This window comes from Streptomyces sp. NPDC003300, from assembly GCF_040610915.1.
Lineage (GTDB): Bacteria > Actinomycetota > Actinomycetes > Streptomycetales > Streptomycetaceae > Actinacidiphila.
In genome coordinates, this window is sequence record NZ_JBEXNE010000001.1 from 328,048 (window position 1) to 383,618 (window position 55,571).

General features: G+C 71.9%; 49 protein-coding genes and 1 tRNA gene (2 of these 50 only partly in view). 18 read left to right on the forward strand and 32 right to left on the reverse strand.

Annotated features, from left to right (window positions below):
* The 6 genes from ABZX65_RS01230 to metH all read right to left on the reverse strand — a co-directional run.
* Positions 1-698, reverse strand: partial view of an ABC transporter ATP-binding protein gene (locus ABZX65_RS01230; protein WP_355333017.1) — the 5' portion only. 403 nt of this gene lie to the left of the window's left edge; the window shows 698 of its 1,101 coding nt (coding positions 1-698); its start codon is at positions 696-698; its stop codon lies off the left edge, out of view.
* Complete coding sequence (locus ABZX65_RS01235; RefSeq protein ID WP_355333020.1) at positions 695-1,738, reverse strand: ABC transporter permease; 1,044 nt, start codon at positions 1,736-1,738, stop codon at positions 695-697. The genes ABZX65_RS01230 and ABZX65_RS01235 overlap by 4 nt, the downstream gene beginning before the upstream one ends.
* A complete protein-coding gene (locus ABZX65_RS01240) occupies positions 1,738-2,757 on the reverse strand; it encodes an ABC transporter permease (protein ID WP_355333022.1) in 1,020 nt (339 codons plus the stop codon). The genes ABZX65_RS01235 and ABZX65_RS01240 overlap by 1 nt, the downstream gene beginning before the upstream one ends.
* A 116-nt stretch (positions 2,758-2,873) precedes the next feature.
* Positions 2,874-4,433: an ABC transporter substrate-binding protein gene (locus ABZX65_RS01245; RefSeq protein WP_355333024.1), complete on the reverse strand. Its 1,560-nt coding sequence runs from the start codon at positions 4,431-4,433 to the stop codon at positions 2,874-2,876.
* A gap of 332 nt (positions 4,434-4,765) precedes the next feature.
* Positions 4,766-5,467 (reverse strand): HAD family phosphatase, encoded by a 702-nt coding sequence (locus ABZX65_RS01250; protein WP_355333027.1) that lies wholly within the window; start codon positions 5,465-5,467, stop codon positions 4,766-4,768.
* A 155-nt stretch (positions 5,468-5,622) separates the two neighbouring features.
* Entirely contained in the window at positions 5,623-9,111 is a 3,489-nt protein-coding gene (gene metH / locus ABZX65_RS01255; protein ID WP_355333029.1) for a methionine synthase, read from the reverse strand.
* A 329-nt stretch (positions 9,112-9,440) separates the two neighbouring features.
* Between metH and ABZX65_RS01260 the strand changes: the two genes are divergently transcribed.
* The 4 genes from ABZX65_RS01260 to ABZX65_RS01275 all read left to right on the forward strand — a co-directional run bounded on the left by ABZX65_RS01260 (position 9,441) and on the right by ABZX65_RS01275 (position 14,447).
* Positions 9,441-10,205, forward strand: a complete 765-nt coding sequence (locus ABZX65_RS01260; protein ID WP_355333031.1) for an IclR family transcriptional regulator — start codon at positions 9,441-9,443, stop codon at positions 10,203-10,205.
* A 189-nt stretch (positions 10,206-10,394) separates the two neighbouring features.
* Complete coding sequence (locus ABZX65_RS01265; RefSeq protein ID WP_355333033.1) at positions 10,395-11,183, forward strand: MIP/aquaporin family protein; 789 nt, start codon at positions 10,395-10,397, stop codon at positions 11,181-11,183.
* 70 nt (positions 11,184-11,253) lie between these two features.
* Positions 11,254-12,831 carry a glycerol kinase GlpK gene (glpK, locus tag ABZX65_RS01270; RefSeq protein WP_355333035.1) on the forward strand — a complete coding sequence of 526 codons (1,578 nt, stop codon included), beginning with the start codon at positions 11,254-11,256 and terminating at the stop codon, positions 12,829-12,831.
* A gap of 8 nt (positions 12,832-12,839) precedes the next feature.
* Positions 12,840-14,447, forward strand: coding sequence for a glycerol-3-phosphate dehydrogenase/oxidase (locus ABZX65_RS01275; RefSeq protein ID WP_355333038.1), 1,608 nt, complete (start codon positions 12,840-12,842; stop codon positions 14,445-14,447).
* Here the strand turns inward: ABZX65_RS01275 and ABZX65_RS01280 are convergent.
* Together ABZX65_RS01280 and ABZX65_RS01285 are read right to left on the reverse strand one after the other, a co-directional pair.
* On the reverse strand, positions 14,444-15,277 hold the full coding sequence (locus tag ABZX65_RS01280; RefSeq protein ID WP_355333040.1) for a hypothetical protein: 834 nt from the start codon (positions 15,275-15,277) through the stop codon (positions 14,444-14,446). The genes ABZX65_RS01275 and ABZX65_RS01280 overlap by 4 nt on opposite strands.
* Positions 15,274-15,849, reverse strand: coding sequence for a TIGR03086 family metal-binding protein (locus ABZX65_RS01285; RefSeq protein ID WP_355333042.1), 576 nt, complete (start codon positions 15,847-15,849; stop codon positions 15,274-15,276). Before ABZX65_RS01285 ends, ABZX65_RS01280 begins: the two co-directional genes overlap by 4 nt.
* 146 nt (positions 15,850-15,995) lie before the next feature.
* Here ABZX65_RS01285 and ABZX65_RS01290 point away from each other — a divergent pair, with 146 nt between their 5' ends.
* The gene (locus tag ABZX65_RS01290) at positions 15,996-16,841 is read left to right on the forward strand and encodes a helix-turn-helix domain-containing protein (RefSeq protein WP_355333044.1); all 846 of its coding nucleotides are present in this window, start codon (positions 15,996-15,998) and stop codon (positions 16,839-16,841) included.
* A gap of 145 nt (positions 16,842-16,986) precedes the next feature.
* The gene (locus ABZX65_RS01295) at positions 16,987-17,658 is read left to right on the forward strand and encodes a FadR/GntR family transcriptional regulator (protein WP_355333046.1); all 672 of its coding nucleotides are present in this window, start codon (positions 16,987-16,989) and stop codon (positions 17,656-17,658) included.
* A 143-nt stretch (positions 17,659-17,801) separates the two neighbouring features.
* On the opposite strand, the gene ABZX65_RS01300 is transcribed toward ABZX65_RS01295, so the two are convergent.
* The 7 genes from ABZX65_RS01300 to ABZX65_RS01330 all read right to left on the reverse strand — a co-directional run bounded on the left by ABZX65_RS01300 (position 17,802) and on the right by ABZX65_RS01330 (position 25,663).
* The gene (locus ABZX65_RS01300; RefSeq protein ID WP_355333048.1) at positions 17,802-18,656 is read right to left on the reverse strand and encodes an amidohydrolase family protein; all 855 of its coding nucleotides are present in this window, start codon (positions 18,654-18,656) and stop codon (positions 17,802-17,804) included.
* Positions 18,657-18,660: 4 nt separating this feature from the next.
* Positions 18,661-19,650, reverse strand: coding sequence for an aldo/keto reductase (locus ABZX65_RS01305; RefSeq protein ID WP_355333050.1), 990 nt, complete (start codon positions 19,648-19,650; stop codon positions 18,661-18,663).
* Positions 19,651-19,678: 28 nt separating this feature from the next.
* Positions 19,679-20,716: an ABC transporter permease gene (locus tag ABZX65_RS01310; RefSeq protein ID WP_188282963.1), complete on the reverse strand. Its 1,038-nt coding sequence runs from the start codon at positions 20,714-20,716 to the stop codon at positions 19,679-19,681.
* Positions 20,713-22,299 carry a sugar ABC transporter ATP-binding protein gene (locus ABZX65_RS01315; protein ID WP_355333052.1) on the reverse strand — a complete coding sequence of 529 codons (1,587 nt, stop codon included), beginning with the start codon at positions 22,297-22,299 and terminating at the stop codon, positions 20,713-20,715. Before ABZX65_RS01315 ends, ABZX65_RS01310 begins: the two co-directional genes overlap by 4 nt.
* Positions 22,300-22,302: 3 nt before the next feature.
* Positions 22,303-23,340, reverse strand: coding sequence for a sugar ABC transporter substrate-binding protein (locus tag ABZX65_RS01320; RefSeq protein WP_355333054.1), 1,038 nt, complete (start codon positions 23,338-23,340; stop codon positions 22,303-22,305).
* 191 nt (positions 23,341-23,531) lie between these two features.
* On the reverse strand, positions 23,532-24,341 hold the full coding sequence (locus ABZX65_RS01325) for an SDR family oxidoreductase (RefSeq protein WP_355333056.1): 810 nt from the start codon (positions 24,339-24,341) through the stop codon (positions 23,532-23,534).
* Positions 24,338-25,663 carry an L-fuconate dehydratase gene (locus tag ABZX65_RS01330; protein ID WP_355333059.1) on the reverse strand — a complete coding sequence of 442 codons (1,326 nt, stop codon included), beginning with the start codon at positions 25,661-25,663 and terminating at the stop codon, positions 24,338-24,340. The genes ABZX65_RS01325 and ABZX65_RS01330 overlap by 4 nt, the downstream gene beginning before the upstream one ends.
* A gap of 281 nt (positions 25,664-25,944) precedes the next feature.
* Here ABZX65_RS01330 and ABZX65_RS01335 point away from each other — a divergent pair, with 281 nt between their 5' ends.
* On the forward strand, positions 25,945-27,066 hold the full coding sequence (locus tag ABZX65_RS01335) for a PAC2 family protein (RefSeq protein ID WP_355333061.1): 1,122 nt from the start codon (positions 25,945-25,947) through the stop codon (positions 27,064-27,066).
* Positions 27,067-27,125: 59 nt separating this feature from the next.
* On the opposite strand, the gene ABZX65_RS01340 is transcribed toward ABZX65_RS01335, so the two are convergent.
* From ABZX65_RS01340 to ABZX65_RS01360, 5 genes are all read right to left on the reverse strand, one after another.
* Positions 27,126-30,179: an NPCBM/NEW2 domain-containing protein gene (locus ABZX65_RS01340; protein ID WP_355333063.1), complete on the reverse strand. Its 3,054-nt coding sequence runs from the start codon at positions 30,177-30,179 to the stop codon at positions 27,126-27,128.
* A gap of 123 nt (positions 30,180-30,302) precedes the next feature.
* The gene (mshC, locus tag ABZX65_RS01345; protein ID WP_355333066.1) at positions 30,303-31,532 is read right to left on the reverse strand and encodes a cysteine--1-D-myo-inosityl 2-amino-2-deoxy-alpha-D-glucopyranoside ligase; all 1,230 of its coding nucleotides are present in this window, start codon (positions 31,530-31,532) and stop codon (positions 30,303-30,305) included.
* A gap of 117 nt (positions 31,533-31,649) precedes the next feature.
* On the reverse strand, positions 31,650-32,579 hold the full coding sequence (locus ABZX65_RS01350; protein ID WP_355333069.1) for an SCO1664 family protein: 930 nt from the start codon (positions 32,577-32,579) through the stop codon (positions 31,650-31,652).
* Entirely contained in the window at positions 32,543-33,133 is a 591-nt protein-coding gene (locus tag ABZX65_RS01355) for a DUF3090 domain-containing protein (protein ID WP_355333071.1), read from the reverse strand. The genes ABZX65_RS01350 and ABZX65_RS01355 overlap by 37 nt, the downstream gene beginning before the upstream one ends.
* A gap of 102 nt (positions 33,134-33,235) precedes the next feature.
* On the reverse strand, positions 33,236-33,943 hold the full coding sequence (locus tag ABZX65_RS01360; RefSeq protein WP_355333073.1) for a histidine phosphatase family protein: 708 nt from the start codon (positions 33,941-33,943) through the stop codon (positions 33,236-33,238).
* A 194-nt stretch (positions 33,944-34,137) separates the two neighbouring features.
* Here ABZX65_RS01360 and ABZX65_RS01365 point away from each other — a divergent pair, with 194 nt between their 5' ends.
* Positions 34,138-34,767: a hypothetical protein gene (locus tag ABZX65_RS01365; RefSeq protein WP_355333075.1), complete on the forward strand. Its 630-nt coding sequence runs from the start codon at positions 34,138-34,140 to the stop codon at positions 34,765-34,767.
* A 180-nt stretch (positions 34,768-34,947) separates the two neighbouring features.
* Here ABZX65_RS01365 and ABZX65_RS01370 read toward each other — a convergent pair whose 3' ends face one another.
* Positions 34,948-36,003 (reverse strand): LLM class F420-dependent oxidoreductase, encoded by a 1,056-nt coding sequence (locus ABZX65_RS01370; protein ID WP_355333077.1) that lies wholly within the window; start codon positions 36,001-36,003, stop codon positions 34,948-34,950.
* Between the two features lie 219 nt (positions 36,004-36,222).
* On the opposite strand from ABZX65_RS01370, the gene ABZX65_RS01375 reads away from it, so the two are divergent.
* Positions 36,223-37,203 carry an aldo/keto reductase gene (locus tag ABZX65_RS01375; protein WP_355333079.1) on the forward strand — a complete coding sequence of 327 codons (981 nt, stop codon included), beginning with the start codon at positions 36,223-36,225 and terminating at the stop codon, positions 37,201-37,203.
* Positions 37,204-37,558: 355 nt separating this feature from the next.
* Positions 37,559-39,811 carry a helix-hairpin-helix domain-containing protein gene (locus tag ABZX65_RS01380; protein WP_355333588.1) on the forward strand — a complete coding sequence of 751 codons (2,253 nt, stop codon included), beginning with the start codon at positions 37,559-37,561 and terminating at the stop codon, positions 39,809-39,811.
* A 187-nt stretch (positions 39,812-39,998) separates the two neighbouring features.
* On the opposite strand, the gene ABZX65_RS01385 is transcribed toward ABZX65_RS01380, so the two are convergent.
* Positions 39,999-40,607 (reverse strand): hypothetical protein, encoded by a 609-nt coding sequence (locus tag ABZX65_RS01385; protein WP_355333082.1) that lies wholly within the window; start codon positions 40,605-40,607, stop codon positions 39,999-40,001.
* Between the two features lie 47 nt (positions 40,608-40,654).
* Between ABZX65_RS01385 and ABZX65_RS01390 the strand changes: the two genes are divergently transcribed.
* Positions 40,655-40,843, forward strand: a complete 189-nt coding sequence (locus ABZX65_RS01390; RefSeq protein ID WP_188283518.1) for a DUF5703 family protein — start codon at positions 40,655-40,657, stop codon at positions 40,841-40,843.
* Between the two features lie 120 nt (positions 40,844-40,963).
* Here the strand turns inward: ABZX65_RS01390 and chpH are convergent, their stop codons facing one another.
* Positions 40,964-41,197, reverse strand: a complete 234-nt coding sequence (gene chpH / locus ABZX65_RS01395) for a chaplin ChpH (protein ID WP_355333084.1) — start codon at positions 41,195-41,197, stop codon at positions 40,964-40,966.
* A gap of 146 nt (positions 41,198-41,343) precedes the next feature.
* Positions 41,344-42,681: a M20/M25/M40 family metallo-hydrolase gene (locus tag ABZX65_RS01400; protein ID WP_355333086.1), complete on the reverse strand. Its 1,338-nt coding sequence runs from the start codon at positions 42,679-42,681 to the stop codon at positions 41,344-41,346.
* 246 nt (positions 42,682-42,927) lie between these two features.
* Here ABZX65_RS01400 and ABZX65_RS01405 point away from each other — a divergent pair.
* From ABZX65_RS01405 to ABZX65_RS01425, 5 genes are all read left to right on the forward strand, one after another.
* Positions 42,928-43,012 (forward strand) — tRNA-Leu (locus ABZX65_RS01405).
* Between the two features lie 207 nt (positions 43,013-43,219).
* Positions 43,220-43,744 carry a hypothetical protein gene (locus tag ABZX65_RS01410; RefSeq protein WP_355333088.1) on the forward strand — a complete coding sequence of 175 codons (525 nt, stop codon included), beginning with the start codon at positions 43,220-43,222 and terminating at the stop codon, positions 43,742-43,744.
* Positions 43,745-43,851: 107 nt separating this feature from the next.
* Positions 43,852-44,958, forward strand: coding sequence for a histidine kinase (locus ABZX65_RS01415; protein ID WP_355333591.1), 1,107 nt, complete (start codon positions 43,852-43,854; stop codon positions 44,956-44,958).
* Positions 44,955-45,620 (forward strand): response regulator transcription factor, encoded by a 666-nt coding sequence (locus tag ABZX65_RS01420; RefSeq protein WP_355333091.1) that lies wholly within the window; start codon positions 44,955-44,957, stop codon positions 45,618-45,620. The genes ABZX65_RS01415 and ABZX65_RS01420 overlap by 4 nt, the downstream gene beginning before the upstream one ends.
* A gap of 66 nt (positions 45,621-45,686) precedes the next feature.
* Positions 45,687-46,691 carry a YdcF family protein gene (locus ABZX65_RS01425; protein ID WP_355333093.1) on the forward strand — a complete coding sequence of 335 codons (1,005 nt, stop codon included), beginning with the start codon at positions 45,687-45,689 and terminating at the stop codon, positions 46,689-46,691.
* A gap of 48 nt (positions 46,692-46,739) precedes the next feature.
* Here the strand turns inward: ABZX65_RS01425 and ABZX65_RS01430 are convergent, their stop codons facing one another.
* The gene (locus ABZX65_RS01430; protein ID WP_355333095.1) at positions 46,740-47,180 is read right to left on the reverse strand and encodes a type II toxin-antitoxin system PemK/MazF family toxin; all 441 of its coding nucleotides are present in this window, start codon (positions 47,178-47,180) and stop codon (positions 46,740-46,742) included.
* A gap of 113 nt (positions 47,181-47,293) precedes the next feature.
* Here ABZX65_RS01430 and ABZX65_RS01435 point away from each other — a divergent pair, with 113 nt between their 5' ends.
* On the forward strand, positions 47,294-47,470 hold the full coding sequence (locus ABZX65_RS01435) for a hypothetical protein (protein WP_355333097.1): 177 nt from the start codon (positions 47,294-47,296) through the stop codon (positions 47,468-47,470).
* A 44-nt stretch (positions 47,471-47,514) separates the two neighbouring features.
* Here the strand turns inward: ABZX65_RS01435 and ABZX65_RS01440 are convergent, their stop codons facing one another.
* From ABZX65_RS01440 to ABZX65_RS01465, 6 genes are all read right to left on the reverse strand, one after another.
* Complete coding sequence (locus ABZX65_RS01440) at positions 47,515-48,357, reverse strand: DUF1206 domain-containing protein (RefSeq protein ID WP_355333099.1); 843 nt, start codon at positions 48,355-48,357, stop codon at positions 47,515-47,517.
* 39 nt (positions 48,358-48,396) lie between these two features.
* Positions 48,397-49,527 carry a YihY/virulence factor BrkB family protein gene (locus ABZX65_RS01445; RefSeq protein ID WP_355333102.1) on the reverse strand — a complete coding sequence of 377 codons (1,131 nt, stop codon included), beginning with the start codon at positions 49,525-49,527 and terminating at the stop codon, positions 48,397-48,399.
* A 152-nt stretch (positions 49,528-49,679) separates the two neighbouring features.
* On the reverse strand, positions 49,680-50,285 hold the full coding sequence (locus tag ABZX65_RS01450) for a response regulator transcription factor (protein WP_355333104.1): 606 nt from the start codon (positions 50,283-50,285) through the stop codon (positions 49,680-49,682).
* Positions 50,282-51,640: a histidine kinase gene (locus ABZX65_RS01455; RefSeq protein ID WP_355333106.1), complete on the reverse strand. Its 1,359-nt coding sequence runs from the start codon at positions 51,638-51,640 to the stop codon at positions 50,282-50,284. The genes ABZX65_RS01450 and ABZX65_RS01455 overlap by 4 nt, the downstream gene beginning before the upstream one ends.
* Before the next feature lie 92 nt (positions 51,641-51,732).
* Entirely contained in the window at positions 51,733-52,548 is an 816-nt protein-coding gene (locus ABZX65_RS01460; protein WP_355333109.1) for an ABC transporter permease, read from the reverse strand.
* A complete protein-coding gene (locus tag ABZX65_RS01465) occupies positions 52,545-53,573 on the reverse strand; it encodes an ABC transporter ATP-binding protein (protein ID WP_355333111.1) in 1,029 nt (342 codons plus the stop codon). Before ABZX65_RS01465 ends, ABZX65_RS01460 begins: the two co-directional genes overlap by 4 nt.
* Before the next feature lie 155 nt (positions 53,574-53,728).
* Between ABZX65_RS01465 and ABZX65_RS01470 the strand changes: the two genes are divergently transcribed.
* The gene (locus tag ABZX65_RS01470) at positions 53,729-54,781 is read left to right on the forward strand and encodes an aminoglycoside phosphotransferase family protein (RefSeq protein WP_355333113.1); all 1,053 of its coding nucleotides are present in this window, start codon (positions 53,729-53,731) and stop codon (positions 54,779-54,781) included.
* Between the two features lie 130 nt (positions 54,782-54,911).
* Here the strand turns inward: ABZX65_RS01470 and ABZX65_RS01475 are convergent, their stop codons facing one another.
* Positions 54,912-55,571: the 3' portion of a glucose 1-dehydrogenase gene (locus ABZX65_RS01475; RefSeq protein ID WP_355333115.1), read on the reverse strand. The gene runs 174 nt beyond the window's last position; 660 of the gene's 834 nt are visible here — the last part of the coding sequence; its start codon lies beyond the right edge, outside the window; its stop codon occupies positions 54,912-54,914.

Here is a 55,571-nt window from a genome sequence, read left to right on the forward strand (position 1 = left end):
CCGAGATTGTGCGTGATCAGCACCAGTGAGGTGTCGAAGTTCTTCCTGAGGTCGGCGAGGATCTTGATGATCTGCGCCTCGACCAGGACGTCGAGGGCCGTGGTGGGCTCGTCGGCGACGATGAACGCGGGCCGCAGCACCAGCGCGAGCGCGATCATGATGCGCTGCCGCATGCCGCCGGAGAACTCGTGCGGGTAGTTCTCGTAGCGGCTCTCGGGGATGCCCATGCCGCGCAGCGCCTCCAGGGCGCGCGCCTTCACCTCGCGCTTGGGGAGGTCCTTGTGGTGGGTGCGCAGGGCCTCCTCGAAGTGCTGGGAGATCCGCATGAGGGGGTTGAGCCGGGTCATCGGCTCCTGGAAGATCAGGCCGAGTTCCGGGCCGCGCAGCTTCTGGATCTCGCGGTCGGACAGTTCGGTGAGGTTGCGGCCCGCGCCGCCCTCGCTGTTCAGCACGACCTCGCCGTCGACCGCGGCGGCGGCCGGGGTGAGGCCGAGGACGCCGCGGCCGAGGGTGGACTTGCCGCAGCCGGACTCGCCGACCAGGCCGAGGGTCTCGCCGGGGCGTACGTCGAAGCTGACGCCGTCCACGGCGCGGACCGGGCCGCGGTCGGTGCCGTACCAGACGCGCAGGTCGCGTACGGACAGGACGGGTCCGGCGGGTGCGGGCCCGGCGGGGACGGGTTCGGTCACGGTGGTCACTTGGCGGCCGTCCCTTCGGGGGTGATGACGGTGCGGCGGCGGGTGTGCGGCGGGAGCAGCACCTTGGAGATCCGGCGGCGGCGCATGGTCGGGTTGAGGACGTCGTTGAGTCCCTCGCCGAGCAGGGTGAAGCCGAGGATCGCGATGACCATGGCCAGGCCCGGGTAGAGGCAGGTCCACCACATGCCCGCGTTGACGTCGTCGATGGCGCGGGAGAGGTCGTAGCCCCACTCGGCGGCGTCGGTGGGCTGGATGCCCAGGCCCAGGAAGCCGAGGCCGGCCAGGGTGGCGATGGCGTCGGCGGCGTTCATCGTGGTGATGACGGGCACCGACTGGATGACGTTGCCGAAGAGGTACTTGCGGATGACGACGGACGGTTTGGCGCCCATCGCGCGGGCGGCCTCGACGAAGGTCGCCTCGCGGGCGGAGAGCGCGGAGGCGCGGACCACCCGGAAGTACTGCGGGATGTAGACCACGGTGATCGACAGGGCGGCGGTGATGATGCTGCCGCCCGCGATCCCGGCGAAGACGAATCCGGCGACGATCGCCAGCAGCAGGTAGGGGAACGCGAAGAGCGCGTCCATCACGAGCACCAGGATGCGGTCGAGCCAGCCGCCGAAGTAGCCGGAGAGCAGGCCCAGCAGGACGCCGATGATCAGCGAGAACACCACGGCGAGCACCATCACCTCCAGCGCGGTGCGGGCGCCGTAGATGGTGCGCGAGAGCACGTCGAGGCTCTGCACGGTGGTGCCGAACCAGTGGTCGCCGTCGGGCGCGCCCTGCTTGGGGAAGCGGGTGCCGCCGGACTGGTACGTGTCGAAGTCGTACGGCGCGATCAGCGGGCCGAAGACGGCCATGATCACGAAGAGCGCGGAGATCAGGGCGCCGGTCCAGAGCATGAACCGCGGTACGCCGCGGGCCTCGCGGATCGCCGCCCAGATCCGCCGCAGGCCGCCGAAGCGGGTCGACCTGGGGGCGGGCAGCTGTGCCTGCGGGGCCTCGGTGGCCGGGCCGGGGGGTATGGGGGTTGTCTGGGCCATCAGTACCGCACCCTCGGGTCGATCAGCGCGTTCACGAAGTCGATCAGCATGCTGATCACGACGACGACCAGGGCGAAGACGGTGACGATGCCCTGGACGGCGACGTAGTCGCGCTGGTTGATGTAGTCGATCAACTGGCGGCCGATGCCGGGCCAGTTGAAGATCTGTTCGGTGAGCACCGCGCCGCCGAGCAGCATGGCGACCTGGAGGCCGAGGACCGTGATCACCGGCACCAGGGCGTTGCGGAAGCCGTGCCGCGCCACGACGTGGCGTTCCTTGACGCCGCGGGCGCGGGCGGCCTCGATGTAGTCGCCCTGGAGCGACTGGATGAGGTTGATCCTGATCATCCGGATGAAGACGCCGACCACGAGCAGGCCGAGGCAGACCGACGGCAGGATCAGGTGCTGGGTGATGTCGCCGACCGCGTCCCAGTCGCCGGCCAGTACCGCGTCCACGATGAGGATGTGCGTCTGGGTGGGCACGTTGAGCTGCACCAGCGGGGAGGCCTGGCCGGAGGTGGAGCCGAAGGCGAGCATCAGCAGCGGCGCGGTGACGAAGACGGGCGCGGCGTAGCTGACGGTGCTGAAGAGCCGGCTGGTGACGTCGACCGCGCGGTCCCGGTAGCGGCCGGCGAGCAGGCCGACGGGGATGCCGATGACGGCGGCGAAGACCAGGGCGCCCGCGGTGAGGGTGAGGGTGGCGCCGCCGTTCTCGACGATGATGTCCCGCACGCTGCGGCGGTCGGAGAACGTGGTGCCGAAGTTCAGGGTGCCGACGGACTTCAGGTAGTCCCAGAACTGCTGGTAGATGGGGGCGTCGAAGCCCGCCGCGTGGCGTCTGGCGGCGAGTTCGGCCGCGCTCAGCTTGCCGCCCTGCGAGGCCGAGATGGGGTCGCCCGGCGCCACCCGCATCATGACGAAGACCAGGACCAGCAGGATGAGGACCATGGGCACGGCGAGCGCGATCCTGGTGAGGACGTAGCGGCGCAGCGACCCGGACTGCTTGCTCGTGTTGCTCAACTGAGTGTGTCTTTCTTCAGGAACAGAACAGGCTCAGGTACGGGCTGGGGTGCGGGCTGGGGAACAGCCGCGGCGGCCGGTCCGCGGGGGCGTCACCCCCGCGGACCGGCCGTCCGTCACTTGGAGCCGAGCTCGTAGAACCGGAACATCGTCGGGTCGAGCGCCTTGTCGGCGCCGGTCACGCCGTCACGGATGACCACGGTCTGCTTGCCCTGCCAGAGCGGGATGATCGGGACGTCGTCGGCGACGATCTTCTGGATGTCGGCGAACGCCTGGTCGCGCACCTTGGCGTCGTCGGTGCCCTGCTCCTTGACCAGGAGCTGCTGGATCTCCGGGTTGTCGTAGCCGGTGCCGAGGAAGGGCTGCTTGCCCAGGAACGGCGAGACGTCGTTGTCGGCGTCCGGCAGGTCGGGGAACCAGCCGATCATGTACGAGGCGTACGTGTCGGACTTCTCGTCCTTCTGGTACTGCTGCCACTCGGTGGAGCTGAGCTTCACCTTGAACAGGCCGGTGGCCTCCAGTTGCCGCTTGATCGCGGTGGCCTCGTCGGCCGCCGCGGCGCCGTAGTGGCTGGGGGTCCAGGCGTACGCGATGTCGACGGGGGCGGTGATGCCCGCGTCCTTGAGTATCGCGGCGGCCTTGGCCTTGTCCGGGGCGCCGTACTTGTCCTTGAATGCCTCGGTGTGGCCCTGGATGCCGTTGCCGACCATGGAGTAGAGCGGGGCCACGGTGCCGTCGTAGGCGTCCTTGGCGATGCCCTCGCGGTCGATGACCTGGGCGACGGCCTGGCGGACCGCCTTCTGGTCGGACGGCTTCACCTTGGCGTCGAAGACCAGGTAGCGCTTCTCGGTGCCGGTGCCGTCGAGCACCTGGATGCCGGAGGTCTTCTTCAGGTCCGCGGTGTCGGTGGGCGACAGGGTGCGGAAGGCCGCGTTGACCGTGCCGTCCTTGACGGCCTGCTTGAGCGCGGACGCCTCGGAGAAGTACTGGAGCACGAACTGGCCGTTGTTGAGCTTGGCCGGGCCCTTGTAGGTCTTGCTGGCCAGGAACGACGCCTGCTGCTTGGGCGTGTACTTGTCCAGCGTGTACGGACCCGAGCCGATGATCTTCGAGCCGTCGAGGAGCTTGTCCTTCGGGAAGGTCTTCTCGTCGACGATCGCGCCCGCGTCGGTGGCGAGCACCGAGGGGAAGGTCGAGTCGGCGTTCTTCAGGTGGAAGACCACCTGGTCGTCGCCCTTGGCCTCGGTGCTGTCCAGGCTGGCGAGCAGGCTGGACGGGCCGTTGGGCGCCGCGATGCCGACCATGCGGTCGAACGAGAACTTCACCGACGCGGCGGTGAGCTTGTCGCCGTTGGAGAACACCAGCCCCGGCTGGAGCGTGCAGGCGTACGTCTTCGGGTCGGTGAAGGCGCACGACTTGGCCGCGTCCGGTTCCGGCGTGGTGCCGCCGGTCGGGAAGTGCATGACCTTCTGGTAGACGCTGTCGATGACCTCCCAGGAGCCGTAGTCGTACGCTCCCGCGGGGTCGAGTGACGACACCGAGTCGATGGTTCCGACGATCACGGCGCCTTTTCCGCCACCGGCCGACGAGTTGTCCTTCTTGCCACCACACGCGGACGCACCGACGGCCAGGAAGGCCACGGCGGCTGCGGCGACGACACGCTTGTTACGTGACATCCAGTGAATCCCCTTGCTCAAATGCCGGTCGTTCGATTCGGCATTGACCAGCAGGGACACTAGCCGGAGGGACCTACTCCGCTAGAGCACGGCGAAGTTGAGGCGGAATTACATACCGATAACGGGGCTCGGAGCACCGATAAACGGACGGCGGTACGATCCCTCCCCGGTCGGAACATTGCGGACATTCGGCCGCGCCACACGTCCCGATCTGCGGATCTCATCCAGGCAGGACAGCGCGGTGTCGACCTCCCCGCGCGTGACATAGATCACCAGGGGCTGGATTCCGACCCGTGAGACGCCTCTGGACGGTTCCTATTCAGCAAATACGCTCAGTGAACGCGCGCATTCAAAGCGCGCAGGAAAGGCACGCTCAGCTCTTCGAGCGAACCGACGACCGTACGCCCTGGAGCGGCCTCGACGGGCACCAGCGAGGGCACCGCGACCACCCGGCAGCCCGCCGCCTCGGCGGACGCCACACCGGTCAGGGTGTCCTCGACGACCACACAGGCGGCCGGGTCCGCGCCCAGCCGGGCGGCGGCGGTCAGATACGGCTCGGGGTGCGGCTTGGTGCGGCTCACCTCGTCCCCCGCGACGGTGAAGGCGAAGTTCTCCGCGCCCAGCGTGCGCAGCATCACATCGATGGTCCGCCGGTGCGAGGCGGACACCAGGGCGGTCGGGACGCCGTACGCGGCCAGCTCGGTGAGCAGCCTGCGGGCGCCGGGCATCAGCGGCGCGCCCCGGGCGATCAGCTTCTCGAAGCGGACGTTGACCGCCAGCATCAGCTCGGCCAGCGTCGCGTCCGCGCCGGTGGCGGCGATCAGGTGCCCCACGCTGCGGGCCATCGGGCCGCCGATCACCACCTCGCGGTGCGCCTCGTCCAGCACGTGCCCGAGATCCGCGAAGACCTCACTCTCCGCCGCCCACCAGATGCCCTCGGTGTCCACCAAGGTGCCGTCCATGTCGAGGAGCACCGCCTGGAGGGCGGGGCCTTGCGCCATACGGGTGTCGGCGACAGGGATGCTGCTGGTCATACGCCCCACTCCTCGGCTCGCGCGGTTCCCGGTGCCGGTCGCGCCGGCCCGTCCCGTTTCCGGGGGACACAAAGGCCGGTCGCCGCGTCCCGCGGACGGGAAGGCGACCGGCCTGCGCCGGACCGTCAAGTGTACGACTCGCTGGTGAGCCGCGCTCAACGCGCGTTGAAGTACTTGGCCTCCGGGTGGTGAATGATGATCGCGTCGGTGGACTGCTCGGGGTGCAGCTGGAACTCCTCCGACAGCTCCACGCCGATCCTGCCCGGCTCCAGCAGGTCCGCGATCTTCGCCCGGTCCTCCAGGTCGGGGCAGGCCCCGTAGCCCAGCGAGAAGCGCGCGCCGCGGTACTTCAGCGCGAACATGTCCTCGACCTCGTCCGGGTCCTCGCCGGCGAAGCCCAGCTCCGAGCGGACCCGCGCGTGCCAGTACTCCGCGAGTGCCTCCGCGAGCTGCACGGACAGGCCGTGCAGCTCCAGGTAGTCCCGGTAGGAGTCGGTCGCGAACAGCTCGTTGGCCGCCTCGGAGACCCGGTTGCCGACGGTGACGACCTGGAAGCCCACCACGTCGGTCTCTCCGGACTCCTCGGGCCGGAAGAAGTCCGCGAGGCAGAGCTGCCGCCCCCTGCGCTGGCGGGGGAAGGTGAAGCGGGTGCGCTCGGTGCCGTCCTCGCGCAGCACGATCAGGTCGTCGCCCTTGGACACGCACGGGAAGTAGCCGTAGGTCACGGCGGCCTCCAGCAGGCCCTCCGACTGCATCCTGGTCAGCAGCCCGCGCAGCCGGGGCCGGCCCTCGGACTCCACCAGCTCCTCGTACGTCGGACCGGTCGAGCGGGCCTGCTTCAGGCCCCACTGGCCCTTGAACAGGGCGCCCTCGTCCAGCCAGGACGCGTAGTCGGCGAGCTGGATGCCCTTGACGACCCGGCTGCCCCAGAACGGCGGGGTGGGGACGGGGTTGTCGACCGCGACGTCGGAGCGGATCTGGCCGAGGTTGACCGCCTTGTCCGGTCCGTCCGGCTCCGGCTGCTCGCGCTTGGGCACCCGGCGCTGCTTCAGCTCCGGCAGCGCCGCGCCCGGCACGCCGCGCTTGACGCCGATCAGCGCGTCCATCAGCCGCAGGCCCTCGAACGCGTCGCGGGCGTAGCGGACCTCGCCCTCGTAGATCTCGTGCAGGTCCTGCTCCACATAGGCGCGGGTCAGGGCGGCGCCGCCGAGGATCACCGGGAAGTCGGCGGACAGGCCGCGCTGGTTCAGCTCCTCCAGGTTCTCCTTCATGATCACCGTGGACTTCACCAGCAGCCCCGACATGCCGATCACATCGGCGCGGTGCTCCTGCGCGGCGTCCAGGATCGCCGAGACCGGCTGCTTGATGCCGAGGTTGACGACGTTGTAGCCGTTGTTGGACAAGATGATGTCGACCAGGTTCTTGCCGATGTCGTGGACGTCGCCGCGCACGGTGGCCAGCACGATGGTGCCCTTGCCCTCGTCGTCCGACTTCTCCATGTGCGGCTCCAGATACGCCACCGCGGTCTTCATCACCTCGGCGGACTGGAGCACGAACGGAAGCTGCATCTGGCCCGAGCCGAACAGCTCGCCGACTACCTTCATGCCCGCGAGCAGCGTCTCGTTGACGATGTCCAGGGCGGGCCGCTCGGCCAGCGCCTCGTCCAGGTCGGCGGACAGGCCGTTCTTCTCGCCGTCGATGATCCGGCGCTGGAGCCGCTCGTCCAGCGGCAGCGCCAGCAGTTCCTCGGCGCGGCTGGCCTTCAGCGACTTGTTGTCGACGCCGTCGAACAGCTCCATCAGGCGTTGCAGCGGGTCGTAGCCCTCGCGCCGCCGGTCGTGGATCAGGTCGAGCGCGACCTCGCGCTGCTCCTCGGGGATGCGGGCGATCGGCAGGATCTTGGAGGCGTGCACGATCGCCGAGTCCAGGCCCGCCTTGACGCACTCGTCGAGGAAGACCGAGTTGAGCACCACGCGCGCGGCCGGGTTGAGGCCGAAGGAGATGTTCGACAGGCCGAGGGTGGTCTGCACGTCGGGGTGGCGGCGCTTCAGCTCGCGGATCGCCTCGACGGTGGCGACGCCGTCCTTGCGGGACTCCTCCTGGCCGGTACAGATGGTGAAGGTCAGGCAGTCGATCAGGATGTCCGACTCGTTGATGCCGTAGTTGCCGGTCAGGTCGTCGATCAGCCGCTCGGCGATCCCGACCTTCTTCTCGACGGTACGGGCCTGGCCCTCCTCGTCGATGGTGAGCGCGATCAGCGCGGCGCCGTGCTCCTGGGCGAGCGCGGTCACCTTGGCGAACCGGGACTCGGGGCCGTCGCCGTCCTCGTAGTTGACGGAGTTGAGCACCGCCCGGCCGCCCAGCTTCTCCAGTCCCGCCCGCAGGACGTCCACCTCGGTGGAGTCGAGCACGATCGGCAGGGTGGAGGCGGTGGCGAAGCGCCCGGCGACCTCGGCCATGTCGGCGACGCCGTCCCGGCCCACGTAGTCCACGCACAGGTCGAGCAGGTGGGCGCCCTCGCGGATCTGGTCGCGGGCCATCTCCACGCAGTCCTCCCAGCGACCCTCCAGCATCGCGTCGCGGAACTTGCGGGAGCCGTTGGCGTTGGTGCGCTCGCCGATCGCCAGGTACGAGCTGTCCTGGCGGAAGGGGACCGTCTGGTAGAGGGAGGCGGCGCCCGCCTCGGGGCGCGGCCTGCGCGGGTGCAGGTCCTGGCCGCCGACCCGCTCCACGAGCTGCCGCAGGTGCTCGGGCGTGGTGCCGCAGCAGCCGCCGACCAGGGACAGGCCGTACTCGCGGGCGAACGTCTCGTGCGCGTCGGCCAGTTCTGAGGCCGTGAGCGGGTAGTGCGCGCCGTCCTTGGTGAGCACCGGCAGGCCCGCGTTGGGCATGGCGGACAGCGGGATACGCGAGTGCCGGGCGAGATAGCGCAGGTGCTCGCTCATCTCGGCGGGTCCGGTCGCGCAGTTGAGGCCGATCATGTCGATGCCGAGGGGTTCGAGCGCGGTGAGCGCCGCGCCGATCTCCGAGCCGAGCAGCATGGTGCCGGTGGTCTCCACGGTCACCGAACAGATCAGCGGCAGGCTCACCCCGGCCGACGCCATCGCGCGGTGGGCCGCGATCACGGCCGCCTTGGTCTGGAGCAGGTCCTGGGTGGTCTCGATGATCAGCGCGTCGGCGCCGCCCGCGATCAGCCCCGCCGCGTTGGCCTCGTAGCCGTCGCGCAGTACGCCGTACGGGGCGTGGCCGAGCGTCGGCAGCTTGGTGCCGGGGCCCATCGAGCCGAGCACCCAGCGCGGGCGGCCGTCGGCGGCGAAGCCGTCGGCGACCTCGCGGGCCAGGCGGGCGCCGGCCTGCGACAGTTCGTGGATCCGCTCGGGGATGTCGTACTCGCCGAGCGCGGAGTGGTTGGCGCCGAAGGTGTTGGTCTCGACGCAGTCCACGCCGACCGAGAAGTACGCCTCGTGGACCGAGCGCACGATGTCGGGGCGGGTGATGTTCAGGATCTCGTTGCAGCCTTCGAGCTGCTGGAAGTCGTCGAGCGTCGGCTCCTGCGCCTGGAGCATGGTGCCCATGGCGCCGTCGGCGACGACCACGCGGGAGGCGAGCGCCTCGCGGAGGGCGGCGGCGCGGGGTGCGTCCATCGGCGACGCGGTCGGGGAGGTACGCGTCGGCGCCGCGTTCGTCCCCGATGGGGAGGAACCGGACGTACCAGACGTAGGGGACGACGGAGAAAGCGAGGCCATGGAACGTGCTCCCTGGGATGCGACGGCTGTCGGCTATGCGTTCCCCGTCGGGGCCGACGGATCGGAGGGCGGCGGGACGCGCACCCGGCCAGCCTAGCGGGCCGCACCGTCCGGGCTCGAAGGCATTCCGATGGGCGGACCGTGGTGCCAGAATCATCTCTGAGATGATGACGGTCGACATTGTCGACCGCTGATCATGACACCCCCCTCTGCTTGGAGTGCCGCCGATGCCAGGTCCCATCCAGTCACTGGAACGCGCGGCGGCGATTTTGCGGCTGCTGGCCGGCGGTGAGCGCCGGCTGGGACTCACCGACGTGGCCTCGTCGCTCGGCCTGGCCAAGGGCACCGCGCACGGCATCCTGCGCACCCTCCAGCAGGAGGGCTTCGTCGAACAGGAGCCGGTCTCCGGCAAGTACCAGCTCGGCGCGGAGCTGCTGCGGCTGGGCAACAGCTATCTGGACGTGCACGAATTGCGGGCCCGCGCGCTGGTGTGGACCGACGACCTGGCCAGGTCCAGCGGCGAGGCGGCGTATCTCGGGGTGCTGCACCAGGACGGCGTGCTGATCGTGCACCACGTCTTCCGGCCGGACGACAGCCGCCAGGCGCTGGAGGTGGGCGCGATGCACCCGCTGCACAGCACCGCGCTCGGCAAGGTGCTGTCCGCCTTCGACCCGGTGGCGCACAACGAGGTGACCGAGCACGAGCGGGCGACGCTCACCGCGCGCACCGTCACCGACATCACCGACTTCGAGGCGCTGCTGGACCTCACCAGGGCGCGCGGCTGGGCCGCCGACCTGGAGGAGACATGGGAGGGCGTGGCCTCGGTCGCGGCGCCCGTCTACGACCGGCGGCGGATGCCGGTGGGCGCGGTGGGCATCACCGGCGCCGTGGAACGGGTCTGCGACGAGGGCGGCATCCAGGCCCGGCTGGTGGCGGCGGTACGGGACTGCGCCCGCGCCGTCTCCCGCGATCTGGGCGCCGCCCGCTTCTGATCCGCCCCGCCCGTATCCGGCCCCCGACGACGCGCCCGCGCGGCCTTCTTCCGCGGTTCACCGTCCACTCCTCTTGACCTGCCGCTCCCGGAGAGAAAATATTCACTGTACGGTCGACATTGTCGAACGCCGGACGCGATTCGGGTCGCCCGTGCCCTGACGTAAAGACACTTGGACAAAGGAGTCGCTGTGTCCAACGGCCATATCTTCATCGGCGAGACCTTCGGCACCGCCGTGCTCATCCTGCTCGGTGGCGGCGTCTGCGCCGCCGTCACGCTCAAGAAGTCGAAGGCCCGGGGAGCGGGCTGGGTCGCCATCTCCTTCGGCTGGGGATTCGCGGTGCTCGGCGGCGCCTACATCGCCAACGGCTACTCGGGCGGCCAGCTCAACCCGGCGGTCACCCTCGGCGTGGCGATCAAGACCGGTGTGTGGCACACCGTGCCCTTCTACCTGATAGGGCAGTTGCTCGGAGCGATGATCGGCGCCTTCCTGGTGTGGGTGGCCTACCTGGGCCAGTTCCAGGCGCACTTGACCGACCCCGAGATCGTCGGCGCGGGCACGACCTCCCCCGAGGGCCCGGAGACCGACCGCAAGGGGCAGCCCGCGGGACCCGTGCTCGGCATCTTCTCCACCGGACCCGAGATACGGAACCCGGTGCAGAACCTCCTCACCGAGGTCATCGGCACCGCCGTCCTGGTGCTCTTCATCCTCACCCAGGGCATGACGACCGGACTCGCGCTCAACGGCACCGGCATCCTGCTCACCGCGCTCCTCGTCGTCGGTATCGGCCTGTCGCTCGGCGGCCCCACCGGGTACGCGATCAATCCGTTCCGCGACCTCGGCCCGCGTATCGTGCACAGCCTTCTGCCGCTGCCCAACAAGGGCGGCTCGGACTGGAGCTACGCGTGGATCCCGGTGCTGGGCCCGCTGGCCGGCGCCGCGATAGCCGGCGGCCTGTACAAGCTCGCCTTCACGTAGGGCCGCCGCGAGACCGCCACGCCCACTCCCCCGCAGCCACTTCCCCCGCGCAGATCCCGAGGAGCACCACGTGACCGACACCACCGCCGCCGCCGGCACCCACTCGCACGGCACCGGCCCGTTCATCGCCGCGATCGACCAGGGCACCACGTCGAGCCGCTGCATCGTCTTCGACCGGGACGGCCGGATCGTCGCCGTCGACCAGAAGGAACACGAGCAGATCTTTCCCAAGCCGGGCTGGGTGGAGCACGACGCCGCCGAGATCTGGACCAATGTCCAGGAGGTGGTCGAGGGCGCCATCGCCAAGGCCGCCCAGGACAACGAGGGCTTCAGCGCCGCCGACGTCAAGGCGATCGGCATCACCAACCAGCGCGAGACCACCCTGCTGTGGGACAAGAACACCGGTGAGCCGGTGCACAACGCGCTGGTCTGGCAGGACACCCGCACCGACGTGCTCTGCCGCGAGCTGGGCCGCAACGTCGGCCAGGACCGCTTCCGGCGCGAGACCGGCCTGCCGCTCGCCTCGTACTTCGCCGGGCCCAAGATCCGCTGGCTGCTGGACAACGTCGAGGGCCTGCGCGAGCGCGCCGAGCGCGGCGAGATCCTCTTCGGCACCATGGACTCCTGGGTGATCTGGAACCTCACCGGCGGTGTCGACGGCGGCCGGCACGTCACCGACGTCACCAACGCCTCCCGCACCCTGCTGATGAACCTGCGCACCCTGGACTGGGACCACAAGATCCTGGAGTCGATCGGCGTACCCGCCGCCGTACTGCCGGAGATCCGTTCCTCCGCCGAGGTGTACGGCAGCACGGTCGGCGGCGTGCTGGACGGCGTGCCGGTGGCCTCCGCGCTCGGCGACCAGCAGGCGGCGCTGTTCGGGCAGACCTGCTTCGCCGAGGGCGAGGCCAAGTCCACCTACGGCACCGGCACCTTCATGCTGATGAACACCGGTGAGACCCCGGTCAACTCCTACAACGGCCTGATCACCACCGTCGGCTACCGGATCGGCGACGACGCGCCGGTCTACGCGCTGGAGGGCTCGATCGCCGTCACCGGCGCGCTGGTGCAGTGGATGCGCGACCAGATGGGGCTGATCAGCACCGCCGCCGAGATCGAGACGCTGGCCTCGTCCGTCGAGGACAACGGCGGCGCCTACTTCGTACCGGCCTTCTCCGGCCTGTTCGCCCCCTACTGGCGCGACGACGCGCGCGGGGTGATCGCCGGGCTGACCCGTTACGTCACCAAGGCGCACATCGCGCGCGCCGTGCTGGAGGCGACGGCCTGGCAGACGCGGGAGATCGCCGACGCCATGACCAAGGACTCCGGCGTCGAACTGGCCGCCCTCAAGGTCGACGGCGGCATGACCTCCAACAACCTGCTCATGCAGACCCTGGCCGACTTCCTGGACGCGCCCGTGGTGCGCCCGATGGTCGCCGAGACCACCTGCCTGGGCGCGGCCTACGCGGCCGGTCTCGCGGTCGGCTTCTGGCCCGACACCGAGGCACTGCGGGCCAACTGGCGGCGCGCCGCCGAGTGGACCCCGCGCATGGACGCGGCCCAACGGGACCGCGAGTACAAGAGCTGGCTCAAGGCCGTGCAGGCCACGATGGGCTGGCTCGAAGAGAGCACCGCAGAGGAGCACTGATTCACCCCATGACCACCTCGCAGCGCGTTCCCGCCCTGGGTTCGCATCCGACCGCAGGCGCCAACCCCGGCAGGGCCGAGACCCGGGATCTGCTCGGCCGTGCCACGTACGACCTGCTGGTGATCGGCGGTGGCATCCTCGGCATCACCACCGCCTGGCACGCCGCGCAGTCGGGGCTGCGGGTGGCCATGGTGGACGCCGGTGACTTCGCCGGGGCCACCTCCTCCGCCTCCTCCAAGCTGCTCCACGGCGGCCTGCGCTACCTCCAGACCGGCGCGGTGAAGCTGGTGGCGGAGAACCACCTGGAGCGGCGCGCGGTCTCCCGTGACATCGCGCCGCATCTGGCCAACCCCCTCACCTTCTATCTGCCGGTCTACAAGGGCGGCCCGCACGGCGCGGCCAAGCTCGGCGCGGGCGTCTTCGCGTACTCGGCGCTGTCCGCCTTCCGCGACGGCGTCGGCCATGTGATCAGCCCGGCCAAGGCCGCGCGGGACGTGCCCGAACTGCGGACCGACAATCTGCGCGCGGTCGCCGTCTACGAGGACGGGCAGATGAACGACGCCCGGATGGCGCTGATGACGGTACGGGCCGCGGTCGACGCGGGCGCGACCGTGCTCAACCACGCCGAGGTCACCGGGCTGCGCTTCACGCGGGGCCGGGTCACGGGCGCCGATCTGCGCGACCGCGTGGACGGCACCGAATTCGGGGTCGACGCGCGGCTGGTGCTCAACGCCACCGGGCCGTGGGTGGACCACCTGCGGCGGATGGAGGACCCGGCCGCGGCGCCGTCGATCCGGCTGTCCAAGGGCGCGCACCTGGTGCTCAAGCGGCACTCGCCGTGGCGGGCGGCGCTGGCCACCCCGATCGACAAGTACCGCATCACCTTCGCCCTGCCCTGGGAGGACATGCTGCTGCTCGGCACCACGGACGAGGTGTACGAGGGCGATCCGGCCGATGTGCGGGTCACCGAGGCCGACATCGCGCAGATCCTGGACGAGGCGGCCTTCTCCGTCCGCGACCAGCAGCTCTCCCGCGACCTGATCACGTACTCCTTCGCGGGTCTGCGGGTGCTGCCCGGCGGTCCCGGCGACACCTCGAAGGCCAAGCGGGAGACGGTCGTCACCGAGGGGACCGGCGGCATGCTGTCGGTGGCGGGCGGCAAGTGGACCACCTTCCGGCACATCGGCCGCACGGTGATGACCAAGCTGGCCGAGCTGCCCGGGCATCCGCTGTCCGACGACATGGAGCCGATGTCGTCGCTGCCGCGCCGGGCCCCGCTGCCCGGTTTCGCCAGCCCCGACGCGGTCGCCCACCGGCTGCTGATCGACGGCGACGCGCCGGGACCGCGCATGGCGGCCGACACCGCCAGGCACCTGGCCACCCACTACGGCTCGCTGGCCTTCGACATCGCGCGGCTGGCCAACGAGGACCCGGAGCTGGCCCGGCGCGTGCACCCGGACGCCCCGGAGATCTGGGCCCAGGTCGTCTACGCCCGCGACCACGAGTGGGCGCAGGACGCGGACGACGTGCTGCGGCGGCGGACGACGCTGACCATCCGCGGTCTCGACACGCCGGAGGTGCGGGAAGGGGTCGAGCGGGTGCTTCGCCGGGACTAGGAAGTGGGGGCCGCCGTCCCTGCGGGCGGTTCCGTCGCGGCGGCCTCGGCCGTCCCGGCGGGCTGGGCCGTCCCGGCGGTCAGGCGGTCGAGTTCGGCGAACAGGGCGGTCGGGGCGGGGCGGCCGGTCCTGGGCAGCAGGGTCAGCCAGCGGTCGCGGCCCTCGTGCCAGAGGCTCACGGGGTTGGCCTCTGCCACGGCCGCGATCGTACGGGCGGGCAGCTCGGCCTCCGCGGCGCGCGACGGCGTCAGCCAGTGCGCGGTGCTGTCCTCGGCGAGCCGGGCCATCCACAGCACATGGCGGGCCGCGTGCCAGAGCGCGTCCCGCGCGCGCAGGTGCTCGCCGCGCGCGGTGACGTGCAGCGCGAGCACCAGCCAGTTGGCGAACCGGCCGCACAGGTCGGCGATCTCGTCGGGCGCCGCGGGGAGCACGGGGTGCTCGGGCACCGCTTCGAGCACGGGCGTCAGCAGCCCTTCGCGGTCGACGACCACCATCCGCTCGACAGCGGCGCCGCGCGCGGGCCAGGTGGCGACCGTCGGGATGTCGTCGGTGGTCGCGAAGTGGAATTCGCCGCGCACCGGGCCCGGGAAGAGCACGACATGGCTGCCGAATTCGTTGAGCAGCACCAGATTGGCCGGGGCGATCTCCCGGCACCACTGCTCGGGGTCCACTTCCGCGCGCCGCTCCGGGTCGAAGAAGAGCCAGAATTCGACGTCGCTGTGGGCGTCGCCCTCCCCCGCGGCGAAGGAGCCGTACATCAGTGCCGCGCCGAGGCGTTCGTCGGCGCGGCACATGTCCCGTACCCGGGCGATGAGGTCGTGCTGGATCATGCCGCCCAGTATGGGTCGCGGCCGGACAGGGCGACAGCGGTTTCGAAGTCGGTGGCCCCGGCGGGCGGTGCGACCGGTTCCGCGAAGCCCTTGTACTGCCGGAACATCTCGGCCTGCTCGCGCACGACGGCCAGCAGCAGGGCGCCGGACTTCTCGTCGGCCCTGAACTCCTGCCCGGTGGCCTTGGCGACGTCCCAGCCGTGCAGCAGCAGCTCCATGAAGAGCATTCCGGCGATGTCCTTCGCGGGCATCGCCATGCCGCCCATGTCCAGCTCGCCCTCCCATGCGGCCGGGTCGGCCCAGGCGTCCGCGGCCCGGTCGAGCTGCCGCGCGTAGGCGGCGGCCCAGCCGGGCTCCGAGGTGAAGTCGCGCTCGCCGAGGTCGGCGGGGTGCGGCTCCTTGCGGGCGCGCAGCTCCATGCCGAGGCCGGTGTACGCGACCCAGTGGTTGATCAGGGTGCGGGTGTCGTAGTCGGGACAGGGCGTGGGACCGGTGAGCTGGTCGTCGGTGATCCCGGCGGCGACCCGGGCGGCCTCCGCGGCACTGTCGGCGATCTGTGCGTGGAAGTTCATGCCCTCGACGCTAGGCGCGACCGGGGACGGCGGTCTTGAAGAAACGCGACACCCGGCCCGTGTCGCGTGGCCGCGCCGTTGTCGGTGCCCGAGCGTGCCCGAGCGTGCCCGCGCCGTTGTCGGTGGCCGCGTTTACAGTGACGGGCATGAGCGGGCACGGGCTGGGGCGCGGGGTGCTGAGGCCGGAGGCGACGGGCGGGCGCGTCGAAGTACGGCGGCAGCAGCCGCGGCCCGCGCTGGCGGCTCTGGTCGACTTCTACTGGAATCCGCGCTGGGACCTGCGGGGGCGGCCGGACCACGAGCAGAAAGTGCTCGCCCACCCCAATGTCCATCTGGTCTTCGAGGCCCCTGAGCCACTGGTGTACGGGGTGCAGCGGGGGGTGTTCAGCCGCGTGCTGCACGGGCGCGACCAGGTGTTCGGGGTGAAATTCCGGCCGGGCGCCTTCCGGCCGTTCATCGACGGGCCGGTGGCGGAGCTGGCCGACCGCGCGGTGCCCGCGGCCGGTCTGCTGGGCGGCCCGGCCGGGGCCGTCGAGGCGCTGAGCCGGGAGATCCTGGCACTGGACGACCTGGCGGCGATGACGGCGCTGGCCGAGGAGTATCTGCTGGAGCTGCTGCCCGGCACCCGGCAGGACCCGGTGGTGGCCGAGGTGGCGGACCTGGTCGAGAGAATCGAGAGGGGTGTCCCCCCGGCCGATGAGCGCGGGAGGATCACCGCCGGCCCGCAGTTCTTCCGGGTGGACGAGCTGGCCCGCGAGCTGGACCTGCCCGTACGGCGGCTCCAGCGGCTCTTCGCGGAGTACGTGGGGGCGAGCCCCAAGTGGGTGCTGCGCCGGGCCCGGCTGCACGAGGCCGCGGCCCGCGCGGACGGCGGCGCCGACATCGACTGGGCCGCGCTCGCCGCCGACCTGGGCTATGCCGACCAGGCGCACCTGACCCGTGACTTCACCGCGGCGGTCGGCGCGCCGCCGAGCCGGTACGCGAGCCGCTGAGCCCGTACGGGGGGCGGTTCGGCCGGTACGCGGGCGGCTGTGCCCGGTTCCGGCCGTTGTTAGGCGTTCCGGCGCGCCGGGCCCATAATGGGGCCTCATACATCGGAGGTCTGGCGGCGGCGGGACCTGAACAGGGGAGGCGCTGATGGCGGTCACCGACGAGGCCATCGAGAGGATCAAGGAGATGATCGTCTCCGGGGCGCTGCGTCCGGGCGACCGGCTCCCCAAGGAGAGCGAACTCGCGGCCGAGCTGGGGCTGTCCCGCAACTCCCTGCGTGAGGCCGTCCGCGCCCTCTCGCTGATCCGCATCCTCGACGTCCGCCAGGGCGACGGCACCTACGTCACCAGCCTCGACCCGCAGCTCCTGCTCGAAGCCCTCAGTTTCGTCGTGGACTTCCACCGCGACGACACCGTGCTCGAATTCCTCGCGGTCCGCCGCATCCTGGAACCCGCCGCCACCGCGATGGCCGCCGTCCGCATCTCCGTCGAGGAGCTGGACGCCCTCGAAGGCAAGCTGGACGCGCTCGGCCCGCAGCCGTCCGTCGAGGAACTGGTCGCCTCCGACCTGGAGTTCCACCGCGGCATCGTCCAGGGCTCGGGCAACTCCGTGCTCTGCTCGCTGCTCGACGGTCTGTCAGGACCCACCACCCGCGCGCGCGTCTGGCGCGGCATCACCCAGGTCGACGCCGTCAGCCGCACGCTGCACGAGCACCGGGCCATTCTCACCGCCCTGCGCGACCGCGACGCCGAGGCTGCCCGTTCGTGGGCGACGGTGCATGTCGCCAGCGTGGAGCAGTGGCTTCGCTCAACGCTTTAGCCCTCCGGGCGGGGGTGGGAAGGGCGCGAACCCTGTGCGTTCGCCCTCCACGGGGCTTCGCTTTCCGCCCCTAGAACTCGGCCTGCCGCCCCGGCAAACGAACCGTCCGGGGCCGCGCCTCTGGGAACAGGCGCTGCACTGGCTCAGGGGCCCGACGGGGGCAGGTTCAGGGCGTAGAGGCGAGCGGCGTTGCGGCCGAGGACGGCGTCGCGGGCGGCGGGGGTGAGAGGGGAGAGGGCCGCCTCGGCGAGGGCGACGACGGAGGAGTAATCGGCGGCGAGGGTGCACACGGGCCAGTCGGAGCCGAAGAGGAGCCGGTCGGGCCCGAAGGCGGCCAGGAGATGGCGGGCGTAGGGCAGCACATCGGCGACGCGCCACCGGCGCCAGTCGGCCTCCGTGACGAGCCCGGAGAGCTTGCACCAGACGTTCGGCAGCGCCGACAGCTCGGTCATGGAGGCGGCCCACGGCTCCCAGCCTCCGCCGCCGATCGGCGGCTTGGCCCCGTGGTCGAGGACGAACCGCACCTCGGGCAGCGCCCGCACCGTGCCGATGGCGACGGGGAGCTGGTCGACGGTGACGAGCAGGTCGTAGACGAGCCCCGCGGCGCCGACGGCGGCGAGGCCGGACCTGACATCGGCGCGCGCCAGCCATCCGGGGTCGGCCTCGTCCTGGACCTGGTGCCGTATGCCGACCAGGGGTCCGAGGGCGGCCAACGCGCCCAGGGTGCCGGGGAGTTCGGGCGAGGTGAGGTCGGCCCAGCCGACGACCCCCGCGACCCGGCCACCGGAGTCGCGGGCGAGGGCGAGGAGTTCGCGGGTCTCGTCGAGCGAGGAGCTGGACTGGACGAGCACGGTGGCGTCGATCCCGTGCGCGTCCAGCAGCGGAAGGAGTTCCGCGAGGCGGAACGTCCGGGCGATGGGGTCGAGTTCAGCCCCGGTCAGCCACGGCTGGGGGCGCCGTTCGAGGTCCCACAGATGGTGGTGGGCGTCGATCCGCATCCGGTCAGGCCCCCTCGGCGGGAGCCCTGAGCGGCAGCGGCGCGTCCTTGTCCAGCAGCCCGCGGGCGACCAGCGCGTGCCAGAGCGCGTCCGGGATGTCGTACGAGAACAGCTCCGCGTTGTCGCGCACCTCGGCGGCGTTGGCGGCGCCCACCACGGCCGAGACCACCGAGGGGTGCGCGAAGGGGTAGCGCAGCGCGGCGGCGCGCAGCGGGACGTCGAACTCGGCGCAGACGGCGGCGATGTGCTGGGCGCGGGCCAGGATCTCCGGTGGCGCTTCGACGTAGTTGTAGTGTGCGCCGGGTCGCGGGTCGGCCAGCAGGCCCGAGTTGTAGACGCCGCCCACGACGACCTTCGTACCGCGCCGTTCGCAGGCCGGCAGCAGGTCGTCCAGCGCGGTGCGTTCCAGCAGCGTCCAGCGGCCGGCGCACAGCACGACGTCGACATCGAGGTCCGCGACGAGGCGGGCGAGGATGTCGCTGTAGTTCATGCCGAAGCCGATGGCCTTGACCACGCCCTGGTCGCGCAGGTCGGCCAGGGCGGCGAAGCCGGTGTCGTAGATCTCCGGCAGGTGGTCCTCGGGGTCGTGCAGATAGACGATGTCGACGGCGTCCACGCCGAGCCGTTCCAGGGAACCCTCCAGCGTGGCGCGGATGCCGTCGGCGGTGTAGTCCCACTCCCGCGCTCGGGCCGGGGAGTCGGTGAAGCCCTGGCCGTCCGGGGCCTCGCCCGGCCGCAGGTCGCGCAGCCTGCGGCCGACCTTGGTGGAGAGCACGTACGTGGAGCGGTCCCGTCCGGCCAGCGCCCGGCCGAGCCGTTCCTCGGAGCGGCCGAGACCGTAGTGCGGCGCCGTGTCGAGGTACACGGGCCCCGCGGCCCCCGTCTCGAAGGCGGCGGCCACGGTGGCCTCGGCCTCCTCCTCGGTGACGGCGCGGTAGAGGTTGCCCAGCGGCGCGCAGCCGAGGCCGAGCCGGGGCAGTACCGGTACGGGCATGGTGACGTTCTCTCCCTCGGGTATCCGGTCAGTCCTGCTTCTCGCCGCTCGCGAAGCGGGAGATGATCAGCGCGACGATGATGATCGCACCGTAGAGGAACTTGTCCCACAGCGGCGGCACACCGCCCAGCGTCGTGACGTTCACGACGAGTTGGAGCGCGACGACACCGGTCAGGGCGCCGAAGAGGGTGCCCTTGCCGCCGTTGAGGCTGACGCCGCCGATCACGGTGGCGGCGAAGACCTGGAAGATCCAGCCGTTGCCCTGGGTCGAGGAGATCGCGCCGTAGTGGCCGACGTAGAGCACACCGGCGAAGGCGGCGAGCAGGCCCGCGACGGCGAGGACGACCCAGGTGATGAGGTCGACCCGGATACCGGCCGCGCGGGCCGCCTCCTTGTTGCCGCCGATCGCGTAGAGCGCCCGGCCGTGCCGCAGATAGCCGAGCGCCAGGCCGCCGAGGACGAAGAGCACCAGGCAGATCCAGACCGCGGCCGGGGCGCCGAGCCAGGACGCGCCGCCGAGGTAGGAGAAGGACGCGGGCACCTCGACGATGGACTTGCCCTGGGATATGCCGTCCTGGAGGCCGCGGAGCATGGTCAGCATGCCGAGGGTGGCGATGAAGCCGTTGACCCGCAGTTTCAGGATCAGGAATCCGTTGAAGCCGCCGATGAGCACGCCCACCAGCAGGCAGAGCGGGATCGAGGACCAGCCGGGCAGCAGTCCGATGCCGTGGTAGGTGGCGGAGCCGGTGCTCGGCATCACCAGCCACATGGCGATCACGGGGGCCACGCCGATGGTGGACTCCAGCGACAGGTCCATCCGGCCGGAGATCAGGATCATCGCCTCGCCGAGCACCAACAGGCTCAGCTCGCTGCACTGTTGGAGGACGCCGAGGAGGTTGTCGGAGGTCAGGAAGGTGGGCGACACGATGAAGCCGATGACGCCCAGCAGCAGGATCACCGGCAGCAGGGACAGGTCCCGGTAGCGGGTGAGCTGGATACGCGGCGCCGGCCGCCGGGTCTTGTCCGGTACCGCCACATCGGCGGTCAACTGACTGGTGTCACTCATTCCTCGGCTCCCTCGTCGCCGCCCGAGGGCAGCCCTTCCATGGCCGAGACCAGGTCCCGGTCGCTCCATCCGCTGCCGAACTCGGCGATCACCCGCCCGTGGAAGAGCGCGATCACCCGGTCGCAGACCCGCAGGTCGTCCAGTTCGTCGGAGACGATCACGGCGGCGTCGCCGCGGTCCGCGACGCCTCTGACCACGCCGAGCAGCGCGTCCTTGGACTTCACGTCCACGCCCGCGGTGGGCCGGACGGCCACCAGCACGCGCGGGTCGCGGGCCAGGGCGCGGGCGATGACGACCTTCTGCTGGTTGCCGCCGGACAGGTCGGCCACCGGCTGGGCCGGTCCCGAGGTCTTGATGTCCAGCGAGCTGATCATGCGCTGTGCGAATTCCCTGGTCCTGGACGGCAGGACCGTGCCGTACGGGCCGAGTTGGTCGGTCACGGTGAGGGTGGCGTTCTCCGCGACGCTGCGGCCGAGCACCAGGCCCTGCCGGTGCCGGTCCTCGGGTACGTAGCCGATCCCGGCGCCGAGCGCGTGCGGGACGCTGCCGGGTCGCACGGCCTTGCCCGCGACCAGGGTCCGGCCGCCGGTGGCCTTGCGCAGCCCGACCAGGGTCTCGCCGAGCGCGGTGTTGCCGCTGGCGGTGGCCCCGGCCAGGCCCAGCACCTCGCCGGGGCGTACGGCGAAGTCGATGCTGTCGAAGGCGCCGTCGAGCACGAGCCCTTCGGCGCGCAGGACGGCGTCCCCGGTGTCCGCAGCCACCTTGGAGACCGGCACCGACAGCGAGGTGGACAGCGCCTTGGACGCCGACTCGTCGGCCGACCCCCGTGCGTGCCAGGCCAGTTCGGTCTGCGCCGCCTCACCGGTCATCGCCTCGACCAGTTCCGCCTTGCTCAACTCGGCGACGGGCGCGGTCACGACATGGCGGGCGTCACGGTAGACCGTGACGGTGCTGCACAGGTCGTAGACCTCCTGGAGGTGGTGCGAGATGAACAGGAAGGCCACGCCCTGCTGTTGGAGGCCGCGCAGCTTGGTGAAGAGCCGCTCGATGCCCGCCGCGTCGAGCTGCGCGGTGGGCTCGTCCAGGATGATGAAGCGCGCGCCGAAGGACAGGGCCCGCGCGATCTCCACGAACTGCCCCTGCTCGACGGTGAGATCACCGGCGCGCGCGGTCGGGTCGACGTCGACCCCGTACTCGGCGAGCAGGTCGCGGGCCCGGCCGCGCAGCGCGGACCAGCGGATCCGGCCGCGGCCGAATCTGTTCAGGAACAGATTCTCCGCGACGGTCAGATCGGGGACGACCATCGACTTCTGGTAGACGCAGGCCACTTTGGACTGCCAGGCGGCGGTGTCGCCGGGCGCGGGGGCGGGCTTCCCGAGGAAGGAGACCCGCCCGGCGTCCGGGGCGTGCAGCCCGGTCAGCACGGAGACCAGGGTGGACTTGCCCGCCCCGTTGCGGCCGACGAGCGCGTGCGAGTCGCCGGCCGCGACGGTGATGCCCACCCGGTCCAGGGCCACGGTGGCCCCGAACCGTTTGACGATGCCCTCCGCGTGGACCGCGGGGAGCGGTACGGCCTCGGCCATGGGTCAGCTCTTCCCGAGCTGGTTGGCCCACAGGCTCGCGTCGTCCACGTTGTCCTTGGTGACCAGCGGGGCGGGGAGCTGGTCCTCGAGACCGTTGGGGATCTTGATGATCGTGGAGTCGTGGTCGGTCGGGCCCGGCTGGAAGGTCTTCCCGGCCAGTGCCTCCTTGGCGTAGTACAGCGCGTACTTCGCGTACAGGTCGGCGGGCTGGGAGATGGTGGCGTCGATCTGCCCGGCCTTGATGGCCTTGAACTCCTCGGGGATGCCGTCGTTGGAGATGATCGTGATGTGTCCGGGCGTGCCCGGCGGCTTGAGCAGGTTCTTCTGCTGGAGCAGCGCGAGGGTCGGCTGGAGGAAGACCCCGCCGGCCTGCATGTAGATGCCGTTCAGGTCCGGGTCGGCGGCCAGCGTGGTCTGGAGCTTGGCCGAGGCGGTGGCGCCGTCCCAGTTGGTGACCAGCGGGATCACCTTGATGTTCGGGAATTTGCTCTTCATGCAGGCGGCGAACGCCTCCGAGCGGTCGCGGCCGTTGATCGAGGACAGGTCGCCCTCGAACTCCGCGATCTTGCCCTTGCCCTTGAGCTGTTCGCCCAGGTACTCGCACGCCTTCGTGCCGTACGCCTTGTTGTCCGCGCGGACGACCATGTACACCGGGCCCTTGTCGGGGCGGGTGTCGACGCTGATCACCGGGATCTTCTTCTTGGCCATCTGCTCCAGAGTGGAGGCGATGGCGCCGGTGTCCTGCGGGGCCATCACGAGCGCCTTGGCGCCCTCGTTGGCGAAGCTCTGCACGTTCGCGACGAGCTTGCCGATGTCGTTCTGCGAGTTGGTGCGGGGCAGGGCCGAGACGTCACCGGCCTTGACGCCCTTTTCTATGTAGCTGTTGTACGAGTTCCAGAAGTCGCTGTCGGAGCGCGGCAGGTCGATGCCGACCTTGCCGGAGCTGCCCGCCTTGCTGTCGCTTCCCCGGTTGCAACCGGCGAGCGCGGTGACCGCGAGCAGTGCGGCACAGGCGGCCACGGTCGTTCTGCGCAGTCTCATCGTCGAGCCCTGCCCTTCGAATTGTGTGTCGGCTCTGCGGAGGATGTGGTGCGGGGGCGGTGCCTGAGGTGCGGAGGAGCTGACGTACGGAGGAGCTGACGTGCGGAGGAGCTGAGGTACGGAGGAGCTGACGTGCGGAGGAGCTGACGTACTTGGGGACAACTGCCGTGCGCGGAAGCCGGGGTGGCGGCTCAGCTTCCGGCGGGGCGCAGGCGCAGTCCCTGCATTCCGCCGTCGACGGCGAGCGCGGTTCCGGTCACGCTCGCCGCGGCGGGACTCGCCAGGTAGACGATGGCCGCGGCGACCTCGTCGGCGGACACCAGCCGTCCCAGGGGCTGGCGTGCGTCGAGTGCCGCGCGCTCGGCGGCCGGGTCCTCGGCCTGGTCGAGGAGGCGGCCGATCCAGGGGGTGTCGGCGGTTCCGGGGTTCACGCAGTTGACCCGTACGCCCTCGCGTACGTGGTCGGCGGCCATCGCCAGGGTGAGGGCGAGCACCGCGCCCTTGCTCGCGCTGTACAGCGCCCGCTGCGGCAGTCCCGCGGTCGCGGCGATCGAGCAGGTGTGGGTGATGGAGGCGCTGCCCGGCCGGGCGGCGGCGGCCTCGCGCAGGTGCGGCAGGGCGGCGCGGGCGGTCCGCATCATGCCCATGACGTTGATGTCCAGCACGCGCTGCCACTCGTCGTCCGGGTTGTCCTCGACGGTGCCGATGGCGCCGATCCCGGCGTTGCTCACCACGATGTGCAGGCTGCCGAGTTCGGCGACGGCCGCGCCGACCGCGGCCCGTACGTCCTCGTCCGAGGTGACGTCGGCGGTGACGGGGACGGTGCCGCTCGGCGCGCCCGCGGTGTCGCGGTCGAGTACGGCGACGCGCGCGCCGCGGGCGGTCAGCAGCGCCGCGGTGGCGGCGCCGATCCCGGAGGCGCCCCCGGTGACGAGGGCGGTGAGGCCCGCGAGGTCCTGGGCGGCGGAGGCGGCGTGCATCGGATCGGCGCTGGTGCTCATCGGGTCAGCTCCTGTCGGGCCTGTCGCGCCTGCCACACCGGGCCGTCCGGGTAGCGGTAGTCGGCGAGCGACTCCGGGACCATACGGGCGGAGAAGCCGGGCGCGGCAGGGGCGCGGTATCGGCCGTGGTCCATCACCACGGGATCGGTGAAGTGTTCGTGCAGGTGCGGGACGTACTCGATCACCCGGTTGTCCCAGGTGCCGGAGACGGCGACGTAGTCGAACATCGACAGGTGCTGGACCAGTTCGCACAGGCCCACGCCGCCGGCGTGCGGGCAGACCGGGACGCCGAATTTGGCGGCGAGCAGCAGGATCGCGATGTTCTCGTTGACCCCGGCGACGCGGGCCGCGTCGATCTGGACGAAGTCCACCGCGCCGGCCTGGAGGAGCTGCTTGAACACCACGCGGTTGGCGACGTGTTCGCCGGTCGCGACCGGCACCGGCTGGCCCGCGCGGATCGCGGCGTGCGCGAGGACGTCGTCGGGGCTGGTCGGCTCCTCGATCCAGTACGGGTCGAATGGCGCCAGCGCCCGCATCCAGTCCACGGCGTCGGAGACGTCCCAGCGCTGGTTGGCGTCGACGGCGATCCTGATGTCGGGGCCGACCGCGTCGCGGGCCAGCCGCATCCGGCGCAGGTCGTCGTCGAGGTCGCCGCCGACCTTGAGCTTGATCTGCTGGAAGCCCGCGGCGACGGCCTCCTTCGACAGCCGGGTCAACTTGTCGTCGGAGTAGCCGATCCAGCCGGGTTCCGTGGTGTAGGCGGGGTAGCCGCGACGGCGCAGTTCCGCGGCGCGCTCGGCGCGGCCCGGCTCGGCGCGGCGCAGGATCTCCAGCGCCTCGTCGCGGGTCATGGCGTCGCTGAGGTAGCGGAAGTCGACCATGTCCACGAGCTGTTCCGGGCTCATCCCGGCCAGCAGTTCCCAGACCGGCAGTCCGGCCCGGCGGGCGGCCAGGTCCCAGGCGGCGTTGACCACCGCCCCGGCGGCCATGTGCATCACGCCCTTCTCCGGGCCGAGCCAGCGCAGTTGGGAGTCGTGGGTGAGCAGCCGGTAGAAGCCGCCAAGATCACCCGTGACACTGTCCACCGAGCGGCCGACCACGTAGGGTCGCAGTGTCCTGATCGCCGCGGCGACGACGTCGTTGCCGCGCCCGATCGTGAAGCAGAGACCGTAGCCCGCCAGGCCGCCGGGCGAGTCCGTACGGAGCATGACGTAGGCGGCGGAGTAGTCGGGGTCGGGGTTCATGGCGTCCGAGCCGTCGAGCTGCTCCGAGGTCGGAAAGCGGATGTCGTACACGTCGACCTCGGTAATGGTCGGACTCATGCACACCCCCGTCGTGAGACATCGGATCTTTTCTTGATGATCCGATGTATAGCGGCGCGCGGGGCCGGAAGTCCAGGGGCGGGGCCAAACTTTGTGGGCAACAGATCGGATGTCTCACCTGGTGGCGCTGCCGGTGACTCATCGGGGGCCGCGCTGGGGATCATCCAGCTACGAGAACCACGGCACCGGCCTCGGTACGCCGTAGGCTGGTGCCGCACGTGCAGGAACAGCAGCCGGTACGGGGACGGCACCGCTCCCCTCCGGTCGGAAGGAGGCGCTGGGTGATCGAGCTCGAGGGGGTACCCGAGCTGATCGACCCGGTCATGGTGGCCGCGTTCGAGGGCTGGAACGACGCCGGGGACGCCGCCTCGACCGCGGTCGGGCACATGGACCGGGAGTTCAAGGGCGAGGTCTTCGCGGCGCTCGACGCCGAGGACTACTACGACTTCCAGGTGAACCGCCCCACGGTCTGGATGGACGCCGGGGTACGGCGGGTCGTATGGCCCACGACCCGGCTCTCGGTCGTCAGGATCACGACGCCCAAGCCCCGCGACCTGGTGCTGGTCCGCGGGATCGAGCCCAGCATGCGCTGGCGCTCGTTCTGCAACGAGATCCTGGGCTTCGCCCACGAGCTGGGCGTCGAGATGGTCGTGGTGCTGGGCGCGCTGCTCGGCGACACCCCGCACACCCGGCCGGTCCCGGTCACCGGGGTGACCTCGGACCCCGACCTGGCGACGACGCTCAATCTGGAGGAGTCGCGCTACGAGGGGCCGACCGGCATCGTCGGCATCCTCCAGGAGGCGTGCACGCACGCGGGCATCCCCGCGGTGAGCCTGTGGGCGGCGGTGCCGCACTATGTGTCGCAGCCGCCCAACCCCAAGGCCACCCTGGCGCTGCTCAACCGCCTCGAGGACCTGCTCGACCTGCGCATCCCGCAGGGCGAGCTGCCCGAGGACGCGCGCGCCTGGCAGGTCGGCGTGGACCAGCTCGCCGCCGAGGACAGCGAGGTCGCGGAGTACGTCCAGACGCTGGAGGAGGCGCGGGACACCGCGGAGCTGCCCGAGGCGTCGGGTGAGGCCATCGCCAAGGAGTTCGAGCGCTATCTGCGCCGCCGCGACCCGCAGGCCGGGGAGTACGCGAGCGAGGGTGACGGCGGGGTGCCGCAGTTCCGGGACCGTGCGCAGTCGCCGCGGCTGGACCCGGACAGCGGCGCGGGCGCGGGCACGGACACCGATACGGACGACGGCGCCGACAAGGACGCCGCAGCCGAGGCCGACAAGAAGGCCGACCACAAGGCCGCAGCCGACGCCGACGCCGACACGGAGACCGAGGCCGAGGCCGCCAAGGACGGGGAAGGCGACCTGGACGCCCCAAACGGCGACGGGGACGGCCGCGAGGAGTAGACCGCGCGACGGACGGGAGTGAGGGGGCGCGCCGCGCGCACCCCCTCACCCCCAACCGGTCACGCGCAGTGGAACCGCGCCCCCGCCCAGTCCCCGTGGTCACCGCTGAGTGACGTCGCCGCCGGGGTGATCTTCAGATGGACGTGCCGGGCCCCGGTCACCGGTACCGACACCGGCACGGTGGCGGACGCCCCGGTGAGCACGGGCGAGGTCCACAGCGTGACGCCGTCCGCGACGACGGAGAAGGTCACCGAGCCGTAGCCGTCGATCTCGTCGTCGATGCCCACGTCCGCGGTGAACACCGAGCACCGGCCGCCGAGGTACACCTCGACGTCGGAGGCCGCGTGCGCCCCGATGCCCTTGGCGTACGTCGTCCCGTCCAGGGTCAGCGTGTGCCCGTCGGCCGCGCCCGACTCGCCGTTGCTGCGGTCGCGTTCCGGCGGCCCCCAGCCGTTGGTCGAGGTCAGCCAGGTCAGATCCCCGGCATACGTGTCGGCCGTCGGCGGCGTGGGCATCGCCGCGACCGCGAACGGCTGGACGGCGACCCGGCCGGGCGCCGACGACAGGTAGTCGGCCCGCGCGGTGAGCACGGCCTGTCCCGCCGTGACCCCGGCGGGCGGTGTCACCGAGAAGCGCAGCCGCTTGGTGTTCCCCGCGGTCAGCACGGGCACGGTCTGCGGCGCCGACACCTTCCAGCCGTCCGGCGCCCGGAGCGAGACCTTGGCGCCGACCACCGGCAGCTTGCCCGCGGTCAGGTCCACGGCGACGTCGGAGGCGACCCCGGCGCCGGTCTCCTGGCCCGCGGGCGCGGAGACCACCGCGGCCGAGCCCGGCACGCGTCCGCCGAGCGCGCTGGAGCCCGCCAGCCGCAGCCGGAACGCCTGCGCGGTGGACCGGGTCGCGGTCTTCACCCGGACCACTCCCCCGCGGTCGGCGGGGTCGTACCACCAGCCCTGCGTCGCCTTGTCGAAGGCGGCCTCGGTGCCCAGCCGGGGCAGCACCTTGCTGTCGAGCAGCACCGCGCCGGGCGCGTCACCGGTGTGCAGGGTGAACGCGTACGGCCGGGCGGTCTGCTTGCCCCGGAAGTCGCCGACGCTCGCGCCGACGTCCACCGTCACCTCGCCCGCGCCGGACTTCGGCGCGGTGACCGTGACCTTCTGCCGCGCGTACTTCCCCGCGCGGCTCTGCCGGGTCACGCCGTCGTCCTCGTAGAGGGTGAAGGACGAGGTGCCCTGCGGGTAGACGTCCCAGGCCACCGGGGAGTCGGCCGTACGGTCCCGGTACGACCTGATGCCGGGCCACATCGGCACGGCGGCACCGGCCTTGACGAACAGCGGCAGGGTGCCCAGCGGCGCGCTGTAGCTGTCGACCGTGGTCGGCCCCTGGTAGATCCGGCCGGTCCAGTAGTCGGCCCAGGTGCCCTTGGGCAGGTAGATGCCGTCGCGCACCGCGGAGTCCTCGTAGACCGGCGCGACCAGGAAGTCCTGCCCGGACAGGAACTCGTACTTCGCCGCGTCGGTCGCCGCCACCGGGTCGTCCGGGTACTCCAGCGCCAGCGGGCGCACCGCGCCGACACCGGTCCTGTTCGCCTCGGCCGCGTAGCTGTACATGTACGGCAGCAGCGACTCCTTGAGCTTGAGGTACTGGCGGTTGATCGAGGTGTACGGCTCCCCGTACTGGTAGGGCTGCTTGTCGCTGGCGGCCCAGCCGTCCATCGTCATGACGGCGGGCAGGAAGGACTTCCACTCCAGGTCGCGGGTGTACGTGTCGGCGCTGCCGCCGAAGATGCCGTCGATGTCGCCCGAGGTGTAGGCCAGGCCCGACATCGTGGCGCCCGCGTAGGTCGGGATCTGCCAGCGGATGTAGTCCCAGGTGCCGTACTGGTCGCCGGACCACTGCACGCCGCAGCGCTGCGCGCCCGCCCAGCTCTCCGGCGCCCAGGTGAAGCCGCGGGCGTCGCTGTTGTCCTCGATGCCCCGGTAGGCGTCCTTGCAGCCGTCCAGCGCGTGCTTGTAGCCGTCGCCGACCCAGGCGACGTCGAGCTTGGCGACCCGCTGGCCCGCCTTGACCTGGTCGGCGAGCTTGTCCAGGCCGTCCTCGGTCCACAGGCCGAGCTCCATGTCCTGCTTCGCCAGGCCCGCCGACGTCTCCGGCAGGTTCTCGTACCCGCAGCCGTAGCCGTCGTTGACGAGCATCCAGCCGTTGGGCATGTCGTTGGCGGTGTAGTCGGCGGCCACGTCGAGCGCGTCGAGGGTGTGGCGTTCGCCGCGGTTGGCGTTGTGCAGGTAGCAGTCGGAGTCGCCCGGCTCCAGGCCGTAGACCGGGGGCAGGAAGGGCTTGCCGGTCAGCTTGGTGTAGTCGCCGATCACCCGCTTGGCGTCGCCCGCGAAGTAGTAGGCGTCGAAGCGCTGTTCCTCGGCGCTCGCGGTCACCGGCTCGCCGAAGCTGTAGGTGTTGGGCGCGTAGGTGTTGCGGAAGACGCCGTATCCGGCCGTGGAGAGGTAGAACGGCACGGAGTTGGGGTGCCCGCCGTCGTTCCAGTTGCCGTCCACGCCGACCTGGACGGTCTGGCCGCGGTGCGAGGTGTTGCCGCGGCCGTTCTGCATGCCGCCGCCGTAGAACTGCTCGGCCGCGCCGCGGTCGAGGGTCTGGGTGGTGCTGTCCTTGGTCCAGCTCAGCGGCTTCGTCTCGGACCAGACCCGGGTGCCGTCGGCCCGGTAGAGGGCGAAGCGCAGCGGCGCCTTGTAGGCCCGCAGCGTGACGGCCGAGGTGCTCAACTCGTAGGCGTCGCCCGCGTCCTTCCAGCGCGTGGCGGGCGGCGCGCCCTGCGGCAGGACGATGTCGTCGCCGGTCGGATCGGTGAAGGCGCCGTCCGGGGCCAGTTCGATGCGGAAGGTGTCGGCCGACACGAAGCTGACCCGGGCCAGGGCCTGACCCGCGTGCAGCCGGTAGACGGCGCCGGCGTGGTCGAAGCCGGTCACGTCCCCCACGGAGGTCTCGGCGGTCGCGGTGGGTGCGGCGGCCTGCGCGCCGCCGGGTCCCGTGAAGGCCATGAGCAGACCGAGCACGGCTGCACCGACCAGCGCCACTCTAGTGCGCACTCTTGTTTGCATGAAGCGTGTTTAGCGCAAAATCGAGCATGGGACCATGGGCGGAACGGAAGCGGAACGGAAACCGCCCTCGGACTCCGGCTGAGTCCAAGGGCGGTCACGGGTGGGTCGGTTGGGGTGTGCGGACTACAGCGCGACTCCGAGCAGCGCGTCCACCGTGCGCGACACCAGGCCGGGCGCGCCGGTCTCGGTGCCGCCCTCGGACTCCTGCGCGGCGGCCCAGCGGTCCACGGCGGCCAGGGCGCGCGGTGCGTCGAGGTCGTCGGCCAGCGCCTCGCGGATCTCTTCGAGCAGCGCGTCGGCGGACGGCCCGTCCGGCCGGGAGACGGCGGCCCGCCAGCGCGCGAGCCGCTCGACCGCCTCGGCGAGCACGGCGTCGGTCCACTCCCAGTCGGCGCGGTAGTGGTGGGCGAGCAGCGCGAGCCGGATCGCCGCCGGGTCGACGCCGTCGCGGCGCAGCGTGGAGACGAAGACCAGATTCCCCTTGGACTTCGACATCTTCTCGCCGTGCAAAGCGACCATCCCCGCGTGCACGTACGCCTTCGCGTACGGGTACTCGCCGGTGAGCGCCTGGGCGTGCGAGGCGCCCATCTCGTGGTGCGGGAAGGCCAGGTCGGAGCCGCCGCCCTGGACGTCGAATCCCATGCCGAGGTGGTCGAGCGCGATGGCCACGCACTCGATGTGCCAGCCGGGGCGGCCGGGGCCGAGCGAGCCGCCGTCCCAGCTCGGCTCGCCCTCGCGGGCGCCCATCCACAGCATCGGGTCCAGCGGGTTCTTCTTGCCCGGCCGGTCCGGGTCGCCGCCGCGCTCGGCGGAGAGCGCGCGCATCGTGGCGGCGTCGAGCCCGGAGACCTTGCCGAAGTCGGGGTCGGCGGCGATCGCGAAGTACGTGTCGACGCCGAGTTCGTACGCCGCGCCCGCGTCCCGCAGCCGCTCGATCAGCGGGACGATGCCCGGAATGGCCTCGACCGCGCCGATGTAGTGGGCGGGCGGCAGCATCCGCAGCGCGGTCATGTCCTCGCGGAACAGCGCGGTCTCCCGCTCGGCCAGCTCGACCCAGTCGACGTCGGTCGCGTTGGCCCGCTCCAGCAGCGGATCGTCGATGTCCGTGACGTTCTGGACGTACTCCACCTGGCGCTTCGTGTCGAGCCACACGCGCTGCACGAGGTCGAACGCGTTGTACGTGGCCGCGTGCCCCAGGTGAGTGGCGTCGTAGGGGGTGATCCCGCAGACGTAGATCCGGGCCACCGGGCCCGGATCGATCGTCAGCGGCCCACCGGTCGCGGTGTCGTGGAGACGGAGTGCGCGTCCAGTGCCGGGAAGGGCGGGGACGTCGGAAGCGGGCCAGGCATGCATGTCATGAGATTAACCGTGCAGACGACTGGCAAACGAACCGGAGCTGGGGCAATGCCGGACGAGGCGGCTCGGGCGCGCTGCCGGAACGCTCTCCTGGACGGCCCGGAGCGCCCCGCTTCAGACCGGCGGCCAGGGGATCGACGGCCACTCGCCGCCGGGCTCGGGATGCACTCCCGACCGCAGCAGCCGCTCGGTCCTGGCCCGTACGGCGGCCGTCTCCGCGGGGGTGATCAGCTCGGCGAGCCGGTCGCCGAGCGCCCCCGACAGCTCCGCCTGGAGCTTGCGCAGTACGGCCACAGCCTCGTCCGGCAGCGGCTCGCCCGCCCAGCCCCACAGCAGGGTGCGCAGCTTGTCCTCGGTGTGGAACGTCACTCCGTGGTCGATGCCGTAGAGCCGCCCGTCGGCGGTCTGGAGCAGGTGGCCGCCCTTGCGGTCGGCGTTGTTGATGACGGCGTCCAGCACGGCCAGGCGGCGCAGGCGTATGTCGTCGGCGTGCACCAGCAGGGCGGTGCGGCCGTTCTCCAGCCGGGCCTCGACGACGGGCTTCCAGCCGGGGGCGGGCTCGGTGTCCTCGGTCAGCCCGAAGAGCTCCGGCTGCGCGGGGTCGGTGTCGGCGTCGGTGTCGGAATTGGTGTCGGCGGCGGCGTACGGGGCCTCGTCGGGGCCGGCTTCCGTATCCGTATCCGTACCCGAATCCGTGTCCGCGGTCAGGTCCGGCGGGTCGATCCAGAGCTGGACCATGCCCTCGCCGTACGGTCCGTCGCGCAGCACGGTGGGCGGCACCAGGCCCCAGCCGGTCGCCTCGGAGACCAGGTACGCGGCCACCTCGCGCTGGGCCAGGGTGCCGTCGGGGAAGTCCCACAGCGGGCGTTCCCCGGCCACCGGCTTGTACACGCAGGCGAGCGCGCGGCCCTCGTACTCGGTCTCGCAGAACAGCACGGCGTTGGAGGCGTCGCGCACCTGGCCGCGCACGGTCAGCTCGCCGTGGACGAGGGCCTCGGTGCCGGGGCTCAGGCCGACCTCCGGTACCCGTTCTGACGCGGGCATACGTGTCCTTCCGGGTCCAGGGGGAGGCTGCACAGCGGGCACGGCGGGCGCCCCGCGGAGACCACGTCGAGCGCGCGCTTGGCGAAGGAGCGGGCCTGGGCGCCGGTCAGCAGGACGCGCAGCAGCGGCGGGCCGTTCTCGTCGTCCTGGAGCAGCTCTTCCTCGGCCGCCTCCAGGTCGTCCTCGTCCTCACCGGACAGCTCGACCAGCGCCTGCGCCTCGATGACCATCCGCTCGTGGGCGCCGTCCCAGGCCAGGGCCATGGTGCCGACCCGGAACTCCTCCTCGACGGGGGCGTCCAGCGGGGCGGAGTCGGCCAGTTCCGCGGGGGCGACGGCGGGCACCGAGGCGTTGCCGCCCGACCTGCGCACCACCTCGTCCAGCAGCTCGTCCACCCGCTCGGCGAGCGCCGCGACCTGCGTCTTCTCCAGCGCCACGCTGGTGGTCCTGCCCGCCGCGGTGGCCTGGAGGAAGAAGGTCCGCTGACCCGGCTGGCCGACTGTCCCGGCCACGAAACGGTCCGGCTGCTCGTAGAAGAAGACCTGACGGGGCACGTCCCGCTCCGTTATCTCGACTGAATCGCTGCTTTGGCGCGATGCGTTCTGGTGGCATTCACTGGTTCCACTGCCGGTCCCCCACCCTACTGCGGAAGCTGATCACAGGGCGCCGGTGGAGCCTCCGACGACCGCGTCGTCCTCGTTGTCCTGCGGCTTGTCCCGCGGCGGGGGCGGGATCAGCGGGGTCAGGTCGCCGGTGTCGCCGAGGCGGAGCAGGAAGGGGCGGTACGGGGTGTAGCGGATGACGGTCACCGAGCAGGGGTCGGTGCTGATCCGCTGGAAGAGGTCCAGGTGCATGCCGAGCGCGTCGGCGGCCAGCGACTTGATGATGTCGCCGTGCGAGCACACCAGGTACAGCGCGTCGGGCCCGTGCTCGGCCTCGATCCTGGCGTTCCAGTCCCGTACGGCGTCCACCGCGCGGGCCTGCATCGCGCGCAGCGACTCGCCGTTCTCACCGGGGAAGACGGCCGCCGAGGGGTGCCGCTGGACGGTCGCCCACATCGGCTCCTCCGCCAGTTCTGCCAGCTTGCGGCCCGTCCAGTCGCCGTAGTGGCACTCGCCGACCCGCTCGTCGGTGTGCAGCGGCAGCTCGGGGCGCGTGTCGAGCAGCGGTCCTACGGTCTCCTGGCAGCGTTGCAGCGGACTGCACACGACGGCGGCGAGCGGCAGTGCGGCGAGCCGGGCGGCGAGCACGGTCGCCTGGGCCCGGCCGGTGTCGTCCAGGGCGACGCCAGGACTCCATCCGGCCAGCACTCCGTCGGCGTTGGCGGTCGACCGGCCGTGCCGGACAAGGATCACGGTGGGCATGCCCGCCACCGTAACCCTTCCGCCGCCGACCCGTTGTGCTGGGTGACGGCCGTGGCGGGGAAGATCCCCCCGAGCCCCCACCACGGCCGCTGAATTCCCTGCGATCCACTGCCCCCGGCCTAGCCCTCGCCGACTTGCCTCATAGGTAAGGTCTAGGGGTCGGGGGGCCCTTCAGTTTTCGGGCAGCAGTCGGGATGGCGAAGCAGGTGGAGATGTTCAGCAAGGCGACGAGGAGCCGTCCGAGCGCGCGCCGGAGTGGTCCGGCCGGCTCTGACTGGTCTCCGTACGGCCGCCTGGAGGACGCCGCCGACGCGTATTTCCTGCACGCGGACGTCGCGCTCGACGCCATCGAGGGTGTGCTGGGCCGCCGCCGCGTGCGCGGCTTCACCCTGGAGCGGGTGGTCGACCTGACCGAGGCGGGCACCTCGGTGTGGCAGGAGGCCGCGGTGTGCGACGGGCGGCGGCTGATCCTGTGGCACAGCGAGGAGTTGGCGGACGACAAGGCGCCGGGCGGCACCGTACTGGACTCGTCGGTGCAGGTGCTGCCGCTGGACTCGATCGGGCACGTCGGGATGCGCACCCTGGTCGGCCGCGACGAGGGCGGGCAGCGGATCGACCGCGGGGTCTATCTGGTGCTGGCCACCGCGATGCCGCACGAGATGAGCGCGGTGCAGGCCGACCCGGACTCACCGCTGCCGGTCGCCTCCGCCAAATTCCGCCCCGAGGCGTTCCGTTTCAGCAAGTCCCTGGACGACGGCGGCGCCGGGCAGATAGCGCGACTCATCGCCTTCGGGCGGCTGTTGGGGCGGCTGGTACCGAGCTGAGCGCGGCGCTGGGCCGGGCCGGGCCGTCATGAGGACGGGCGCTGGGCCGCGTCGAGGCGGGCGCCGCGCACGGCCCCGCGCGCGTCGAGCGGCACGGGGCCATGACCGGCCCATCGGACCGACATCAGCACGGGGCCGTGGCCGGCCCCCTTCGGGCCGACCCGTCGTCACGTCCTCGCCTTACGCCCCCGCGAGCCCGGCCCGCTCCAGCGCCTCGACGCCCGCCCGTACGCCCGCGATCCGCTCGTCCCGCGTGAATCCGGCGGGCGTGATGTTGAGCGTGGTGACCCCGGCGTCGGCGTACTCGCGCAGCCGGTCCGCGATCCGGTCGACCGTGCCGAGCAGGCAGGTGGAGTCGATGAGGTCCTGCGGCACGGCCGCCCCCGCGCCGTTCTTGTCGCCCGCCAGGTACTTGTCCTGGATCTCGGCGGCCTCCTTCTCGTACCCCATGCGCTGCGCGAGCTGGTTGTAGAAGTTCTGCTTGCGGCTGCCCATGCCGCCGACGTACAGCGCGGTGTACGGGCGGAAGATGTCGGCCAGCGCCGGGACGTCCTCGCCGAGGGCGAGCGGCAGGGTCGGGCTGACGTCGAAGCCGTCCAGCGTCAGACCGGCCTTCTCGCGCCCGGCCCTGATGTGCCGCAGCGCGGTGTCCTCCAGGTGCGCGGCGGACGGGAAGATCAGCAGGGCGCCGTCGGCGATCTCGCCGGTCTGCTCCAGGTTCTTCGGGCCGATCGCGGCGATGTAGAGCGGGATGTGCTCGCGCTCGGGGTGCACGGTGAGCTTGATCGGCTTGCCGGGGCCGCCGGGCAGCGGCAGCGTCCAGTGCTCGCCCTCGTAGCTCAGCCGCTCGCGGGACATCGCCTTGCGGACGATCTCCACGTACTCGCGGGTGCGGGAGAGCGGCTTGTCGAACTTGACGCCGTACCAGCCCTCGGAGACCTGCGGGCCCGACACGCCGAGACCGAGGCGGAACCGGCCGCCGGACAGCGAGTCCAGGGTCGCGGCGGTCATCGCCGTCATCGCGGGGGCACGCGCCGGAATCTGGAAGATCGCCGAGCCGACGTCGATCCGCTCGGTCTGCGCGGCGACCCAGGAGAGCACGGTGGGGCCGTCGGATCCGTACGCCTCGGCGGCCCAGCACACGTCGTAGCCGAGCCGGTCCGCCTCCTGGGCGACGGCGAGGTTGTCCGCGTCCATCCCGGCGCCCCAGTAGCCGAGGTTGATCCCGAGCCGCATACCGCTCCTCTTTCCGCCGCCGTATCGTCGCTGTCGCGTCGTCGCTCTCGCGTCCGTCGCTGTCAGGTCGTCGCTGTCATGTCACCGCCGTCGTCCGCCGACATACTGGCGAGTAACGTCGTTGTACCTCCGGACTGTAGCGCCCCGCCGCGGCACGGGGCCCTGTCAGGTACGTCACTGCCGCCCATTCGGCCGGTGCGGGCAGTAATCTCAGCGCCCATGGAGCATAGGCACCTGGGCCGCACCGGGTTGCGCGTGTCCCGACTCGGTCTCGGCACGCTCACCTGGGGACGCAACACCGGCGAACGCGACGCCGCCGACCAGCTCAAGGCGTTCTGGGACGCCGGGGGCAGCCTGGTCGACACGGCGGACGTGTACGCCGACGGCGGCGCCGAGTATCTGCTCGGGCGGCTGATCGAGGATCTCGTGCCGCGGGCCGATCTGGTGATCTCCACCAAGGCGGGCAGCGTGCCGGACCCCGACCGGCGGTTCGACGCCTCGCGCGGACACCTGCTGTCCGCGCTCGACGCGTCCTTGCAGCGGCTGGGCACGGACTACGTCGACCTCTGGCAGGTGCACGCCTTCGACCCCGGTACGCCCACGGAGGAGACGCTCCAGGCGCTGGACATCGCCGTCAGCTCCGGCCGCGCGCGCTACGTCGGCGTCTCCAATTTCTGCGGCTGGCAGCTCGCCAAGGCCGCCGCGTGGCAGCTCGCCGCGCCCGGGCGGACGCCGCTGGCCAGTACGCAGATGGAGTACTCGCTCCTCCAGCGGGGAGTGGAGCGCGAGGTGCTGCCCGCCGCGATCGACCTCGGGGTCGGCCTGCTGCCCTCCTCGCCGCTCGGCCGCGGTGTGCTCACCGGCAAGTACCGCAACGGCACGCCGCCCGAGTCGCGCGGCGGCTCCGACGACATGGCCGCCTTCGTCGCCCCCTACCTCGACGAGACCGCCCGGCTCATCGTGGACGCCCTCGCGATAGCGGCCGACGGCCTGGCGGTCTCCCCGCTGCACGTCGCCCTCGCCTGGGTACGCGACCGGCCCGGTGTCGCCGCCCCCATCCTCGGCGCGCGCAACGCGCAGCAGCTCATCGCCTCGTTGTCAGTGGAGGCGCTTACGCTTCCGGAAGAGATCTGCCTGGCGCTCGACGACGTGTCAGCACCCCTGCACCGCTATCCGGACCACGACTGGAGCACGCTCTGAACGGCACGCAAGCCTCCCGCCGGTCCACCACCCCACGGAGGCCGCAGTGACCGAGTCCCCCACTCCCCCGCCCCGCGCGGACACCCCGCCGCCGAGCGGCCCCGCCGAAGGCCCGGCGAACCCACCGGCCGCCGCGGACGGGCCGTCCTCCGGGGGCGGCTCGCGGACAGCCCCGCAGGAGCGGCCCACGGGCACGGCGTCCGCCGCGGTGCCGGGGAGCCGTGCCGCCGCCAAGCCGGTCGCCGACGTGGCCGCGCTGGCCGCCGCCGTCCGCTCGATCGAGCGCGGCGACAATCCGGCGGCGCCCGCGCCGCGCGGTGACGCGGCCGAAGCCCGCCGCAAGCGGCGCGAGGCGATGGCGGCGGAGGCCGCCACCATGCAGGCCGCGGAGGCGGCGGAGGTCGGCGCCGGTGCCCCGGCGGGGACGGACGGCGCGCCGGAGGCCGAAGCGGAGGCGACAGACGACGCCCAGTCGTCCGTGGAGGCGACGGACGGGAGCGGGGACGAGGACGGCGCCGAGGAGCCGTCAGGGGCCGGAACGGAGGCGTCCGAGACGGGAGTTACGGCCCCGGACGCGGGGGCGGACGGACCCGCGTCGGGAGCCACGGGTCCTGCCTCGGGGCCGCGGCCGTCCGCCGGGGCCGACGCGCCCCAGAGCGGAGTCACAGGCCCCGGCACCGCTCCGCAGGCGTCGGCCGGGGCCGATGGCCCTCAGGACGGGCGCGAGGGCCACGGCGAGGCTCCGGCGGCCTCCGGGGCGGGCGCGGCGGCCGGTGTCGAGGCGCGGCCTCGGGCCGGCGCGGGCGCGGCGTCCGGCGGCGGGGCGACTGCGGCCGGGGCGCGGGTGCGCGAGGGCGGCTTGCGGAAGGCGGCCGTTGATCCGGCGGCCGTCGCGGCGGCGAAGGCCGTGCTGGAAGAGGGCGGCGCGCCAGGGGAGTTGGCGGAGGCGGCGGTCAGGGCGCTCGGGGAGCGGGCGGGGGAGGCGCTGCGGGAGGACCCGTGGCTGGTGCTCGGCCTGCCCGGCGTACGGGTGGAACCGGCGGACACCTTCGCCCGCGCGCTGCTCGGCGCGCAGTGCCGCCCGGACGACGAGCGGCGGGCGAACGCGCTGGTCGGCTGGCTGCTGGAGCGCGCCGCCGAGAAGGGGCACACGGCCCTGCGGTCGGCAGAGCTACAGGCGGAGCTGGCGGCCCGCGCCGTACCGGACCCGGCGGCGGCCGTGGCCTCCGCCGTGGCCGACGGCCAGGTGCTCGTCTTCCCCGAGCACCCCGCGCACCCCGCGACGGCCTCGGAGGCCGCGAGCGAGGAGGAGGACGAGGGCGAGGACGGCGCGGCGGACGTACCGCTGCTGATCGGCCTCGACCGGTACGCGCTGGCGGAGGAGAGCCTGGCCGACGGCTGTGTGCGGCTGCTGCGCTCCTTCGAGGGCGACCACGGCACGGACTGGGAGAAGGCCGCCGCGGGCGCGCCGTCGAAGTCGGCGGCGGAGCTGATCAGGGCCGCCGCGGGCAGCGGCCTGGTCGTGCACTCCGGCGGCGAGGCGGCCCGCGAGGAGCCGACCGCCCTGGTGGCCGCGGCGCGCGCGGCGGGCCTGCGGGCGTACGCCGCCGCGTACACGGCGAACGGCAGGCGGCGGCTGGCCGAGGCGCTCGGCGAGGACGCGGCCGTGACGGTCGAGGCGCTGCTGGCCGGTACGCAGGGCCCCGGCAGGTCCGGCGACGGTGCCCTCGCCCTGGACCTGCTCGCGGTGCTCGACGCCCAGCAGTTGGGCATCGAGGAGGCCGCCTCGCTGGTGGAGGCGGTGCCGGACGGCGCCCGGCTGGTGTTCAGCGGCGACGAGCACGCGATGTGGTCGGCGGGCCCCGGTCTGGCCTTCGCCGACATGCTGGCCGCCAAGTCCTGCCCGCGGGTCGCCTCCCGCACCCCGGACCCCGGTCCGATCGGCGAGCTGGTCTCGCTCATCGGCATCGGCGAACTCGCCCCGGTCGAGGCCCCGGACAAGGAGGTCGTCGTCGTCCCCGTACGCGACCCGCGCGAGGCCGTGCACCGTACGGTGCAGCTCGTCGCCGACTCCGTACCGCGCGCCATCGGCGTACCGGCGGAGCGGACCCAGGTGATCACGCCGGGGCACGGCGGCGCGGTCGGCACCCGCGTGCTCAACGCGGCGCTCAAAGAACGGCTGAATCCCGGCCCCGGCCGCTTCGCCGGTTTCGACCCCGGCGACCGCGTCGTCCACGTGCCGGTCCCCGGCCGTACGCTGCCCGGCACGGTCGTCGGCGCGGAGCCGGACGGACTGCGGCTGGAGTGCGAGGACGGCCCGGTGCTGGTGCCGCGGGCGGACGTGGCGACGACCGTACGGCACGCCTGGGCGATCACCGGGCACCAGGCGGCCGGGATGCGCTGGCCCGCGGTCGTGGTGGTCGTACCGGGCGACGCGGGGCCGCTGCTCACCCGGTCCTGGGTCTACACGGCGTTCGCGCGCGGTGAGCGGCACCTGTCGGTCGTCCAGGGCGCGGATCAGGGCCTGGCCCAGGCCGTGGCCGGTCCCCAGGCCGCGCCGCGCACGACCCGGCTGGTGACCGTGCTGCGGGAGCTGGCCGCCGACTGACGGGCGGCGCGGGCCCCGTACGGCTCAGCCGCCGCCCACCACTTCCCCGGCGGCTCCGTACGGCTCAGCCGCCGCCCACCACCGGCCCAGCGGCTCCGTACGGCGTCCCGCCGCCCACCGGCTCCGGACGCGTCTGGGGGCGGACAGCGCCCGCTGTCCGCCCCCTCCTGGCGCTCGGGCGACCCGCTCAGTCCGGGTCGAGCACGCTCAGCTCGTCGTCGAAGACGGCGCTCACGTCGAAGCGGCAGATCACGAGTTGCGGGTCGGCCTGCTCGAAGGGCGCGTCCAGCCACTCCCCCGGTTCCGCGGCCTCCGGCACGGCCGACACCCACACCGTGGAGTCGCCCTCCTCCAGGCCGAACTCCTTGTGGCGCTGGGCGATCTCGTCCGGCTCGTACTCGCCGAAGATCACCCCGACCGCCGCGTTCACCGTGGCGTCCGCCGCGCCGTCGCCGTCATCGGCCCTTCTGGCCTGCGCGAACAGCCGGGAGGGCTCAACGATCGTGTAGTCGCGGCGGATCAGCACACTGATGGCCTCCGGGTCCTCGGGACCGGTGTACTCCGGCAGCGAGTCGCCCGCGGGCACCTCGAAGGGAGTCACCTCGTCGTAGGTGTCGTACAGCAACTCGTCATACGACTCGGCGGCCGAAGCCAGCGACTCGAACGCCGCGTAGACGGCGGGATCGTCTTCGCCCGTACGGTTCTCGATCGCCTCGAGGTGGCGGTCCAGCGCGGCCTTGACCGCCTCGACAGCGGCTCGGACCTCGGCAACGGTGGGCTGCACGTCATCAGACATGAGGCAGACGCTATCCGCACCGGGGCGTTGCCCGCACAATAGATGCGATGCCGGAATACGAATTCAGAGAGATGTACGTCGCACGCGGGGTCTCCCGCAAGGACGCGACACGACTGCTCACGGACGAGGCCGAGTACGGGCACTGGGAGCTGGACCGGGTGCGCCTCTACCCCGACGGCAGCCGCAGGGTGCGGTTGCGCCGCCGGATCATCCGCCAGGTGCGGGCCACATGGTGAGACGCGCGACGGTGGGACGCGGGGTCCGCCGCAGACACGGCCCGGCCCCGGAGCGCGGCATACGCGCTTCCGGGGCCGGTTCCGACGGTTCGGACCACAGGGGTTCCGAACGCCTTCGGACTACTTGTTGACGCAGTAGTTGCCGAAGGCCGGGTTGAGCAGACCGATCACGGAGACCGTGTTGCCGCACAGGTTCACCGGCACGTGCACGGGGATCTGGATCAGGTTGCCGGACAGCACACCGGGCGACTGCACAGCGGCGCCCTGGGCGCCGGAGTCGGCGACAGCCATGCCCGCACCCGCGAGCACGAGACCGCCGGTGACAGCCGCAGCGGCTACGACCTTCTTGATCATTTTCTTCCTCCTGATTGACAAGTGCGGTCCCAGCCGCGGACCACACACGTCGTAACGAAGCCGGAGGAATAGAGCTACGAAAGCACTGGATCATTCACTCGTCCCAGCGATCCGGGCCGCCCGTACTCGTACGGGCGGCCGAACCGTCAGCAGTTCTCGATGAAACGATCGAGCACCCGGACCCCGAACCGCAGGCCGTCCACCGGCACCCGCTCGTCAACACCGTGGAACATCCCGGCGAAGTCCAGCTCCGGCGGGAGCTGGAGCGGCGCGAAGCCGAAGCAGCGGATGCCCAGGTCGTCGAAGGACTTCGCGTCGGTGCCGCCGGAGAGCATGTACGGCACGGCGCGCGCGATCGGGTCCTCCGCCTTGAGGGCGAGCTGCATGGCGTCCACCAGGGAGCCGTCGAAGTCCGTCTCCAGCGCCTTGTCGGAGTGCACCGACTCGCGCTTGACGCGCGGGCCGAGGATCCGGTCGAGGTCGGCCAGGAACTCCTCCTCGTAGCCCGGCAGGAAGCGGCCGTCGACGTGGGCGGTGGCCTGGCCGGGGATCACGTTCACCTTGTAGCCCGCGCCGAGCATCGTCGGGGCCGCGGTGTTCCGCAGGGTCGTGCCGATCATCTTGGCGACGCCGCCGAGCTTGGCGAGCGTCGTCTCCATGTCCTCCGGGTCCAGCTCCACCCCGAAGGCGTCCGACAGCTCGTCGAGGAAGCCGCGGACGGACTTGGTGACGCGGACCGGGAACTCGTGCCTGCCGAGCCGCCCGACGGCCTCGCACAGCTCGGTGATCGCGTTGTCGTTGTTGGTCATCGAGCCGTGCCCCGCGGTGCCGTCCACCGTGAGCCGCATCCAGTGCATGCCCTTCTGGGCGGTCTCGATCAGGTACAGCCGCAGGTTCTCGTTGACGGTGAAGGAGAAGCCGCCGACCTCGCCGATCGCCTCCGTCACGCCCTCGAAGAGGTCGGGGTGCTTGTCGACCAGGTGCCGGGCGCCGTACACACCGCCCGCCTCCTCGTCCGCGACGAAGGCGAGCACGATGTCGCGCGGCGGCTTGCGCCCGCTGCGCAGCCGGTCGCGTACGACCGCCAGCGTCATCGCGTCCATGTCCTTCATGTCGACCGCGCCCCGGCCCCACACGCAGCCGTCGGCGATCTCGCCGGAGAACGGGTGGTGCGTCCAGTCGTCCGCGTTGGCCGGGACCACGTCGGTGTGCCCGTGGATCAGCAGCGCGGGCCGCGAGCGGTCCTCGCCCTCGATCCGCGCCACCGTGGAGGCCCGGCCCTGGTGCGACTCGAAGATCCGCGGTTCGAGGCCCACCTCGGCGAGCTTCTCCGCGACGTACTCCGCCGCCGCCCGCTCTCCCGGCCCCGAGTGGTCGCCGTAGTTGCTGGTGTCGATCCGGATCAGCTCACTGCACAGGTCGACGACCTCGTCCTCGCCCGTGACCGTCCCGTTCTCCGCCCTGCCCGGCCCCGACTCGCTCACGCTGTCTCCTCGCTCGTTGCCTGCCGCGTCCGCCCACCACCCGGGCGACCGCGGCCGATGCCTCCCCCCATCCTCCCCCGACACCCCCACCCCGCCCAAGGCTCCCCTCCGGGCCCTCACCCCGGGCCCCGCGCACAGCCCCTTCGTCGGCCCCCTCGGCCCGCTCCGCGCCCGTGATCGACGTGACCGGATCTTTGCTATGGTTTACCTCGTCGCCACGGCCCATAGGCCGAGGTGACACACCCCGTCCGGGTGGCGGAATGGCAGACGCGCTAGCTTGAGGTGCTAGTGCCCTTTATCGGGCGTGGGGGTTCAAGTCCCCCCTCGGACACATCTTCTCTCCTTACAGGGCCGCCTTCGGGCGGCCCTTTTCGGTGTCCGGCGCGCGGGCTCTGCGGTGGCCGGGCGCGCGGGCTCTGCGGCGTCCAGGCGCGCGGCGGCGCCGTGGGGGTGGAGGGCCGGGCGGGGAGTCATCTCCACCCTTGGTTCCACCCCTGGGTCCAGGTGCTTCGTGCCTGGTCGCAGCAGTCTTGGGGGCATGACATCGACCGAGTGGATCACCGACATCGCTCTTCTCCTCGTCGTCTTCCGGCAACTGCGGGAAGGCCGACTCGACCTCAAGACCTTCCTGATCCCGCTGGGCATCGTGGCCTTCGTCGCGAACTCGTACCTGGACACCATTCCCACCGCGGGCAACGACCTGGTGCTCATCGGAGTGCTGATGAGCGTGGGCGCCGCGCTCGGCGTCGCCGGCGGCATCTACACCCGCGTCCGGACCGTCGGCGAGCACGTCCTGATCAAGGCCGGCGCCGTGTCGGCGATCTTGTGGGTCGTCGGCATGGGGGCGCGGATGGGCTTCCAGTTGTGGACCGAGCACGCGGGCGGCGCCCACCAGGTCGCCCAATTCAGCGTCGCCCACCACATCACCAGCGATCAGGCGTGGGTCGCGGCGTTCGTACTGATGGCGCTCACCGAAGTCGTGACGCGGCTCGCCACCATCTTCATACGGAGCCGGATGCAGATGACGCCGCGCGCCGTGCCCGTCCTCAGCCGCAGGGCCTGACCGTGCGTTATGTTCTCCCCGTGCCCGCGACAGACAGCCCCCCGCCTCCTGGGAAGACCGTGGCCCAGGAGGCGGGGGCGCGGCAGGTGCCGGGGCAGGACCCGTGGATGCAGTGGGCGATGACCCTCGGGGTCGTCGTCGCCGGAGTCCTGACGATCCGCCCCCTGGGCTTCAGCGGCCGGGGGCTGGTCGTCGCCGTCCTGCTCGTGATCAACTCGGCGGTGCTGCTGGCCCGGCGCCTGCCCGAGGACAGGATTCCCCAGGGCCTCGTGCTCCCGTGGCTGACGGTCGGCATCGCCGCGGCGGTCGCCCTGATCGGTGTCAGCCGCAGCGGTACGGGCTATCTCTTCGCCTTCTTCCTCGCCGGTCACATCGGATACCGGCTGGAGACCAGACCGGCTCTCGTCCTCGCCGGGATCTGCAGTCTGCTCTGCGGCGGGGTGCTGTACTTCCGTCTCGGTCCCGGGCACGACGAGCTGCCCTGGGTGCTCGGTCTGGCCACCGGCACTCCGGTGCTGGTGGGCATACTCAACCGCAGCCAGCGCCAGGCCGTACAGGCGGTGATCGCGGCGGCCGAGTCGGCGGAGCGCGCCGCGCGGGCCGAGGCGCGGACGGCCGCGCTGACCGAGCGCAGCCGGATCGCCCGGGACGTGCACGATGTGCTGGCGCACTCGCTGGCCGGGATCAACATGCAGTTGGAACTGGCCGACGCGCTGCTCGACACCGGGGACCTGGAGAAGGTCAGGGAGGCCAACGACAAGGCCCACGGTCTGGTGCGGGAGAGCCTCAAACAAGCGCAGTGGACGGTGCACGCGCTGCGCGAGGACTCGCTGCCGCTGCTGGAGAGCCTGACGGCGATGCTGGAGTCGTCGGGGCACCGCGATGTCCTCACCGTCACCGGGACCGCCCGTGAGGTCCCGGCCCGGGTGGTCCAGAATCTCCTGCGTATCGCCCAGGAGGCGCTGACCAACGCCGCCCGGCACGCTCCCGGCGGCGATGTCGGTGTGGAGCTGACGTACGCCGCCGCGTCGATCACGCTGGCGGTGCACAACGGCCCCGCCACGCGCGAGGTGAACGCGGTGGTCGGCAGCGGCATGGGGCTGATCGGAATGCGCGAACGCGTCGCCCTGCTGGGCGGGACGGTGACGGCGGGGCCGGTCACGGCCGGTGCCGACCAGGGCGGCTGGAAGGTGGAAGCGGTGATTCCGGTATGACCGAACCGACCGAGAGGCCGCGGCGGCTGAGGGTGGTCGTCGCCGACGACCAGGCCGCCGTACGGGAGCCGCTCGCCGCGGTGCTCGGGCTGTCCGAGGACATCGACGTCGTCGCGTCCGCCGCGGACGGGAGCCAGGTGCTGGCGGCTGTCGCCGCCGGGCCGGTGGACGTGGTGCTGATGGACCTGCGCATGCCGGTGATGGACGGGATCGAGGCGACCCGGCGGCTCGGCGAGGAGCACCCGGACGTGGCGGTGGTCGTACTGACCACCTTCGCCGACGACGACTCGATCCTCGGCGCGCTGAGCGCGGGCGCCCGCGGCTATCTGACGAAGAACGCGGGGCGCCAGGACATCATCCGGGCGATCCGTGCCGCCGCCGCGGGGCAGTCGGTGCTCGACCGCGAGGTGCAGAACCGGTTGCTCGCCTCCGTCAGGACCAAGGCCCCGATGGTGGGCCAGGCCCTGCCGGAGGACCTCACACCCCGCGAACGCGAAGTGCTCGCGCTGATCGGCCAGGGCCTGCCCAACCGCGGCATCGCCGAGAAGCTCTTCATCAGCGAGGCCACCGTCAAGACCCACATCAACAACCTCTTCGCCAAAGCCGCGATCCGCGACCGCGCCGACGCCGTCCGCCGCGCCATCGAAGCGGGCCTGACCTGACCCGGCCGGGGAACCGGGGCTGGTGGGGCGGCGGGTGGGGGGACGGGGGGCCACTAGCATGTGGGCATGTGGGCGTATGTACCGGCGGTGCTGTTCTTTCTGGGGTTCTGTGTCGGAGTGCTGCGGGAGCGGCGTCGGTTCAGCAATGCGATTCTGCTCGGGCTTTCACCCGTCTTCGCGCTGGGTGCGTGGCTGTTTGACATAGGCAGGGAACACCCGACGTTGGGCAATGATCTCGGGGTGGCGCTGCTGACGCTCATGGCGGTGGGCGTGGTCGCCATGTCGTGGTTTCTGATTTCCAACGGCGTCGCCATGGTGCGGAAAGAGGGCAGAAGTCCGGCCAATCTGCTGTCCCTGCTGGCCGGGTTCGCGCTGCTGGCGCTCATAGCGCTGTTGATCACCGCGGTGGTGATGCACACCCGCGCGCTGCTCGTGGTCGCGGGGACGGCCACCGTCCTCGCGGGGTATGTCGTCTTCCTCTTCCTCTGTTTCATCGTCTACGGGTCGCTCTACGGATGGTTGACCGTCCGCCGCAAGACCGACTACGTCGTGGTTCTCGGCTCGGGGCTCATCGGCGGCACCAAGGTGCCACCGCTGCTGGCCAGCCGCCTCGACCGGGCCCGTACGGTGCACCAAAGGCTCTCGTCGCGCGGCAGGCGGCCGGTGCTGCTCACCTCCGGCGGACAGGGCCCGGACGAGAAGCTGCCGGAGTCGCACGCGATGGCCGACTACCTTGTGGCGCAGGGTTTTCCGGCGGATCTGATCGAGCGCGAGGACCGGTCGACGACCACCGAGGAGAATCTGCGCTTCAGCAAGTCCATCATGGAGCGGAACAAGGCGGACTACCGCTGCGTCGTCGTCACGAACAATTACCATGTCCTGCGCGCCGCGGTGACCGCGCGGCGGCTGGGCGTCAGAGGACATGTCGTGGGGGCGCCGACCGCCGCGTATTTCTGGCCGAGTGCGACCATTCGCGAATTCGTCGCGATGCTCATGACGTATTGGCGCACCAATCTCACCATCTGCCTCCTCGTTTTCGCGGGAGGCTTCTTCATCTGGTGGCTGAGCTGACTGCCGGACGGGCCCCGCGTCCGCGACGGCCGCTCGCCCGACGGCTCGTCACCGCAGATTAAGCCGCTTCATGACCTGAGGGTCGAGGGCGCCCGCGCGGCGCCGGAAGGCCGAGACGGGCACGCGCCGCAGCTCGTTGGTCTCCAGATAGCTCTGCCGGCCCCGGGCGTCGTCGACGGTGCCCGCGGGAAGCGGTACGACTCCGGGCAGCTCCTCGTGGTGCTGAGAGGTGATCTTGGCGACCCGCGCGGTCCCGCCGCGCACCGAGACGACCAGGCAGGGACGGTCCTTCGAGCCGGCCGTGTCCTCGTACGGCACGTCCGCCCACCACACCTCGCCCCTGCGCGGCGCGGCGCCGCCGCCGGACGCGCCGCCCGACCGCCGTACGGGGGTTTCTCCGCTACGCCGCACGCGTCCGGCCGCCACCACGGCGGCCACCAGCGCCACAACAACCACGGCGCCCAGGACGACCCACATCGGCGTGCTCATCGGCTTCTCCTCTTCGTGTACGGGGGTGCGGACGAATGTACGGACGGCAGGACCGGCCGACACCTGCCCCGGTCGTGCGCCGCGACAGCGGTGAGTAGTGGCATGCTTGCGCTGTGGACACAGCGAAACTTGAACTGGCAGCGCACCGCTACGCCGAGGCCGAGGACGCCCTCCAGGCGGCGGCGATCGACCTCAAGGCCGAGAGCGCGGCGGTCCTCGCCAAGGGCGGCGACGAGCACGAGGTGGCGGACGCCGTCGGCCGCCCGCCCGAGGAGATCCGCGAGCTGTGAGCGCGCGCGACCTGTGAGCCGCGCGGTCCGCTTTCCGGCGCCGCTCAGACCTCGCGCCACCGCGCGTTGGCCCAGGAGAACAGCCCGAAGGCGATCAGGCCGACCGCGATGAGCACCAGCAGCCACGGGCCGACCGGCGTATCGGCGAACGAGCGCAGCGTGTCGTCCATGCCCTTGGACTTGCCCGCCTGGTGCTTGACCGCCGCGGCCACGGCGAATCCGCCGGCCGTGGCGAACAGCACGCCTCGCGCGGTGCCGCCGAACATGCCGAGGAAGTCCACGGCTTGGCGCTGGCGCCGCGACATCTGGCCCATCTTCAGGTGCTTGTGGAACTTGCGCATCAGGGCACGGACCGCGATCCACACACCGACACAGAAGACGGCGACACCGGCGACGGCGACGATCCACTGGCCGCCCGGCCAGTCGAGCACCTTGGCCGTCACGTCGTCGGTCCTCTTGTCGGTCGACCCGCTGCCGCTGCTCTTCTCACCGGCCGCGTAGGCGAGCACGGAGTACGAGACGAAGGCGTAGAAGACGCAGCGGCCCGCGGCCATCGCGCGCTTGGTGGGCTTGTCGCCGTCGGGTCCCGCCTGTCCGAAGGCCGCTTCCGACAGCCGCCACAGGGCCATTCCGGCCAGGGCTATGCCCAGCAGCCACAACAGGACGTCCCCGAACGGCTTGTGCGCGATCTCGGCGAGCGCGCCGCCGCGGTCGGCCTGTTGGCCTCCGGCGTCGGAGAAGGCGATGCGCACCGCCAGTGCGCCCACCAGGATGTAGATCACCCCTCGGGCCGCGAACCCCGCGCGGCCCGCGACGGCGACCGCCTTGCTGTCGGCCGCGCGTCTGGCGTTGTGACGGCCCGTCGATGCTGCTGCTTGCGTCTTCACACAGGCCGACTTCCCCGATCGGCGGAGTTGAGGCACCCGCTATGGAACGACGTCCTTCGCGTCCCCCGAACCGTCCTGCGCGGGTAGCCCGACGCCGGGCGGCGGCGTACCGCTTGCCGTATCCGTCGCCGTACCGGTGGGCGAGGGCACGGTCGGCGGGTCGAACCTCACCTCGACGTGCTGGAAGCCCTTGAAGACCTCCGTGGCGGCGTACGAGGTGTACACCTCACGGTCCGCGCGGCTGAGCACCACATTGTCGGTGAACGGGGTGAGCAGGCTGCGCGGCCAGAGCCGCCGGGCCCGCACCGCCGCCACCTCCGCGGTGAGGACGAAGATCAGCGCGCCCAGGTAGATCCAAGTGATCAGGCCGAGGACGATCCCGAACAGCCCGTACGTGGCGGTCGCCCCGCGCAACTCGTGCCGGACGTAGTACGTGCCCGCCCACTGCACGAACTGCCAGGCCAGCGCGGCGGCCAGCGCCGTACCCGCCGAGGAGCGCAGCCGTACGGTGCCGACCGTGAAGTAGCGGTACGCGAACAGGAGCAGGCCGGTGTTGACGGCCGTGGACAGTACGGTCGCCGCGATCCGCAGCAGGACGACGGGGTGGACGCCGAACGCGCGGGCGTCCGACGCGAGCGAGGTCAGCGCGGTGGTGGCGGCCAGGCCCACGCCGAAGACCCCTACCACCAGCAGGCTGCGCAGCCGGGAGCGCAGCGGGTTCGGCCGGTCGTGGCGCGGCACGGCCCAGATCTTCAGCAGGGTGTTCTGCGCGGCCTGGGCGACACCGAGCGCGCCGTACAGGCCGCCGATCACACCGGTGACGACCGCGAGCGTGTTGCCGTGGAACGACCGGATGTTCTCGCCGATCTGATCGCCGATCACCGGGAACTGGTGCAGGGCCGAGTCGACGACCTGCTTCTGGAAGTGCGCGTCGTTGTGCAGCAGGAAGCCGAGCACCGACACCAGGAGCAGCAGCACGGGGAAGACCGACAGGAAGGCGTAGTAGGCGATCAGCGCCGTGAGGTAGCCGCCCTGGTCCTCGCCGAATTTGTACACCACCGCCAGCGGCAGCCCGATCCAGGTGTGCTCGCGCTGATAGGCGTCGAATCTTCGGACCATGCCCACGATCGCCACCACTTCGTCGTCGTCGGGCCTGCCGCCGCACGTCACGCGGCTTGGTCCCTGTCACGGCGGTTTCCCCGTGAGCGCCGGTACAGACCACGGGGCAGGAGGCGGGCCGTGGAGGTGACCTCCGTCTTCTGCGGGTGACCGGTCCCTGACCTCCTGCGGCCCCCGCCCGCGGTCTCCGGTGCGCTGTGCGGTCACAGCCAGCCGCGCTCGCGGGCGAGGCGCGCCGCGACATGGCGGTTCTCGGCGCCGACCTTGGTGGCGGCGGACGACAGGTGGTTGCGTACGGTGCCGACCGAGAGCATCGCGCGGGCGGCGATGTCGGCGACGGGCGCCCCCTCCTCGGCCATGGCGAGCAGTTCCGCCTCGCGGGGCGTCAGCGGGGAGTCGCCCGCGGTGATGGCGTCGGCGGCCAGCTCCTGGTCGACGTAGCGTCCGCCGTCGTGCACGGTACGGATGATGCGGGCGAGCTGCTGCGCGGAGACGGTCTTGGGTACGAAGCCGCGCACCCCCGCGCTCAGCGCGCGCTTGAGGGCCCCGGCCCCGGCGTGGCTGGTCACGATCATCGTCGCGCAGTCGGGGAGTTCGGCGCGCAGGTGTTCCGCGACGCTGATTCCGTCGCCGCGCGGCATCTGGAGGTCGAGGACGGCGACGTCCGGCCGGTGGGCCCGTGCCATGGCGAGGGCCTCGTCGCCGGAGCCCGCCTCGGCGGCGACGAGGATGTCGTCCTCCAGGGCGAGCAGCGAGGCGAGCGCTCCGCGGATGAGGTGCTCGTCGTCGGCGAGCAGGACCCTGATCATGGTGTTTCCTCCCACGGGATGGTCACGGTCAGGCGGAAGACGCCGGCGGAGCGTTCGCTGGTCGTGAGTGTGCCCTGGAGCTGCGTCAGACGCTCTTCGAGTCCGGCGAGACCGCTTCCGGCGAGTGTGGTCCCGTCCGCGGAGGCCGCGTCCGCCGTGCGGCTGCCCGCCGCGGTGGCGGGCCCGTGGCCGCCTCCCGCGCTCCCCGCGCGGTGGCCGCGCCCGCCCCGGTGGTCGCTGCCGTCGTTCTCCACGACCAGCGTGACAGCGCCCTCGCCGGTGTCGCGCAGGGACACCTCGCAGCGGGTGGCGTGCTGGGCGTGGCGCAGCACATTGGTGACGGCCTCGCGGATGACCCAGCCGAGCGCGGTCTGGATGTCGTCCGGGAGGCGGGCGGCGGGACCGTCGCTGATACGGCAGGGAATCCCGGCGGCCTTCAGGACCTCGCGGGCCCCCGCGAGCTCGGTGTGCAGGTCCGCGGTGCGGTATCCGCGCACGACGGAGCGGATCTCGCGCTGGCTGTCCTGCGCGATGCGCTGCACCTCGTACATCAGGTCGACGGCCTCGGGGCTGCCGCGTTCCGCGAGCTTCGCCGCCAGTTCGCTCTTCAGGGCCACCACGGCGAGGTTGCGTCCGAGGATGTCGTGCAGGTCGCGGCCGAAGCGCAGGCGTTCCTCGGCCACGGCCAGGCGGGCCTGGGTCCCGCGGGCCGCGGCCAGCTCCTCGATCAGGAGCACGCTCCAGCCGGAGGCCCGCAGGGCGAGGGCCATGAACGGGACGAGGAACAGGGTCCCGCCGACGACCACCGCCAGCGACTCCCCGCGCAGTCCGGTCGCGAAGACGGCGACCAGCGAGCCCAGCGTGACGGCCGAGACCAGGGCCGTACCCGCCCGCAGGGACAGCGCCAGCATGGGCGGGCCCGCGTAGAACATCATCAGCCACAGCACGTACGGCGCGAGGTCCTTCCCCTCGACGCGGTCCTTCGCCTGCAACACGCAGCCGACCGCGACGGCGGCGACCGTGACGGCGGTGTAGAGGGCGGCCAGCAGGTACGGCCGGGGCGCCAGGCCGATGTAGGCGCAGAGCCCGGCGCGGGAGAGCAGTGCCTGGACGACGACGTGGGCAGCGCCCAGGACAGCGACCGCGATCCAGAGCGGGCCCACGTCGTTCGTGACGACCCACAGCGTCCACAGGCCCGCCTCGAACAGGGCGAAGCAGGAGAGGGAGTTCAGGGTGTAGCGACGGTAGCGGTCCGTGCCGTGCCGGTGGCCGAGCCACTCCACCCAGCTCTGCACGCTCGCCAGCCCGGCCGTTCCCGTGGGTCCCGTCGTGGTCCCTGTGGTTCCCGCAGTCACCGTCGCCCCTTCGTCCCTTCGTCCTTCGAGTCCTTGAGTCCTACGAGTACGGCACCGTGCGCGCCCGGCCTTCCCGTCGGCCGCGCGGGCGCTCAGTGCCGAGGCTCCCAACGGAACCACTTCCGTACGCCGAGCACGGCCACGCCGATCCACACCAGGGCCGTGAGAGTGAGCCGGAGCTGGTCCGTCCCGTCCACATTCCCCGTCCAGCCGCCGCGCAACAGGTCCATGACCGGGGTGAACGGCAGGAACGCACCGATGCGCGCCACCGTGTCCGGCAGGGTGTCGCGGGGCAGGAACATCCCGGAACCGGCCATGCTCACCAGCATGAACGGCAGAAAGGTCAGTTGGGCGCTCTCAGCCGTCTGGGTGAAGGCGGCGGTGAGCGCGGCGCCCACGACCAGCAGCACGATACCGAGGAGCAGGCCGAGGACCAGCAGGTGAGGTGCCTCGGGGGCGGGCATGTCGAGCAGGACGGCGAGTCCGACGCCGAGCAGCAGGGACTGCACGACCGCCATCAGGACCGCGGGCAGCGCGCCGCCGGTCAGGATCTCGGCGTCGCGGACCTCTCCCGAGCGGAGCCGCTTGAGGACAAGGCCCTCGCGGCGGGTGACGTACACGCCGACCATGTTGGTGTAGATCGCGAAGAACAGCGCCATGCCGAGGGCGCCCGGCACCAGCACGGTGGCGACGGACAGGCCGGTGCCGCCCAGGTCCAGGCTCTTCACGGCGCTGCGCATCGACACGGCGATGACACCGGGCAGGACGAGGGCCGTCATGAGGGCGGCCTTGCTGCGGACCAGCAGGATCAGTTCCGCGCGGCCGAGCGCGGCCAGGCGTTCGGTGCTCTTACGGGACCGGCGCGCGGTGTCCGTGGGCGCGGTGGTCGTCGTGGTCGCGGAGGTCATCGCGTCGTCTCCTGGTGGTCGTCGGCCCGGTGGGTGGCCCGGTGGTCGGCTCGGCGGTCGGATCGCTGCTGTGTGCGGTCGCCGCCACGGTGCTCGTCCGGGTGCTCGTCCCGGTGGTCGAGCTCTTTGGCGATGTCCATGAACGCCTCTTCCAGTGACGCGGAACGGACGTCGAGGCTGGTCAGTTCGACGCCCTGGTCACGGGCCCAGCACAGCAGCTCGGTGGTGGTGTGCTGGAGGTCGCGGGTCTCCAGGCGCATCTTCTGCCCGGTGACCTCGTGTGCGGTGACGCCGATCGACCGCAGCGGCGGCAGGTCGGCGGGGAAGCGGCCCCAGGGCAGTTCGAAGGTGATCCGCGCGGGCCGCTCGGCGACCACGTCCGCGACGCGTCCGGTGCTGGCGATCCGGCCCGCGTGCATGATGGCCAGCCGGTCCGCCAACTGCTCCGCCTCTTCGAGGTAGTGCGTGGTGAGCAGCACCGTGGTGCCCTGCCGCTTCAGCTCTCCGATCAGCTCCCAGGTGTCGTGCCGGGACTGGGCGTCGAGACCGGTGGTGGGCTCGTCGAGGAAGAGCACCTCCGGCCGTCCGAGCAGCGCGAGCGTGAGGTCGAGGCGGCGCCGCTCGCCGCCGGAGAGCTGCTTGACCCGGACCCCGCGCCGCTGCTCCAGCCGCGTCAGCTCCAGGGCCTCCGCCACGGGCCGGGCACCGCTGGTGCAGCCCGCCCACATGTCGACGGTCTCCGCGACGGTCAGCTCGGTGGGGAAGCCGCCCTCCTGGAGCATCACTCCGATGCGGGGCCGCACCGCGGCACGCTCGCGGTAGGGGTCGGCGCCCAGCACCCGTACGGTTCCCGCGCTGGCGGGCGCCTGCCCCTCCAGGATCTCCAGTGTCGAGGTCTTGCCCGCGCCGTTCGTCCCCAGCAGGGCGAACAGCTCGCCCCGCCCCACGCTGATGTCGACGCCGCGTACGGCCTCGAAGCCGCTGTAGCTCCGCCGCAAGCCGGTGGTTTCGATGACTGTGTCCATGTCTCAAGGCTGTCCGCCCGTCGGCGCTTCGGGCCGTGTGGTCTGTCATGACTGTTCATGACGAATGTCATGGGCGGGGACCGCCACGGACCGGGCGGGGCCGCCGCGCCGTAAATCGCTCCGGGTGTCGTCCCCGCCCGTGCGAGGATGCCGCCATGCGGTCACGGCTGCCCCTCGGGGAGAAGTTGCGGGACGAGTTGGGGACGCCCCGGTGGGGCCGCCGGCTGGGGAGCAGTCCGCGCTCGCGGGTGTGGCGGGCCGAGCTGGCCGGAACTCCCGTGGTGGTCAAGCAACTTGTCGACGCGCCCGAGGCCGACGAGAGGTACGCCCGCGAGGTGGCCGCGCTGCGGCTCGCGGGCCGGGTCGATCCGCCGGTCGTGCCGACGCTGCTGGGCACCGACGCGCGGGAACGGGTGCTGGTGCTGGAGTACGTGGAGCACCGGCCGCCGCGCGAGGAGTGGATCGTCGACTACGCCGGGGCACTGGCCCGGCTCCACGCGGCGACCAGCGGCGATGCGGACGGCAGCGACGACAGCGACGGCTCGGACGTACTCCCCGCCTGGTCGGGCCCGGCGCACACGGACGTCGACTCCTTCCTCGGCCTCGCCCAGGCCCTCGGCGTCGCCGTACCGCCCGCCGTACGCGGCGAGTTGGACGACCTCGTGGACCGTACGTCACGGGCGCGGGGCCGCGCTCTGCTGCACGGCGACCCGTGCCCCGGCAACGACATGCACACCGACGACGGCGTCAGATTCATCGACTTCGAGCAGGCCGCGTTGGGCGACGGAATCGTCGAACTCGCCTATCTGCGCGTCGGTTTCCCGACCTGCTGGTGCGTCACCGCCCCCGCTCCCCCGCTGCTGGAAGCGGCGGAGGCCGCGTATCGCGACGCCTGGCGCCGGGCGACGGGCACGGATGTCCCGGGTGATCTCACCGACGCCTGCGCCGGTTGGCTGCTGCGCGGTGACGCGCTGGTGCAGCGGGCCGAGCGCGGGACCACCGACCGCCTGGCCCTGATTCCGCACCAGGACTGGGAGTGGGGCACGGTGACGGCCCGTCAGCGGCTGGTCCACCGGCTCAGCGTCGTCGGCCGCGTGACCGCCCGAGAGGGCCGCCTGCCGGCTCTCGGCCGTCTGGCCCCCGCGATGCGCGAAGCGATGCTGACCCGCTGGCCCGCCCTTCAACCGCCGCCCGCCCGCAGGCCGTAGAACAACGGCTCGCGCGCCGCCGGGACGCCGACGGGCCCGCCCGGCGCCGGTCACTGCGCACGGCGACCGACTTCGCCGTGCCGACGAGGGCCCCCGCTCCCTCGTCGCCGCTATCGGTCCGGCCGTGGGGTCAGGCTGTCGCGGAGGGCTCCGGGGCGTCCTGGGGGAGGGTGACGGCCAGGGCCGCGAGGACGCCGCCGTCGACCGGGATGTCCGTGCCGGTGACGAATCCGGCGCGGGTGCCGGCCAGGAAGGCGATCACCTCGGCGACCTCGCGGGGCTGGGCTATGCGCCCTATCGGGTGGCTGCGGCCCCACTCCCCGAGCAGTCGCCGCACCCCTTCGTCGCTGCCGTCGCTGAACCGTGCCGCCGAGTGGCGCAGCATCGGGGTGTCGACGGAGCCGGGGCAGACGGCGTTGACCCGTACCCCGAAGGGGGCCTCGTCCACGGCCATCGAACGGACCAGCGCGTTCAGCGCGCCCTTCGCCGCCGCGTAGGCGGCCACGTTGGACTGCGCGGCGCGCGACTGCACGGACGAGACCACGACGACGGAGCCGCCGGAGGCGCTGCGCCGCAGGTGGGGCAGGGCGGCGCGGGCGGTCAGGAACACTCCCTTGACGTTGACGGCGAACACCTCGTCCCAGGTCTTCTCGTCGGTGTCGGCGACCGTCCCGTAGCGCTGGATGCCCGCGGACGTCACCAGCACGTCGAGGCCGCCGTACTCGCTCACGGTCCGCGCCACCGCCGCGGCGACCGCGTCGGGATCCGAGACGTCCGCGACGACGGGCAG

What these genes read in the sequence shown, in the direction of transcription:
- ABZX65_RS01235 (WP_355333020.1), bottom strand. Translation starts at nt 1,738, where the DNA reads ATGGCCCAGACAACCCCCATACCCCCCGGCCCGGCCACCGAGGCCCCG.
- ABZX65_RS01245 (WP_355333024.1), bottom strand. Translation starts at nt 4,433, where the DNA reads ATGTCACGTAACAAGCGTGTCGTCGCCGCAGCCGCCGTGGCCTTCCTG.
- ABZX65_RS01250 (WP_355333027.1), bottom strand. Translation starts at nt 5,467, where the DNA reads ATGACCAGCAGCATCCCTGTCGCCGACACCCGTATGGCGCAAGGCCCC.
- metH (WP_355333029.1), bottom strand. Translation starts at nt 9,111, where the DNA reads ATGGACGCACCCCGCGCCGCCGCCCTCCGCGAGGCGCTCGCCTCCCGC.
- ABZX65_RS01260 (WP_355333031.1), top strand. Translation starts at nt 9,441, where the DNA reads ATGCCAGGTCCCATCCAGTCACTGGAACGCGCGGCGGCGATTTTGCGG.
- ABZX65_RS01275 (WP_355333038.1), top strand. Translation starts at nt 12,840, where the DNA reads ATGACCACCTCGCAGCGCGTTCCCGCCCTGGGTTCGCATCCGACCGCA.
- ABZX65_RS01280 (WP_355333040.1), bottom strand. Translation starts at nt 15,277, where the DNA reads ATGATCCAGCACGACCTCATCGCCCGGGTACGGGACATGTGCCGCGCC.
- ABZX65_RS01285 (WP_355333042.1), bottom strand. Translation starts at nt 15,849, where the DNA reads ATGAACTTCCACGCACAGATCGCCGACAGTGCCGCGGAGGCCGCCCGG.
- ABZX65_RS01290 (WP_355333044.1), top strand. Translation starts at nt 15,996, where the DNA reads ATGAGCGGGCACGGGCTGGGGCGCGGGGTGCTGAGGCCGGAGGCGACG.
- ABZX65_RS01295 (WP_355333046.1), top strand. Translation starts at nt 16,987, where the DNA reads ATGGCGGTCACCGACGAGGCCATCGAGAGGATCAAGGAGATGATCGTC.
- ABZX65_RS01300 (WP_355333048.1), bottom strand. Translation starts at nt 18,656, where the DNA reads ATGCGGATCGACGCCCACCACCATCTGTGGGACCTCGAACGGCGCCCC.
- ABZX65_RS01305 (WP_355333050.1), bottom strand. Translation starts at nt 19,650, where the DNA reads ATGCCCGTACCGGTACTGCCCCGGCTCGGCCTCGGCTGCGCGCCGCTG.
- ABZX65_RS01310 (WP_188282963.1), bottom strand. Translation starts at nt 20,716, where the DNA reads ATGAGTGACACCAGTCAGTTGACCGCCGATGTGGCGGTACCGGACAAG.
- ABZX65_RS01315 (WP_355333052.1), bottom strand. Translation starts at nt 22,299, where the DNA reads ATGGCCGAGGCCGTACCGCTCCCCGCGGTCCACGCGGAGGGCATCGTC.
- ABZX65_RS01320 (WP_355333054.1), bottom strand. Translation starts at nt 23,340, where the DNA reads ATGAGACTGCGCAGAACGACCGTGGCCGCCTGTGCCGCACTGCTCGCG.
- ABZX65_RS01325 (WP_355333056.1), bottom strand. Translation starts at nt 24,341, where the DNA reads ATGAGCACCAGCGCCGATCCGATGCACGCCGCCTCCGCCGCCCAGGAC.
- ABZX65_RS01330 (WP_355333059.1), bottom strand. Translation starts at nt 25,663, where the DNA reads ATGAGTCCGACCATTACCGAGGTCGACGTGTACGACATCCGCTTTCCG.
- ABZX65_RS01340 (WP_355333063.1), bottom strand. Translation starts at nt 30,179, where the DNA reads ATGCAAACAAGAGTGCGCACTAGAGTGGCGCTGGTCGGTGCAGCCGTG.
- mshC (WP_355333066.1), bottom strand. Translation starts at nt 31,532, where the DNA reads ATGCATGCCTGGCCCGCTTCCGACGTCCCCGCCCTTCCCGGCACTGGA.
- ABZX65_RS01350 (WP_355333069.1), bottom strand. Translation starts at nt 32,579, where the DNA reads ATGCCCGCGTCAGAACGGGTACCGGAGGTCGGCCTGAGCCCCGGCACC.
- ABZX65_RS01360 (WP_355333073.1), bottom strand. Translation starts at nt 33,943, where the DNA reads ATGCCCACCGTGATCCTTGTCCGGCACGGCCGGTCGACCGCCAACGCC.
- ABZX65_RS01365 (WP_355333075.1), top strand. Translation starts at nt 34,138, where the DNA reads ATGGCGAAGCAGGTGGAGATGTTCAGCAAGGCGACGAGGAGCCGTCCG.
- ABZX65_RS01370 (WP_355333077.1), bottom strand. Translation starts at nt 36,003, where the DNA reads ATGCGGCTCGGGATCAACCTCGGCTACTGGGGCGCCGGGATGGACGCG.
- ABZX65_RS01375 (WP_355333079.1), top strand. Translation starts at nt 36,223, where the DNA reads ATGGAGCATAGGCACCTGGGCCGCACCGGGTTGCGCGTGTCCCGACTC.
- ABZX65_RS01380 (WP_355333588.1), top strand. Translation starts at nt 37,559, where the DNA reads ATGGCGGCGGAGGCCGCCACCATGCAGGCCGCGGAGGCGGCGGAGGTC.
- ABZX65_RS01385 (WP_355333082.1), bottom strand. Translation starts at nt 40,607, where the DNA reads ATGTCTGATGACGTGCAGCCCACCGTTGCCGAGGTCCGAGCCGCTGTC.
- ABZX65_RS01390 (WP_188283518.1), top strand. Translation starts at nt 40,655, where the DNA reads ATGCCGGAATACGAATTCAGAGAGATGTACGTCGCACGCGGGGTCTCC.
- chpH (WP_355333084.1), bottom strand. Translation starts at nt 41,197, where the DNA reads ATGATCAAGAAGGTCGTAGCCGCTGCGGCTGTCACCGGCGGTCTCGTG.
- ABZX65_RS01410 (WP_355333088.1), top strand. Translation starts at nt 43,220, where the DNA reads ATGACATCGACCGAGTGGATCACCGACATCGCTCTTCTCCTCGTCGTC.
- ABZX65_RS01415 (WP_355333591.1), top strand. Translation starts at nt 43,852, where the DNA reads ATGCAGTGGGCGATGACCCTCGGGGTCGTCGTCGCCGGAGTCCTGACG.
- ABZX65_RS01420 (WP_355333091.1), top strand. Translation starts at nt 44,955, where the DNA reads ATGACCGAACCGACCGAGAGGCCGCGGCGGCTGAGGGTGGTCGTCGCC.
- ABZX65_RS01425 (WP_355333093.1), top strand. Translation starts at nt 45,687, where the DNA reads ATGTGGGCGTATGTACCGGCGGTGCTGTTCTTTCTGGGGTTCTGTGTC.
- ABZX65_RS01430 (WP_355333095.1), bottom strand. Translation starts at nt 47,180, where the DNA reads ATGAGCACGCCGATGTGGGTCGTCCTGGGCGCCGTGGTTGTTGTGGCG.
- ABZX65_RS01450 (WP_355333104.1), bottom strand. Translation starts at nt 50,285, where the DNA reads ATGATCAGGGTCCTGCTCGCCGACGACGAGCACCTCATCCGCGGAGCG.
- ABZX65_RS01460 (WP_355333109.1), bottom strand. Translation starts at nt 52,548, where the DNA reads ATGACCTCCGCGACCACGACGACCACCGCGCCCACGGACACCGCGCGC.
- ABZX65_RS01465 (WP_355333111.1), bottom strand. Translation starts at nt 53,573, where the DNA reads ATGGACACAGTCATCGAAACCACCGGCTTGCGGCGGAGCTACAGCGGC.
- ABZX65_RS01470 (WP_355333113.1), top strand. Translation starts at nt 53,729, where the DNA reads ATGCGGTCACGGCTGCCCCTCGGGGAGAAGTTGCGGGACGAGTTGGGG.